This window comes from Bacteroides sp. AM16-24, from assembly GCF_003471885.1.
Classification (GTDB): domain Bacteria; phylum Bacteroidota; class Bacteroidia; order Bacteroidales; family Bacteroidaceae; genus Bacteroides.
On the sequence record NZ_QRKI01000025.1, the window covers coordinates 1 to 50,568 of the forward strand.

Annotated in this window: 43 protein-coding genes and 1 pseudogene; 21 read left to right on the top strand and 23 right to left on the bottom strand. The window is 44.0% G+C overall.

What is annotated here, in order from left to right; translation table 11 throughout:
* Positions 1-390: 390 nt before the first annotated feature.
* The 4 genes from DW182_RS20465 to DW182_RS20480 all read right to left on the bottom strand — a co-directional run bounded on the left by DW182_RS20465 (position 391) and on the right by DW182_RS20480 (position 3,531).
* Complete coding sequence (locus DW182_RS20465; protein WP_118296648.1) at positions 391-1,167, bottom strand: GNAT family N-acetyltransferase; 777 nt, start codon at positions 1,165-1,167, stop codon at positions 391-393.
* Between the two features lie 46 nt (positions 1,168-1,213).
* Positions 1,214-2,272, bottom strand: coding sequence for a peptide-methionine (R)-S-oxide reductase MsrB (gene msrB, locus DW182_RS20470; protein WP_118296649.1), 1,059 nt, complete (start codon positions 2,270-2,272; stop codon positions 1,214-1,216).
* 84 nt (positions 2,273-2,356) lie between these two features.
* Positions 2,357-3,130: a DUF5131 family protein gene (locus DW182_RS20475; protein WP_199678639.1), complete on the bottom strand. Its 774-nt coding sequence runs from the start codon at positions 3,128-3,130 to the stop codon at positions 2,357-2,359.
* A complete protein-coding gene (locus DW182_RS20480) occupies positions 3,127-3,531 on the bottom strand; it encodes a cupin domain-containing protein (RefSeq protein WP_118296651.1) in 405 nt (134 codons plus the stop codon). The genes DW182_RS20475 and DW182_RS20480 overlap by 4 nt, the downstream gene beginning before the upstream one ends.
* Positions 3,532-3,617: 86 nt before the next feature.
* Here DW182_RS20480 and DW182_RS20485 point away from each other — a divergent pair, with 86 nt between their 5' ends.
* On the top strand, positions 3,618-3,986 hold the full coding sequence (locus DW182_RS20485; protein ID WP_118296681.1) for an MmcQ/YjbR family DNA-binding protein: 369 nt from the start codon (positions 3,618-3,620) through the stop codon (positions 3,984-3,986).
* A 9-nt stretch (positions 3,987-3,995) separates the two neighbouring features.
* On the opposite strand, the gene DW182_RS20490 is transcribed toward DW182_RS20485, so the two are convergent.
* From DW182_RS20490 to DW182_RS20505, 4 genes are all read right to left on the bottom strand, one after another.
* Positions 3,996-5,327, bottom strand: a complete 1,332-nt coding sequence (locus tag DW182_RS20490) for an MATE family efflux transporter (RefSeq protein WP_199678641.1) — start codon at positions 5,325-5,327, stop codon at positions 3,996-3,998.
* 209 nt (positions 5,328-5,536) lie between these two features.
* Entirely contained in the window at positions 5,537-5,812 is a 276-nt protein-coding gene (locus DW182_RS20495; RefSeq protein WP_118296653.1) for a putative quinol monooxygenase, read from the bottom strand.
* Positions 5,813-5,869: 57 nt separating this feature from the next.
* Positions 5,870-6,247, bottom strand: a complete 378-nt coding sequence (locus DW182_RS20500) for a VOC family protein (protein ID WP_021968346.1) — start codon at positions 6,245-6,247, stop codon at positions 5,870-5,872.
* A 96-nt stretch (positions 6,248-6,343) separates the two neighbouring features.
* Positions 6,344-7,147 carry a helix-turn-helix domain-containing protein gene (locus DW182_RS20505; protein ID WP_118296654.1) on the bottom strand — a complete coding sequence of 268 codons (804 nt, stop codon included), beginning with the start codon at positions 7,145-7,147 and terminating at the stop codon, positions 6,344-6,346.
* 248 nt (positions 7,148-7,395) lie between these two features.
* Between DW182_RS20505 and ung the strand changes: the two genes are divergently transcribed.
* Positions 7,396-8,058 carry a uracil-DNA glycosylase gene (gene ung / locus DW182_RS20510; RefSeq protein WP_118296655.1) on the top strand — a complete coding sequence of 221 codons (663 nt, stop codon included), beginning with the start codon at positions 7,396-7,398 and terminating at the stop codon, positions 8,056-8,058.
* Between the two features lie 24 nt (positions 8,059-8,082).
* On the opposite strand, the gene DW182_RS20515 is transcribed toward ung, so the two are convergent.
* The gene (locus tag DW182_RS20515; protein WP_007667735.1) at positions 8,083-8,787 is read right to left on the bottom strand and encodes a TIGR02757 family protein; all 705 of its coding nucleotides are present in this window, start codon (positions 8,785-8,787) and stop codon (positions 8,083-8,085) included.
* 185 nt (positions 8,788-8,972) lie between these two features.
* Between DW182_RS20515 and DW182_RS20520 the strand changes: the two genes are divergently transcribed.
* Complete coding sequence (locus DW182_RS20520) at positions 8,973-9,833, top strand: GyrI-like domain-containing protein (protein WP_118296682.1); 861 nt, start codon at positions 8,973-8,975, stop codon at positions 9,831-9,833.
* A 109-nt stretch (positions 9,834-9,942) separates the two neighbouring features.
* Here DW182_RS20520 and DW182_RS20525 read toward each other — a convergent pair whose 3' ends face one another.
* On the bottom strand, positions 9,943-10,377 hold the full coding sequence (locus DW182_RS20525; protein ID WP_118296656.1) for a GNAT family N-acetyltransferase: 435 nt from the start codon (positions 10,375-10,377) through the stop codon (positions 9,943-9,945).
* A 135-nt stretch (positions 10,378-10,512) separates the two neighbouring features.
* Between DW182_RS20525 and DW182_RS20530 the strand changes: the two genes are divergently transcribed.
* Complete coding sequence (locus tag DW182_RS20530; RefSeq protein ID WP_118296657.1) at positions 10,513-10,935, top strand: DUF2867 domain-containing protein; 423 nt, start codon at positions 10,513-10,515, stop codon at positions 10,933-10,935.
* 153 nt (positions 10,936-11,088) lie between these two features.
* Here the strand turns inward: DW182_RS20530 and DW182_RS20535 are convergent, their stop codons facing one another.
* On the bottom strand, positions 11,089-11,943 hold the full coding sequence (locus DW182_RS20535) for a hypothetical protein (RefSeq protein WP_117694298.1): 855 nt from the start codon (positions 11,941-11,943) through the stop codon (positions 11,089-11,091).
* A 268-nt stretch (positions 11,944-12,211) separates the two neighbouring features.
* Between DW182_RS20535 and DW182_RS20540 the strand changes: the two are divergent.
* Positions 12,212-13,093: pseudogene (locus DW182_RS20540) on the top strand (DMT family transporter).
* 9 nt (positions 13,094-13,102) lie between these two features.
* Here DW182_RS20540 and DW182_RS20545 read toward each other — a convergent pair.
* Positions 13,103-14,143 (bottom strand): N-acetylmuramoyl-L-alanine amidase, encoded by a 1,041-nt coding sequence (locus DW182_RS20545; protein ID WP_118296658.1) that lies wholly within the window; start codon positions 14,141-14,143, stop codon positions 13,103-13,105.
* 225 nt (positions 14,144-14,368) lie between these two features.
* Between DW182_RS20545 and DW182_RS20550 the strand changes: the two genes are divergently transcribed.
* The 4 genes from DW182_RS20550 to DW182_RS20565 all read left to right on the top strand — a co-directional run bounded on the left by DW182_RS20550 (position 14,369) and on the right by DW182_RS20565 (position 19,933).
* Complete coding sequence (locus tag DW182_RS20550; protein WP_007667750.1) at positions 14,369-15,649, top strand: O-acetylhomoserine aminocarboxypropyltransferase/cysteine synthase family protein; 1,281 nt, start codon at positions 14,369-14,371, stop codon at positions 15,647-15,649.
* Positions 15,650-15,876: 227 nt separating this feature from the next.
* Positions 15,877-18,165 carry an NADP-dependent malic enzyme gene (locus DW182_RS20555; RefSeq protein ID WP_025834143.1) on the top strand — a complete coding sequence of 763 codons (2,289 nt, stop codon included), beginning with the start codon at positions 15,877-15,879 and terminating at the stop codon, positions 18,163-18,165.
* Entirely contained in the window at positions 18,162-18,335 is a 174-nt protein-coding gene (locus tag DW182_RS20560; protein WP_118296659.1) for a hypothetical protein, read from the top strand. Before DW182_RS20555 ends, DW182_RS20560 begins: the two co-directional genes overlap by 4 nt.
* 260 nt (positions 18,336-18,595) lie before the next feature.
* On the top strand, positions 18,596-19,933 hold the full coding sequence (locus tag DW182_RS20565; protein WP_118296660.1) for an NADP-specific glutamate dehydrogenase: 1,338 nt from the start codon (positions 18,596-18,598) through the stop codon (positions 19,931-19,933).
* Positions 19,934-20,051: 118 nt separating this feature from the next.
* Here DW182_RS20565 and DW182_RS20570 read toward each other — a convergent pair whose 3' ends face one another.
* Positions 20,052-21,356: a 6-bladed beta-propeller gene (locus DW182_RS20570; protein ID WP_118296661.1), complete on the bottom strand. Its 1,305-nt coding sequence runs from the start codon at positions 21,354-21,356 to the stop codon at positions 20,052-20,054.
* Positions 21,357-21,922: 566 nt separating this feature from the next.
* On the opposite strand from DW182_RS20570, the gene DW182_RS20575 reads away from it, so the two are divergent.
* On the top strand, positions 21,923-22,537 hold the full coding sequence (locus DW182_RS20575) for an HU family DNA-binding protein (protein ID WP_118296662.1): 615 nt from the start codon (positions 21,923-21,925) through the stop codon (positions 22,535-22,537).
* Between the two features lie 12 nt (positions 22,538-22,549).
* Here the strand turns inward: DW182_RS20575 and nadD are convergent, their stop codons facing one another.
* The 6 genes from nadD to DW182_RS20605 all read right to left on the bottom strand — a co-directional run bounded on the left by nadD (position 22,550) and on the right by DW182_RS20605 (position 26,359).
* Positions 22,550-23,119: a nicotinate (nicotinamide) nucleotide adenylyltransferase gene (gene nadD / locus DW182_RS20580; RefSeq protein WP_118296663.1), complete on the bottom strand. Its 570-nt coding sequence runs from the start codon at positions 23,117-23,119 to the stop codon at positions 22,550-22,552.
* Positions 23,116-23,319, bottom strand: a complete 204-nt coding sequence (locus DW182_RS20585; protein WP_118296664.1) for a hypothetical protein — start codon at positions 23,317-23,319, stop codon at positions 23,116-23,118. Before DW182_RS20585 ends, nadD begins: the two co-directional genes overlap by 4 nt.
* A 9-nt stretch (positions 23,320-23,328) precedes the next feature.
* The gene (gmk, locus tag DW182_RS20590; protein WP_118296665.1) at positions 23,329-23,892 is read right to left on the bottom strand and encodes a guanylate kinase; all 564 of its coding nucleotides are present in this window, start codon (positions 23,890-23,892) and stop codon (positions 23,329-23,331) included.
* A 13-nt stretch (positions 23,893-23,905) separates the two neighbouring features.
* Entirely contained in the window at positions 23,906-24,784 is an 879-nt protein-coding gene (locus tag DW182_RS20595; RefSeq protein WP_118296666.1) for a YicC/YloC family endoribonuclease, read from the bottom strand.
* An 82-nt stretch (positions 24,785-24,866) separates the two neighbouring features.
* A complete protein-coding gene (locus DW182_RS20600) occupies positions 24,867-25,796 on the bottom strand; it encodes a DUF3137 domain-containing protein (RefSeq protein ID WP_118296667.1) in 930 nt (309 codons plus the stop codon).
* An 11-nt stretch (positions 25,797-25,807) separates the two neighbouring features.
* Positions 25,808-26,359: a LemA family protein gene (locus tag DW182_RS20605; protein WP_118296668.1), complete on the bottom strand. Its 552-nt coding sequence runs from the start codon at positions 26,357-26,359 to the stop codon at positions 25,808-25,810.
* Between the two features lie 203 nt (positions 26,360-26,562).
* Between DW182_RS20605 and tsaB the strand changes: the two genes are divergently transcribed.
* The 7 genes from tsaB to rseP all read left to right on the top strand — a co-directional run bounded on the left by tsaB (position 26,563) and on the right by rseP (position 33,320).
* Entirely contained in the window at positions 26,563-27,255 is a 693-nt protein-coding gene (gene tsaB / locus DW182_RS20610) for a tRNA (adenosine(37)-N6)-threonylcarbamoyltransferase complex dimerization subunit type 1 TsaB (protein ID WP_118296669.1), read from the top strand.
* 3 nt (positions 27,256-27,258) lie between these two features.
* On the top strand, positions 27,259-27,879 hold the full coding sequence (locus tag DW182_RS20615; RefSeq protein ID WP_118296670.1) for a DUF4290 domain-containing protein: 621 nt from the start codon (positions 27,259-27,261) through the stop codon (positions 27,877-27,879).
* A gap of 88 nt (positions 27,880-27,967) precedes the next feature.
* Complete coding sequence (murA, locus tag DW182_RS20620; protein ID WP_118296671.1) at positions 27,968-29,272, top strand: UDP-N-acetylglucosamine 1-carboxyvinyltransferase; 1,305 nt, start codon at positions 27,968-27,970, stop codon at positions 29,270-29,272.
* Between the two features lie 42 nt (positions 29,273-29,314).
* Positions 29,315-29,851: a ribosome maturation factor RimM gene (gene rimM / locus DW182_RS20625; RefSeq protein ID WP_118296672.1), complete on the top strand. Its 537-nt coding sequence runs from the start codon at positions 29,315-29,317 to the stop codon at positions 29,849-29,851.
* A gap of 42 nt (positions 29,852-29,893) precedes the next feature.
* Positions 29,894-30,754 (top strand): M23 family metallopeptidase, encoded by an 861-nt coding sequence (locus DW182_RS20630; RefSeq protein ID WP_007214905.1) that lies wholly within the window; start codon positions 29,894-29,896, stop codon positions 30,752-30,754.
* 11 nt (positions 30,755-30,765) lie between these two features.
* Entirely contained in the window at positions 30,766-31,917 is a 1,152-nt protein-coding gene (locus tag DW182_RS20635; RefSeq protein ID WP_118296673.1) for a 1-deoxy-D-xylulose-5-phosphate reductoisomerase, read from the top strand.
* 68 nt (positions 31,918-31,985) lie between these two features.
* Positions 31,986-33,320, top strand: a complete 1,335-nt coding sequence (rseP, locus tag DW182_RS20640) for an RIP metalloprotease RseP (RefSeq protein ID WP_118296674.1) — start codon at positions 31,986-31,988, stop codon at positions 33,318-33,320.
* A 78-nt stretch (positions 33,321-33,398) separates the two neighbouring features.
* Here the strand turns inward: rseP and DW182_RS20645 are convergent, their stop codons facing one another.
* Positions 33,399-34,298, bottom strand: a complete 900-nt coding sequence (locus tag DW182_RS20645; protein WP_118296675.1) for a diaminopimelate dehydrogenase — start codon at positions 34,296-34,298, stop codon at positions 33,399-33,401.
* Positions 34,299-34,538: 240 nt separating this feature from the next.
* On the opposite strand from DW182_RS20645, the gene ruvA reads away from it, so the two are divergent.
* The 3 genes from ruvA to DW182_RS20660 all read left to right on the top strand — a co-directional run bounded on the left by ruvA (position 34,539) and on the right by DW182_RS20660 (position 43,739).
* Positions 34,539-35,144 carry a Holliday junction branch migration protein RuvA gene (gene ruvA / locus DW182_RS20650; RefSeq protein ID WP_115503605.1) on the top strand — a complete coding sequence of 202 codons (606 nt, stop codon included), beginning with the start codon at positions 34,539-34,541 and terminating at the stop codon, positions 35,142-35,144.
* 60 nt (positions 35,145-35,204) lie between these two features.
* Entirely contained in the window at positions 35,205-42,668 is a 7,464-nt protein-coding gene (sprA, locus tag DW182_RS20655) for a cell surface protein SprA (RefSeq protein ID WP_118296676.1), read from the top strand.
* Between the two features lie 69 nt (positions 42,669-42,737).
* Positions 42,738-43,739, top strand: a complete 1,002-nt coding sequence (locus DW182_RS20660; protein ID WP_118296677.1) for a DUF3843 family protein — start codon at positions 42,738-42,740, stop codon at positions 43,737-43,739.
* Positions 43,740-43,816: 77 nt separating this feature from the next.
* Here DW182_RS20660 and DW182_RS20665 read toward each other — a convergent pair whose 3' ends face one another.
* The 3 genes from DW182_RS20665 to DW182_RS20675 all read right to left on the bottom strand — a co-directional run bounded on the left by DW182_RS20665 (position 43,817) and on the right by DW182_RS20675 (position 48,765).
* Entirely contained in the window at positions 43,817-45,004 is a 1,188-nt protein-coding gene (locus DW182_RS20665; protein ID WP_118296678.1) for a Xaa-Pro peptidase family protein, read from the bottom strand.
* Positions 45,005-45,152: 148 nt separating this feature from the next.
* The gene (gdhA, locus tag DW182_RS20670) at positions 45,153-46,490 is read right to left on the bottom strand and encodes an NADP-specific glutamate dehydrogenase (RefSeq protein WP_118296679.1); all 1,338 of its coding nucleotides are present in this window, start codon (positions 46,488-46,490) and stop codon (positions 45,153-45,155) included.
* A 166-nt stretch (positions 46,491-46,656) separates the two neighbouring features.
* Complete coding sequence (locus DW182_RS20675) at positions 46,657-48,765, bottom strand: prolyl oligopeptidase family protein (protein ID WP_118296683.1); 2,109 nt, start codon at positions 48,763-48,765, stop codon at positions 46,657-46,659.
* A gap of 275 nt (positions 48,766-49,040) precedes the next feature.
* Here DW182_RS20675 and DW182_RS20680 point away from each other — a divergent pair, with 275 nt between their 5' ends.
* Positions 49,041-50,267: a site-specific integrase gene (locus DW182_RS20680; protein ID WP_118296680.1), complete on the top strand. Its 1,227-nt coding sequence runs from the start codon at positions 49,041-49,043 to the stop codon at positions 50,265-50,267.
* The last annotated feature ends 301 nt before the right edge of the window (positions 50,268-50,568 follow it).

Here is a 50,568-nt window from a genome sequence, read left to right on the forward strand (position 1 = left end):
TGGACGGGCACGGAAGGGTACACATTATATATATACATACGCGCGAGGCAGGAAAAAAGGATACGAAGGAGATTCAAACATTGTTGCAGCCAGAGACTCTACAAAGCTAATTCGGTACAAACTCGGTGTTAACTCGGTACAAATTCGGTTGAAGAGATGATTTTTATAGTTTAAACCGAATTTGATACGGAGAAAAAAGATATTTAGCAAGGAGAAAACTGGAAGGAAGAGAAAAGAGAAAAAGTAAGAAAGAAGTAAGAGATGAAAAAGAAAAGAGAAAAACGAAAGGCTTCCACCAATTAAAATTGGAGCCATTACGTCCTTCTCACATATCCCCAAATAGCCTATTTGAATAATAGGAATTTCTACATGGTATTAAAAAGTCCTTTTTTAAAACTCAAAAACAATGGCACAATGTTTCGTCATAAACCCGCATTTTTCCAACGTTATTCGCGAAACAATATTATCAGCAGCACAACCCGCAATGGGAGTATATCCCGCTTTCAAGCATGTTTCCTTCAGATGTGAAATAATGACCGTAGCATACCCTTGCCTGCGAAATGCCGGATTCACCCACATTCCTACATCAAAAATTTCTTTGTCCGGAAGGACACGAATAAGATACCCGCATCCCAGAAGTGTCCCATCCTTTTCGTACATAAGCATCATCCGGTGCGAAACAGTGTAATTCAATTCTTCGGGAGACTCATACAAATCACTGTCATAGGTGAGCAATAACGGAATATCTATTTCTTTTGCTTTATGGACAGTGACTCCCTCAGGCAAAGATACCACTATTTCTTCCGTGAAGAAACGGAACAAATAACCACCTATTTTACTGGACTGGCCAAATGCATGACAGCAAGCCATAAATAAATCATCGAAAGACTTACAGAAAGCACTCTTTATCTGAAACTCTTTCAGTACCCTCCCGAATATTTCTTCTTTCCGGAAAAGCAACTTATCAAGCAAATAAAACTCTACCAAATCGCCTTCTTCCGACTGGATGAAATATCCTATTCTTTTCCCATCTTGTTCGATGCAAAAACAAGCCCCTTTTGCTACAAGCCACTCGCAATGCAATTCCTGAGGATAACGCAAAGAGTCCAGATACTGATTTCTAAGATTCAGAAGGGATGCCAGTGATACAGCTTTAAATTCAATCATAATTCCGTTTTTGCTAAAGATACGAAAACTTTCCGGATATGAAACATCACTTTACCAAATCGATATAATCTCCATATCCTTCTGCCTTCATTTTATCTTTAGGAATGAAGCGCAACGAAGCACTGTTGATGCAATAGCGTAAACCGCCTTTATCTGCCGGACCGTCTGTAAAGACATGTCCTAAATGGGCATCACCTGCAGCACTCCTAACCTCTGTACGCACCATGCCATGAGATGTATCTATTTTCTCTTGAATAAGTTTACGGTCAATCGGCTTTGAGAAACTGGGCCAACCACAACCGGAATCAAACTTATCGGTTGAAACAAACAAAGGCTCACCCGTAGTGATGTCTACATAAATGCCGGGACGGTGTTCATCCCAATAATCATTATGAAAAGCGGGCTCGGTTGCATTCTTTTGGGTCACGGCATATTGTTCCGGAGTAAGTTTGGAACGTAAGACCGCATCATCCGGTTTACTATAAACAGGGGCAGATTTCTTCGGCATTTTAGCCTTACGCGCCAAGTCGAATAACTCAGGATGGATATGACAATACCCACCCGGATTCTTATCCAGATAATCCTGATGATATTCTTCTGCCGGATAAAAGTTCTCCAAAGGCTTTATTTCTACTGCCAACGGACGGGTATAGGTTGCAGCCAAACGGTGTACCGTTTCCTGAATGACCGATAAATCTTCCGGATCGGTGTAATAGATGCCTGTACGATATTGAGTACCCCTATCGTTACCTTGCTTGTTTACGCTGGTAGGGTCTATGGTTTTGAAATAAAGATCTATAAGAAAAGCCAGGTCCACTTTCACAGGATCATACTGTACCTTCACGGTTTCTGCAAAATCCGTAGTTCCGGAACAGACCTGTTTATAAGTCGGATTGGCAATATTGCCGTTTGCATAACCTACTTGCGTTGTCTCTACGCCATCAATCAGCTTCAGGAAGTGTTCGGTTCCCCAAAAACAGCCTCCTGCCAAATAAATATCCTTAGTCGATTTCATATCTTCTTTCTTTTCTGTCTGCCCAGCGCGGTTATTGGCACAAGCCAGACAACTCGTTAACAATATAAAAACAAATATGAGTTGTTTCATATCTTCAGCTCTCCAACAAATCTTATGTTATTGATATATTTAGTATATAACAATCAAACCGGTAGGATAGTTGAACGCAGGAGACTACAAAATCACATTACCCGTATTCTCTTCTATAAGAGAGGTACGATCCGGCTCATAATTTATTTCTGCCTTACGGGCCTGCGAATGCTGAAACTGCCGGGCCACTTTAAACTCCTTTCCTTCTTTCAGTAACAAAGAGCCTGTTTGTTTGAACCAGAAGCTTACATTGGCATCTATGCATTGGCGGCGAATCTCCAAAACCCAATCATAATCGCATACACGGGCCTCCCGACCAGATTCTCCTCCGGCCACAACCTGCTCAACCCATTCACCTAACTCTCCCCTGAAATCTATCCGACTGAGAAGAGGTTCGCAAATAATGATTTTATGCTTTATGGGAGCTGCCTTATAAATAGGCAAGCGATAGTCAATCCGATCCTGATTTTCCATCGTACAACAGATCGTTACATTATCATATCCTTCTCCCCAATCAGGAGGTAAACAATCCTTCAGCCGGTCAATGCGTTTAGTGATAAAAAGGAAATGAAGATCTTGCCTCAACCGCATCATCTCCCATGCTTCAGGACGCCATGCATCAGCATCTTCCACCAGAAAATCAGAAGTAAAACAAGTATAGACCAAATTACCGGAAGGTATCTTATAAGTTTTGTTTTTCCTCTGTTGTATAGGCAGATTGAACTTTTCTGTCTTTGTAACAACAGAACTATCTTTACCATATTTACCATCCGTACGATAAACATAGCAATGCTGACACCCTGTACTAAACTTATGACAGCCGTGCCAAGGATTCCACATCGACGTCTTTACACCTATTCGTAACATCTGCTTTTACCACTTTTTTCATATTCTACTCGTGTGCCGTCGCCCGTGGAATACTGTTTTAAAGAGTTTTCACGAGATTGAATCACAATATACACCATCGCTTCACCAGAGGAATTGGACATTCCTCTCACTCCTTTAGGTGCAACACGCACAACACTTCCCTCAGATATGGGAAAGCAGTCATCATCTACTTGAAAGAAACCGGAACCTCGCAATATGATATAAGTTTCTTCATTCTGTTCATGCACATGGAAATAGGACAAAAAAGCCTTACCCTCTATAATTCGTCCACTCACTGAGTGCACTAAAGTATGCTTCATCAGTTCATTCATACTGCCTATATTGACTGCGGTATAATTTTCATTTTCTGATAAAATGTTTATTGTCTCCATAGCTCTATGCTTTTATTGTTACTTTCACAAAAGTATGCAAAGAAATCGTATCTTTGAGACGGAATAAGATGAAAAAGGAAAAAGTCATGAATATTGAGGAATATCGGGAGTATTGTTTAAGTATCAAAGGGGTAACAGAGAGTTTTCCCTTTGATGAGCATACACTTGCCTATAAAATTATGGATAAGATGTTTACTTTTGCCCCATTGAATCCTAAAGAGGGACGTTTCTGGGCAGATACGAAATGCGACACCGTCAGATCGACAGAACTGATGGAGCAATATAACGGTATTTCATTCGGCCCCTACTCCGATAAGAAATACTGGATTACCATCTATCTGGAAAGTGATGTGCCGGACAGTCTTATAAAGGAATTAATCAATCATTCCATAGAAGAAGTGGTTAAGAAACTGCCTAAGAAGAAGCAGGAAGAATATTATGCCACATTAAGATAATGTAAAAGATCAGATATGTTTGTTCCAATCCCGATTCCTCAAATAAAAATAGGAAAGAAGCAGCAACATACCTCCATAAATATACTCGCTGGTCCAGGCTACGGCCACATCTACCTTGAAGTACATAACCATGACGACAACATAAACGACATAGACGGCAATCGTCATCAACATGATTCTCATGGACTGGTTCGTGTTTCCTGTTCCTGAAACCGCATTGAACAGAACCAAGCCGGGAGCTGAAAGAAAATATCCCACCAACATGACGTAGGTAGTAGGTAAAGCTGCCTGCACCAGATCCTCATTGTTTGTATAAATCTGCAACAGGGCAGTTGGGAATAAGGCGGACAGGAGCAAGAACGGGATACCAATCAGATAAGTCAGCTTTATCACCCGCCTGCATACAAGGCGGATTTCACTTTTATCTTTGCCACTTCCCAAGAGATTACTAACCATAGAACTGGCCGTATCGGCAAATGCAAATATCACCATAAAGAAGCAGGTGTTAATGCTGCGCATAATATTGGCTATCGCCAGAGAACGCTCACCCAAATGTTCCATCGCGATGAAAAACAAAAACCATTGCGATGGAAATAATATGGATTGGAGCATCGTCCAACAAGAAATACTCCAAATCCGTTTGAACTCCGACAGCCGGAAAGCGAACCGCTGAAACAAGGCATATTTCTTTTTGTCCACCTTCAACCAGGTATATACTACGTAAAACAACAAAGACACTAATTCCGCCAGTGATGAACCAATAGCTGCCCCCGCAATGCCTAGTGCTGGAAAACCGAACTTTCCGAATATAAGAATATAATTGAAAACAACGTTACTGAGCACCATAACGACAGAGTTAAGAGTCAGCGTGCGTGTTTCGGTAATACCGATGTAGAAAGCGCGAAACAGGATAGCGATAAAAGAGAAGAAAAGCCCGTATCTTCTCCACTCCAGATAAGAAGCTGCGGCAGCATAAACCTGATCGGAAGATATCAGTCGGCCGAGAATATGCGTTGTGATATAGTCGCACAAGAAAAACATGACAGTAGCCAATGCCAACAGGAAAAAGGCACCTTGCATGAATATTCCGCCAATTTCACCATACTTCTGTTCGCCATTTCTACGCGCTATCAGTATTTGAGCCCCAATGCTAAATCCAAACCCAAGCATATAAATAGCCATATAGAGCACACCCGCCAGTGCTGATGCTCCCAACTCCACTTCGCCTACATGACCCAGGAATGACGTATCCGTAACATTTATCATGTGTTCCATCAGCAAACTGATGAGAATGGGATACGCAATTAACCAGATTTGCTTATAGCTGAAATTCATATATATAAGGGCGGATTACCGTCTGTCTTTTCCCGTTATTTTGCCACCGTAGTGGCAAGTTATTGCCATCGTATTGGCAAGACTTTGCCATAAGCATGGCAAGACTTTGTCACTACGGTGGCAAAAGCGTGCCAAGCCTATGGCAATATATTGGCACACTTATGGCAAAAAGTTCAGAGGATATCCCCCTTTGTGGAGCATATCCTCTGTTGATATCAGAAACCAAACTTTTCAAGCTTCATGGAAGCCAATCCCTGTATTTTGGGAACCAACGTCACAAAATGTTCCGCTTTCTCATGGGCGGACAATGATTCTGCATCCTGCCATGTTTCGCAAATCATCAGGACATCATTACGGGTAGCGCTTTCAAAAACATCATAGGCAATGCAGCCTTTGTCTTTCAAAGAAGAAGCTACCAACTCTTTTGCAGCTTCCAACACCGCAGCACGGTTACTTTCGCTTACTTGAATAAAAACATTCAGTCTAATCATATTTGTAGAATTTTAAAAGTACGCTGCAAATGTAAACAGAAAAGTCGGAACTCTGATTCACTTGTCTGCATAAATACCGATGCGGTTGCCTTCCGAATCGGCAAATACTGCAAAATAACCTTTGCCATCGGCCTCTATCTTCGTGCAGGGAATGAGCACTTTCCCGCCCTTCTGCAACACACGTTCAAGGGTAGTTGCTATGTTATCCGTATTGAAATGGATAAGTACCCCCTTCTCAGAAGGCTGAAAATCGGGCAGGAGGTCAAAAGATTGTGAGATGGCTCCTACAGTCTCACCGTCTTCGGTGAAGCATGCCATCTTCTCCTGTTCACACTCAAAGACCGGAAGTTTCATGTTCAGCACGGTCTCATAAAAATCTACAGCCCGACGGAAGTCTGTAGCCGGAATCTCAAAAAATGCAATCAACTTTTTCATTTTGGTTTCTTTTTTAGGGGTTATTACTATGCCTTTGCAAAGACAGGACAAAAGTAGGGCAAGAGGGGAAACCTCCATAGAAGAAAACGGACATCTTTAGAGAGTGGAGAAATAATCGGAGACGGGAGCGCATACAGATAAGTATTCTACAGGGGTGTAACCGGAGAAGAGTTTAAACTCTTTAATCATGTGCGACTGGTCGGAGAAGCCACATTCATAGGCCACTTGCGCAAAAGGTGAACCGGGATTCTGTTGCAAAACGTATAAGGCGCGCTGCATACGCACGATACGGAGAAAATCTTTTGGGGTGGTACCGATATAATCGGTAAAGACACGGCCGAACTGCTTGGTGCTGAGACAAGCTACATCGGAAAGTTGCAAGGTGTTTACCTGCGGATGAAGATTGATTTCGTCCAGAACAGTCGATAACCGTTTCAGATTATATTCGGAACCGGAGGCCAGGCGACGGAAAAAGAATTGTTCAATCAGCCGGATGCACTGGTCGTTATCCGGAGTATCTGTTATCCGGCAAGATAAATCGGAGAGTTCCCTGTCCTCCACTTCATCCGTGGAAACATTCTGTCCGTTGAAAAGATGCAGGGGAATCTGCAGAAAGACTTTTGCCGCGTATGGCTGAAAGACGACCGTTATCATTTCTATAACTCCTGTCGACACGACATCGGAGAAACCGAAAGACTGGCCGCTAATAAAGGATTGCGGTTGCAACCGCGACTCTTGCAGGCACATCAAGCGTTTGCCTTTATGAAATACCAGTTGCACGCAGCCGACGGGCAGGGTACGTTCCGATACCGGCATAACGGCATCATCCCGCAATATCCAGTAGTAACGGATATAAGGAGACAATGCAGGAGCTGGTTTTACGATACGGAAAGTTTGCATAGTGCAAATATACGGGATTTGATTATTGCGGCAAAGGTAGGCAAAGGGTTTTAGGGGGAATAGTAAAAAAGGGACATTATTTATAAGATCTGCCTGTTTACAGTAAAATGGAGTATCGCCAACTGCAAAATTTGCAGTTGAAAATAAGCAAACGACTGAAAATATCAACGAAAGAAAAAGAAACAGAGCCCCCCATAACAACTTTTTTGTACTTTTGCCCTATCACGACCTGTAAACGCATAAAAACAATGAATGTCAAGATAGAGGCAAGCTGGCAAAAACGCCTGCAAGAAGAATTCGACAAACCTTACTTTGAAAGGTTAGTGACCTTCGTAAAAAGTGAATATGGACGGACAAATGTTCTTCCACCTGGTCATCTTATCTTCCATGTATTTAATTCATGCCCTTTTGAGAATGTAAAAATCGTCATCTTAGGACAAGATCCTTATCCTAACCCCGGACAATATTACGGAATATGCTTTTCTGTCCCCGAAGGAGTTGCTATTCCCGGTTCATTAAGTAACATATTCAAAGAAATACATCAGGACTTAGGCAAGCCAATCCCGACTTCCGGTAATCTGGACCGTTGGGTAGCTCAAGGTGTTTTTCCTATGAACTCCGTCCTCACAGTACGTGCTCACGAAACAGGTTCGCACCGAAATATGGGTTGGGAAACATTTACTGACGCAGTTATCAAGAAATTAAGTGACGAACGGGAAAATTTGGTATTTATGCTTTGGGGATCGTATGCCAAAGAAAAGGCGACTTTAATTAATCCTGAAAAACATCTTGTGCTGACCACAGTCCATCCTTCTCCCCGATCTGCCGATTATGGTTTCTTCGGCTGCAAACACTTCAGCAAGGCCAATGAGTTTCTGAGAAGCAGAGGGATTCAAGAAATAGATTGGTAATCCGGTAAAGTGTTTTTAACCTAACTATTTATTATTCACCCCATACCCGAACAAAGCGAAGTCTCCGAAACAGGGATCATCCGGAAATACTTCCGCCAATGCGGCAGTTATCCTTTGTGCGTTCTTCAAAGAAAAGGTTTCCGTCTCGGTCAGTTCCAGCAAGCGGGCTACACGGCAGACGTGTGTATCCAAAGGAATAATCAATTCCCGGCAATCAAAACTGTCCCAAATACCGAAATCAACTTCCGGTCCTCTCCGTATCATCCAGCGCAAGAACATATTCAGTTTCTTCTGCGGACTTTTGGACGAAACTTCCAGAAACCGGCAAAGCTTCTCCATCGGTTTTCCCGGATATACCAGCAATGCATCTTCCAGACTGTCATAACCCGAATAAGCCGTATGCAGGCGTTCAAAATAAGAATGGAAGTCCGCATACGAAAGCATCCGGTAAAAACTACGCCGCTCTTCCACAGGGAAATCCTTCTCCCACCGACGCGAAAGAACATATTGATAAGGAGACGCCCCCATGCACGTATGCAATTCTTCTGCTTTCCTCAGAATCTGCCTGCGGTTGCCAAAACTCATGATGGCGGTCAGCAGTCCGCTGATTTCTATATCCTGCTTCAGCGTATAGCGATGGGGAAACTGTACCGGGTCATTCTGAATAAAATCGGCACAATGATAGGTCGCAGCCCACTCTTGTAGTTTCTTTTTTATATCTTTGGTCATTTCTTTAAGATCAGGAGGGTGCAAAGATAATGCAAATCGAATGCAGAACTTTCATGCTTGCATGAAAAAGTTATGCTGAGATGCCGCTTATCTTATTCCAAAGATATTGGATTTATAGCAACTTTGGACAAGTCCCCTATTCTATTTCCCCTTATTTTTGCATCGTGAAATTCAATAAAGAACCTATGGAACATAGCAAGAAGACAACACGTGAAGAGTATCAGAAGTGTGTAAATGCAGTGGTAGACTACATCAATCTCCATCTTGGAGAAGAGATAGATTTGAAATCGTTGGCCAAGATTTCTCATTTCTCTCCGTTCTACTTCCACCGCATCATGAAAGCATTTCTGGGTGAGCCCATCGGGACGTTCATAGTCCGGACACGAACTGAAGCTGCCGCCCGCCTGTTGCGCTATTCGGATTTGCCGATAACGGACATCGCTTATCGCATCGGGTATTCCTCACCGTCATCGCTGTCGAAAGTATTCAAACAGTTCTACGGAATTTCACCTAATGAGTATCGTAACAATAAAAACTTTGTAATTATGAAACCAGCAATTATCAGACCCGATTTAGAGTTAAAGAAAGAAATAAGAGAAGTGCCCGCCAGAAATGTGATTTATATCCGCTTGTTCGGAGATTATAAACTGAATGATTACGGTGGCACATGGATGCGTTTGTTCCAGTTCATCAAAGAGGAAAAGCTACCGATGGGCGATATGTCTCCGTACTGCATCTATCACGATGATCCGAAGGTGACGCCTGCCGATAAATTGCGCACTGACGTCTGTATGGTGATGCCTATCGCCGTAACTCCGAAAGGTGATATCGGCTTCAAGCAATTGCCAGTCGGACGCTATGCGGTGTTTACCTATAAAGGCTCTTATGAACATCTGCAAAGCGTATACGACACGATTTACGGTAAGTTTATCCCTGAAATGGAATGTACGTTGAGAGATGAATCGAGCGCAGAACGCTATTTGAATGATCCGTGCGAGACAAAACCGGAGGAGTTGTTGACGGAGATTTATATTCCGGTGGAATAAGAGTCCGCCAGACTGAGTGTAGTCGGGGGATCCCTTTCATAAGGGCAAGAGAGGAGATCCTTTGACAAGCTCAGGATGACGGAAATAAATGGTAATAAAATCAGTTTTCTTATTCTCTTTTCATCGGTACATATCTCAACCCATTCGTCACCTGCGGCTCCTTCACTTCCTTAAAGCCCAGACTTCTGTAGAAAGGAACAGCATACGAAGATGAATTCACCGTCATTCCGGGTACGGGATTATCTGCAATAAGGGCGTCAAACAGTTTCCGTCCTATGCCTTTCCGGTGATATTCTTCCATGATAAAGAAGAGAGAAATATGTTCTCCGTGGTTCTTCGTAGCCAGCACTCCCACCAGATTATCTCCATCGAACGCACCGTAAATGACCAGCCCGTTCACCACTGCTTTATCATTGACAAAGCTTTTGAAACTTTCCAGCCCCTGTTCGTCAAAATCGTCTTTGCCACACTGAAGATACACTTGCAATGAAAGTGTTGTGGCATTCTCATATTCAGGCAGTTCTAATCTTCTGATAATTGTCATAGGAATCTAATATTACGGTAAATCACAAAGATATTGAATTTATGTATTGATTGCCCAAATATCCCGATTATTTCGCCCGGAAACACTACATTTGCAGAAATAAGTGCATCTTAACTAATCCCCTCTATTCTGATTATGGAAAAGCTTATCGATAAATTCCTTCCGGCAGATTATCACGATACATTCGTTATTAAGGCCAGCAAACCTGCGGAACAGATTGTTCCTAAGGAACTAATCAAGAAAATATTCAATCACTCTCCGGCATGGCTTAGTTTCCTTTACAAAGTCAGAAATATCCTGGTGAAGCCTTTCGGTATCGAAGGCGGAGACATCCTGACATCGGAAGATTATATAATAGAAGATACAGAGAACGAAGCCATCATGAGAAAGGACGACAAGCATCTGTTGTTTTATGTTTCCATTGCCAAGATAGGAAATAACCTGATAGACGTGACGACGGTGGTTCAGTATCACAATGCGTTAGGAAAGGTTTACTTCTTCTTTATCAAACCTTTCCACAAGATGATTGTGCCGCGGGTGGTGAAAGAAATAATTTAAAACGGAGAAGAAAGGAGGAAAAGGAGTAATAAGGCGGTAAGGTGATAAAGTGGTTGCACTATATATCACAGAGCGTTATCCCGCTATCACTTTATCACCCTACCACCTTATCACATTTTGTTCATAACCGCTCAAAAGTGAATCAAACCTACCTTATATAATACTCAATCCGTAGCTGCTGATATCATCAAAATCTTCCTCAGTATATGAGTTCTTCTGGCGGATATCCTGTACTATCTTCATGAACTCTTCGGTTTTCGACAAGAAATCCTTGAATTTCTCCGTCTGCTCCTCATGCCCTTTCACGGCAGGCAGTTTCTCGGCTGCATCCAGTTGCAGTCTCAGTTCCACAATCTTCAGGTCCAGACGGGCTTTATCTTCCACATGCTTGCGGGCATAGAGGTTGATAATACTCTGCATTGTCAGACTCATCTTTTTCATGGCAATAATCTGCTCTTTCACCGGATTCTCCGCCAGCAAGACTTGCTGGGCCTGCGCAACGATAGGACTTAGAATATCAAATATGTTCTGCTTGCATTCGGACATCTCCACACTCAGTTCATAATTGTCATTCAGCAAATCCGCTATTCCTTCCGTCTTCTTCTCTTTCAGCAGAGACAGGTATTTATTAAAATTAGCATAGAACTGTCCCCTTGACTGGAAAAGTTCGGTATAATTCTGTATCAGGTTCTGCCGTACATCGTCGCCAAAGTAGTCACCCGGCTGTATCACCGCCGCAGAATCTTTCTTAGAAATGACAGGAGACATGATATGCGAAAACATCTGTACCTTAGCCTGCTGTTCCATATACCCCAGAACCGCATTTACGTCTCTCTCTTTCACCAAATTTTTCAACAGAGCCAACGAAGTATCGTAATATTTCACCACTTGCCCTGCATCTGCAATCTCTTCGGGGGTATAAGTCACCGCCTCCTTCTTACTGCCCGTACAGGACACCAACATAACAACGCTTACAAATGCGCCCAAGACTAACAATTTCTTTCTCATAGAATTTTTCATTTTAATTTCAGTTTCGTAAACACTCAACTTATTAGTTGACAAGGGGGATAGACCTTGAAACTCCGTTTCTAAAGAGGGCATGAAAACCTCCCTCGTCAAGCCGTCTCCGCTCTCCTTATAAACTAAGAACACAGCCGGCGTTGAGCTTATAACAATATAAAAGCGATTTTGCTCTCGATTATGGATTTTTTCACCTTTGTATTTTGTACTTTTGCAGCGGATTTCAGAATCCTGTATGAAAATTTGAATCGGAACCATGAGCAACATAAAAGGTTATATATACGCGGCAGCTTCTTCCTCCACATTCGGATTAGCCCCTTTTTTCACCATATCCTTATTGGATTCAGGCTTTTCCTCTTTCGAAGTGCTTGCTTACCGTTGGGGAATCGCTTCACTCACCCTGGGAATATTCGGTGTACTATTAAGAGAAACTTTCCGTATCAGCCGGAAAGATTGGGGAACTGTATTTATATTGAGCCTGCTCCGGGCAGCAACTTCACTAAGCCTCGTCATAGCTTATCAACACATCGCCAGCGGAGTGGCATCTACCATTCACTTCATGTATCCGCTGGCCGTTGCCCTCGCCATGATATTCTTCTTCCGGGAAAAGAAATCATTCTCCATTCTGTTTGCCGTACTGGTTTCGCTGGCGGGTGCGGCATTGTTATCATCGGGAGAGATAGACTTTAAAGGTGGAAATACCACAACAGGGCTGATTGCCGCCACGCTATCCGTATTCTTTTATGGCGGATATATCGTCGGAGTACGTAAGAGCCGTGCCATTCATATCCCATCTACCGCACTGACTTGCTACGTCATGGGGCTGGGCGCTTTATTCTTTATTATAGGGGGAAGTCTGACAGGCGGTATTCAATTGGCAACAGGCGGACAAACATGACTGAATATCCTCGGACTGGCACTACCGGCAACAGCCATTTCAAATATCACGCTCGTAAAAGCCATCAAGTACATCGGCCCTACACTGACCTCCATCTTCGGAGCCTTAGAACCTCTTACGGCGGTAGCTATCGGATGTCTGGTCTTCAAAGAAAGTTTCACTCCGGGCACTGGTCTGGGCATATTGCTGATTTTGATGGCGGTCACCGTCGTCATTATGCACGAGAAGAAAACAAGCTGATAAGAGTGATTACTTACTCTTTTTATAATCGGTGATAAAGCCTTCCATCATCCACTTCGCCAAAGCCTGGCGATTGGAACTGATAACGAAACGGCGTTGGTCGAAGGTATTCTGAATATTTCCCAGTTCTACAAAAACCCCGGCAGGAGTAGAATTAGCCAACACATACAGGTTGCGCGGGCCTACCGTGCCCGTAAAGCCGCGATTAGGCTGATGTTTATCATACTTAGACTCAAAAGTATTCTTCATCGTAGTTGCCAGACGCTTGCTGTTGGCACTGTTGGGGGCATGATAAAAGAACACATCCGTCTGATGTCGCTTGCTGCGGCTATCCACATGCAGGAAGATGGAACGGCAATAGGTATAGTTCTTGCGGTCTTTTCTATAAAGTTCATTGATTTTGATGCAACGCTGGCGAAGGCGAGCCACTTGGTTCAGAGGGATAGCGTCTCCCATGCAGGTTTCGCGCTTACTATTATTAAGGTAGCGATCGTCACGAATGCCGTCTTTGGCATCCTGAATAATGATATAAACCTTTGCCCCCTCTTCCATCAGATTACGGGCAAGACGCAGGGCGACATCATAAGCATATTCATCTTCATGGAGTTCAACGTTCCCTATCTTACCGATAGCACCGGGGTCGGGTCCTCCATGTCCGCTGACCACATAGAAGCAGGCACCCTTCAAACGGTTACCGGTCACCCGGACTTTAGCCAGTTCTTTTCCGAAAAGAGGTTCATGAATTGTTTTGCCGGAACCGGCAGCAGAGACAGAAGAAGTAGATGAATTTGCAGCAGTTTCAGTTTTGGATTTCAGTGGCGGAAGCAGGTACTTCACCCCTAAGCGCAATTCCTGTTTTCCGCGTAATTGCTTTTTATTCAGTTCAAGGAACTCCAGATAGTAGGCCTTACCGGGACGCTTATTGCGTTGCAAGAAGGCCGAAATGCCTTCACCAGACCTCGGTGTAGCCCTTTCCTCCTGCGCCGAAGCGTGGAAAGGAGTGAGAAACAGGAAAGAAGATATAAACAACAAAAATAATATCCGAACCATAATATCCTTAGGTATTAATGAGCTACGAGCTATATGCTACAAGTGACAAGTTGCTGCGCTTTGTCTGCCCGGCTACCACGCCGAAAGGAACTTGTCACTCGTAGCTCGTAGCTTGTAGCTTTTACAAATTACTTCAACTGTTGCGGACAAAAATACAATTATTTTCCCTACTTTTGCGCCCATAAATGCGTTAATTGATAAGAAACTATAAAAATAGATAGCATTATGGCAAAACAATTAAAACCGGAGACACTCTGCGTACAAGCCGGATGGACTCCAAAGAAGGGTGAACCCCGCGTGCTCCCCATCTACCAAAGTACAACCTTCAAGTATGAAACCAGCGAGCAAATGGCACGCCTTTTCGACCTTGAAGAGAACGGCTACTTCTACACCCGCCTGCAAAACCCTACGAATGACGCCGTTGCCGCCAAGATAGCCGCCCTCGAAGGTGGTGTGGCCGCCATGCTGACATCCAGCGGACAATCTGCCAACTTCTACGCTATTTTTAATATCTGTCAGGCAGGCGACCACTTCGTCTGTTCATCCACCATCTACGGCGGAACCTTCAACCTCTTCGGTGTGACAATGAAGAAGTTGGGCATCGAAGTTACTTTCGTCAACCCGGACGCACCGGAAGAAGAAATCTCAGCCGCTTTCCGCCCGAACACCAAGGCACTGTTTGGTGAAACCATCTCCAACCCGACGCTGGAAGTGCTCGATATCGAAAAGTTCGCCCGCATCGCCCACAGCCACGGCGTGCCTTTGATTGTAGACAATACCTTCCCGACTCCTATTAACTGCCGCCCGTTCGAATGGGGCGCCGATATCGTGGTGCATTCCACCACCAAATATATGGACGGCCATGCCACCAGCGTAGGCGGTGCCATCGTGGATAGCGGAAACTTCAACTGGGATGCCTATGCCGACAAATTCCCCGGATTGTGTACGCCCGACGAATCTTATCACGGCCTGACTTACACAAAAGCTTTCGGCAAAATGGCTTATATCACCAAAGCCACCGCACAGTTGATGCGTGACCTTGGCAGCATTCAGTCTCCGCAGAATGCATTCTTGCTGAATATCGGTCTTGAAACGCTCCACCTGCGTATGCCGCAACATTGCAAGAATGCACAGGCAGTTGCCGAATATCTTTCCAAAAACGATAAGGTGGCATGGGTTAATTACTGTGGCCTGCCCGGAGACAAATATCACGAACTGGCACAAAAGTATATGCCAAACGGTTCTTGCGGTGTTGTCACCTTCGGCTTGAAAGGAGGTCGCGAAGTAGCCATCAAATTTATGGACTCACTGAAACTGGCAGCTATCGTCACCCACGTAGCCGATGCCCGCACCTGCGTGCTGCACCCCGCCAGCCATACGCACCGTCAGCTTTCGGACGAACAATTGATGGAAGCCGGTGTACGTCCCGACCTGATCCGTTTCTCGGTTGGTATCGAGAATGCGGATGATATCATTGCAGATATTGAACAGGCGCTGAATGCATAATTTCAAGAAATGTTTATCAAGCAAAGAATATCCGAAAGAATTATATTATAATAAGTAAGGCGAAAGGTTGAAAAATCTTTCGCCTTACTAGTTTCTCCTCTCCATATTACATCCAAAGAAGTACAATTTAATAGTTTTTATCGCACACGCACTTACATTTTATCACATTTATTCCTACCTTTGCGCCCAAATTATAACTTTTAACTAACAACTCATAATCAACTACCATGGCTAAGATAACCAAAGAAGCTGCCTTGCTGTATCACTCACAAGGCAAACCAGGTAAGATAGAAGTAGTGCCTACCAAGCCCTACAGTACCCAAACCGACCTTTCACTTGCATACTCCCCCGGCGTGGCGGAACCATGTCTTGAAATAGAAAAGAACCCGCAAGACGCATACAAATATACAGCGAAGGGTAATCTGGTAGCTGTAATTTCCAACGGTACCGCAGTGCTCGGTCTGGGCGATATAGGCGCATTGAGCGGCAAACCCGTAATGGAAGGTAAAGGATTGCTTTTCAAGATTTACGCCGGTATCGACGTGTTCGACATCGAAGTGAACGAGAAAGACCCTGAGAAATTTATCCAGGCAGTCAAAGCCATCGCCCCTACTTTCGGTGGCATCAACCTGGAAGACATCAAAGCTCCCGAATGTTTCGAAATAGAACGCCGCCTGAAAGAAGAACTCGACATCCCCGTGATGCACGACGACCAACACGGCACAGCCATCATCTCCAGTGCCGGACTTGTGAACGCTTTGCAGGTAGCAGGCAAGAAGATTGAAGATGTGAAAATCGTTGTGAACGGTGCCGGTGCATCGGCCGTATCCTGCACGAAGCTGTACGTTTCGCTGGGTGCCCGCCTGGAAAACATCGTGATGGTGGACAGCAAAGGCGTTATCAGCAAGACACGTACCGACCTCAACGAACAGAAGCGTTACTTCGCCACCGACCGTACCGACATCCATACTCTTGAAGAAGCCATCAAAGGCGCCGACGTATTCCTGGGATTATCCAAAGGAAACGTACTGTCACAAGACATGGTACGCAGCATGGCCCCGTCTCCTATCGTTTTCGCACTGGCCAATCCTACACCGGAAATCTCTTACGAAGATGCCATGGCAGCCCGCCCCGATGTACTGATGGCAACCGGACGTTCAGACTATCCGAATCAGATTAATAACGTAATCGGTTTCCCCTATATCTTCCGTGGCGCGCTCGATACTCAGGCAAAAGCCATCAACGAGGAAATGAAAATTGCCGCCGTACATGCCATTGCCAACCTGGCAAAACAGCCCGTACCCGATGTTGTGAACGAGGCTTATCATGTTAACAACTTCAGTTTCGGCCCCGAATACTTCATCCCGAAACCGGTTGACCCGCGTCTTATCACCGAAGTTTCCTGCGCCGTAGCACGTGCAGCCATGGAAAGTGGTGTAGCCCGCAAGAACATCGAAGACTGGGATGCTTACTGCGTACAACTCCGCGAACTCATGGGTTACGAAAGCAAACTCACCCGCCAGCTTTACGACACCGCCCGCCGCAATCCGCAACGTGTGGTATTTGCCGAAGGTTCCCACCCCAATATGCTGAAAGCAGCCGTAGAAGCCAAAGCCGAAGGTATCTGCCATCCCATCGTTTTAGGTAACGACGAGACCATCGAGAAACTGGCAAAGGAACTCGACCTCAGCCTGGAAGGCATCGAAATCGTAAACCTGCGCCATCCGAACGAAGCAGCACGCCGCGAACGTTATGCCCGCATCCTTTCTGAAAAACGTGCCCGCCAGGGTGCCACCTACGAGGAAGCCAACGACAAGATGTTCGAACGCAACTACTTCGGTATGATGATGGTAGAAACAGGCGATGCGGATGCATTCATCACCGGTCTTTATACAAAGTACAGCAACACTATCAAGGTAGCCAAGGAAGTCATCGGCATACAACCGCAATACAAACATTTCGGTACGATGCACATCCTGAACTCCAAGAAAGGTACCTACTTCCTAGCTGATACACTGATTAACCGTCATCCCAATGCCGAAACATTGATTGACATTGCCAAACTGTCAGAGCACACCGTGCGTTTCTTCAACCATACCCCGGTAATGGCCATGCTAAGCTACTCCAACTTCGGTGCAGACACCGAAGGCAGTCCGGTAAGCGTACACGAAGCCGTAGAGTACATGCAGCAGAATTATCCAGACCTCGCCATCGACGGTGAGATGCAGGTGAACTTCGCCATGGACCGCAAGATGCGTGACGCCAAATATCCTTTCACCCGTCTGAAAGGCAAGGATGTGAACACCCTCGTATTCCCGAACCTGAGCTCTGCCAACTCCGCATACAAACTGTTGCAAGCCATGAATACGGAAATGGAATTGATTGGCCCGATACAGATGGGACTGAACAAACCTATCCACTTCACTGACTTCGAAAGTTCCGTGCGCGACATTGTAAATATCACCGCAGTAGCCGTTATCGATGCTATCGTGGACAAAAAGAAAGCAGGTAAATGAGACGTCCGTTATCGAAATCACAAAGTGTTTGCATTGTGCTGCTTTGGGCAGCACTTTGCTACATAGTTCTGACTACTGTCGAACGAATTGATGGACCAGTCATCATGACGCTTATCATTTCGGCAGCGTTAGTATTCATTCCGGTAATAAAATCATTAAAGAAAGGATAAATAATATCTTTTTATTCCTTTTTGCGGTAGAAAACAATAAAAATGTTGTTTTCTACCGCATTTTATTTATAAATTGTTTGTTTGTCTCATTTTTATGTGTACTTTTGCAACCGCAAGAGAGAAAAAGGGAAACGAGATACGAGGAAACAAGTTACAAGGAATTCCCTACGGTAATGCAAATACCTTATCAACCAGGCTCCTCGTCAACTTGTCAACTGAACTCTTGTCAACTGAAAAATAACCAATAAAAGAAATAGATTATGAACGCAGCTAAGGTATTAGAAGATTTGAAGAGACGGTTCCCCAACGAACCAGAGTATCATCAGGCAGTGGAAGAAGTACTTTCTACAATTGAAGAAGAGTACAACAAACACCCGGAGTTTGACAAAGTCAATCTGATTGAACGTCTTTGCATCCCCGATCGTGTTTACCAGTTCCGCGTGACTTGGATGGACGATAAGGGTAACATTCAGACCAACATGGGTTACCGCGTTCAGCACAACAACGCTATCGGCCCGTACAAAGGTGGTATTCGTTTCCACGCTTCTGTAAACCTTTCAATCCTGAAATTCCTTGCTTTCGAGCAGACTTTCAAAAACTCTCTGACTACTCTGCCTATGGGTGGTGGTAAAGGTGGTTCCGACTTCTCTCCGCGCGGTAAATCCAATGCCGAAGTAATGCGTTTCGTACAGGCATTCATGCTGGAACTGTGGCGTCACATCGGTCCTGAGACTGACGTTCCTGCCGGTGATATCGGTGTAGGTGGTCGTGAAGTAGGTTTCATGTTCGGTATGTACAAGAAACTGACTCGTGAATTTACCGGTACATTCACTGGTAAAGGCCGCGAATTCGGCGGTTCACTGATTCGTCCGGAAGCTACCGGTTATGGTAACATCTACTTCTTGATGGAAATGCTGAAGACTAAGGGTACTGACCTGAAAGGCAAGACTTGCCTGATTTCAGGTTCCGGTAACGTAGCTCAATACACTGCTGAAAAAGTATTGGAACTGGGTGGTAAAGTACTCACTATGTCTGATTCTGACGGTTACGTTTACGACCCGGCAGGTATCGACCGCGAGAAACTGGACTACATCATGGAATTGAAGAACCTCTACCGTGGACGTATTCGCGAGTATGCAGAGCAATACCCGGGTGTGAAATATGTAGAAGGAGCTAAACCTTGGGGTGAAAAAGCTGACATCGCTCTGCCTTCCGCAACCCAGAACGAACTGAACGGCGACCACGCTCGCCAGTTAGTAGCAAACGGTGTAATGGCTGTTTCCGAAGGTGCTAACATGCCTTCTACTCCGGAAGCTATCAAAGTATTCCAGGATGCCAAAATTCTGTATGCCCCGGGTAAGGCTGCCAATGCAGGTGGTGTATCAGTATCCGGCCTGGAAATGACTCAGAACTCTATCAAACTGAGCTGGAGCTCTGAAGAGGTAGACGAGAAACTGAAGAGCATCATGAAGAACATTCACGAAGCCTGCGTACAGTATGGTACGGAAGCTGACGGTTATGTGAACTACGTGAAAGGTGCTAACGTTGCCGGATTCATGAAGGTGGCAAAAGCTATGATGGCACAAGGTATCGTGTAAGAAAGCTATAGTTGTTATATATTGGGAATCCCCTTCAAACTCGGTGTGAAGGGGATTCTCTTTATAACTCATCGTTATTTTCTTCATCAGCTTAGACTTCATCCTTAAATCCGTTTTTTTACTGCTTCAATGTCGCAATCAATACTATCGGATTACTTTCCTCGCCAACATTTTCCAGAGCCTCAACAAGTTCTTTTTTTTTAGCTTCATCCTTTACCTTGGTGGCTTTTATCCGATCTATATCAATCCAGTTATCTTCACTAAAAGGTTCCAGCACATCTATCCAATACTTACCGGCAGAACGATAATCAACTGTAAATTCACCTCCCAACAAGTCATTATCCAAAACAAAAGGACGTTCTATACGCCGTAAAGGTATGTTGAACCAGGGCACTTGGCGTTCTTTAATTTCGCCTTGCCGCTTTTGCTCCCTCACAGTTCCATCTTGTTTGTTGTAACAATAAGTCAGTACCTTATCCCCTTTGCTCCCCACCAAATAGACATAATCTTTGCTTGGATAATAAGAGCTGATAGAGAAGTAATCGAAAGCTTTTCTTTCTCTAAACCATAAATGAGTCTGCTCGTAATCTCCTTTTTCTTCTTTTGTAAAGATGGAATATTGAGGGCTCAAACTTTCATGAGCAATGTCATATCGATAGATAGTATCAGTATCAGGATATTTAAGGGTTAATTGGTTACCATAAGTATCTATATTAGTCAGATTCTCTTTCCAATAATTAGCAAAATTATTCATCTGAGCGCAATTCTTAATGATACCTTCTTCTCTACCTATATGAGCCGGATTCTTAAACATCTTTTTTAAATGAAAGCAACTGTCTACCAGTGCAAAAGACCACAAAGAGTCTATGGGTACCGGTCTGTACAGTGCTATATTTTGTGCAATGAAAAAGTTGTTTTCGAACAGTGCATGTTGCATATAAGCTGCTGCAAATTTATTATAGTGATTATACCCTATAACGTTTCTCTTAAAGTTCCCTTCAAAATCATACACCAAAACGCCTCCACCTACAATATAGACTTCTTTATGATTTTCGTCAATGAAGAATTCACCCAGAGTGACGTACTCACCAGGTCCTTGTCCTATATTGCCTACCATGTTTAAGAACTTTCCCGAACGGGAAAAACGTAGAATACGATTATCTTTATAATGCGCTATCCAAATATCATGATCTGTTACTTGCATTAGATGAATGCCTGCTGTCAGCGCCTCATTAGTTGCCTCCAAACACACAAACTCTACTTTAGCAACGGCATCGCTCAACGGCAGTGAAGAAGCATCCGATACATTTTCGGACAAATTTATCACAGCAACACCATTGGCTTCGATAGTCGAAGCTTGTTGTTTATTACCGGATGTACAACTTATTAGCACACAGACTAATAACAAAGGAATGTATTTCATAATATTCAGATATTAATTGGTCCTTTACATGATGTACTTCAGTTTATTATCATCTATAGAATGCTCCATTTGCATATTCTTTCAAACTCCTTTCTACAAAGGAACAAATTAATAGGAGAATTTACAAACATATAAAGCATATTTTAGCCTGCCTTTTGCATGCCTTTCCAAAGATAATCCCTACTTTTGCAATAATGGCTTTATCCTTCAATATATTATGCCAGTAACAGAAGAAGAATTAAAAACGATATTTGCATCCTCATGCATCTCAGGCTAACTCCCGTCACTGCCATAAAACTAATATCAAACCTACTAAGAACTAATCCCCGCACCGCAAGAAACTAATATTTTTCATACTAAAAACTATTCATATATCAACTGTTGTAAGAAAACTCTATAATTATTGTAAGTAAATAATATAACTATTGTAAGAAACTACTATATTTGTAGTATGAATATTTTTTAGTATGAAAAATATTAGTTCGTAGCACATCCGACATTAGTTTCTTGCAGTCTGGTGCCAGTTTGTTTCTACGGAAGTATAAACCTCTTAAAACAATGTATATATGAGTACTTATTATGACCTCTACGAAACACCGGATCCCAGTGGCGAAGGAAAGAAAAAACCGTTGCACGCACGTGTGCGCTCTAAAGGCACCATTACGGCAAAAGAATTTCAGGAACGAATGGTGAAAGAGCAGCACATGCCGCACGCCATGATAGTGGGCATCATGCAAGCCATCAGCAATGCACTGGGCGACTGGCTTGCCGACGGCTACAATGTGGAGTTGGACGAACTGGGTTACTTCAGCACTACGCTGAAATGCACGCGGACCGCCATGAACAAGAAAGATATTCGTGCCGAGTCCGTACGGTTTGAAACCGTGAAGTTCCGCCCAAGCAAAGCCTTCAAAAAGTACGTTAGGTATCAAATGGAACTGGAACGAATAGACAAAAAGGCTTCGGCAAAAAAAACGGCAGTAGCCCCGGAAAAAAGAAAAGAGATGATGCTGAAATTCCTGGAAGCAAATGTCTGCATCACACGCGCCGAATACTCCCGCCTGACGAATGTGACGGACAGGCGTGCCAGTTGTGACTTACAAGAATATCTGGCAGAAGGCATTATCCGCAAACGGGGTGGGGGACGTTCAGTAGTTTATATAAAGAGGAATCAAAAATAAGCCATACTCCTTTCAGCGGGAAAACGCAGAAAGCAATGCCTCGTAAACCGCAGGATGGAGGAAGTAACGAACATCTTTCCCTTCCTCCATCGCTTGGCGGATAAAGGTAGAGCTGATTTCGAAAGTAGGCGAAGAAACTACTTTTACATTCTCCGGAAGGGAATCGGAAGAAACCGGATAACCGGGACGAGGGTACACAAGAATATGGTTTTCAACGAGAATACGCCCCGACTGATACCAGCGGGGAAAAAGCCCCCAGTTATCCGAACCGATAATCAAATGAAATTCCCGGTCGGGATAGGTTTCTTTCAGTTTATCCAGCGTATGGACAGTATAGGACGGACGGGGCAGATTAAACTCAATATCAGAAGCTTTAAACTTGGGATACCCCGCAATGGCAAGTTGAACCAACTTCAAACGGAAGGTATCATCCATCAATTCATCTTCTTCCTTCAACGGATTATGAGGGGTTACGAGAAACCACACTTCATCCAGCCCTTCATACTCGCAAAGATAGTTGGCGAGGGCAAGATGTCCGATATGTACCGGATTGAAAGAACCGCTGAAGATACCCGTTTTCATTCTTTTGTTTTCATACGTTTCCAACAAGTATAAATATTGATACAGCTTGAAAGCAGTACCACAGACATACCAATAATGATTGTCCATTGCAGGTAATACAAAGCAATCAACCCTGACACAAGAGAGACAAGTGCCAAGAGAATATTGAGGATCAACAATGCTTTGTTCTGCTTGGAAGAAACAGGTTTCGGGGTATACATAGGAACCAATTATTCAGACAAAAACTCTGTAATAACCTGCAAAGCTTCCGCCTTTGCCTTCTCCAAATCATCATTTACAATGATTTTATCAAACTTAGGGGCAAACGTCAGTTCATATTCAGCTTTGGCCACACGGGCTTCTATCACTTCGGGAGCATCCGTTCCACGTCCTACCAGACGCTTACGAAGCTCCTCTACCGAAGGAGGCTGAATAAATACTGACAGGGCACGGTCGCCATAATACTTCTTTATATTGCAGCCACCTACAACGTCCACATCAAAAACCACATTTTGTCCGGCAGCCAACTGAGCTTCTACCTGAGACTTCAATGTACCGTAGTAGCGGTCTTTATACACCTCTTCATATTCCAGAAACTCGTCATTGGTAATGCGAGTACGGAATTCTTCGGGAGAAAGAAAGAAATATTCCACTCCATGCTGTTCTGTTCCACGTGGCGGACGGCTGGTAGCGGAACAAGAAAAAGCCAAATTCAGGTTCTGCCCCAGCAAATAGTTGATAATCGTTGATTTCCCTGACCCTGAAGGGGCTGAAAAGATAATAAGTTTAGCCATATTGAAATAGTAATTACATCACGTTCAATACCTGTTCTTTGATTTGCTCCAGCTCATCCTTCATCTGCACTACAATCTTCTGCATCTCAGCATGATTGGACTTGCTTCCCAACGTATTGATTTCACGTCCCATTTCCTGGGCAATGAAACCCAACTTCTTACCTTGTCCGCTTCCATCCTCCATCGTATTGATGAAGTATTTCAAGTGGTTGCTCAGGCGTTGTTTTTCTTCGTTGATATCCAGTTTCTCAATGTAGTAGATGAGTTCCTGCTCCAGACGGTTCTTATCATAGTCCACACTGATGGTCTTTTCCAAAGCATCCGTGATGCGTTCTTTGATTTTTTCTACACGCTCTTTTTCGTACGGATCAACAGAAGTCAGTAATTTGGCAATATTGGAAATCTTTTCGCGGAACTTCTTCTCTAAAGCCGCGCCTTCCTGTATACGGAAATCAACCAGACTTTGGATAGCCTGAAGCACAGTGGCATGAACAGCTTTCCATTCTTCCTCGCTTAGTTCCTGAATATCGTTCTTGGTCATCACGTCCGGCATGCGGAGCAAAGTAGAGAACCAGTCTTCGGGTGCAGGGATACCGGTAGTTTCGGAGATGGTACGAATGCGTTCGTAATACGCCACTACCACATCCTGGTTAATGGGAGTAATAAGTTCACAGGCATCTTTTTTATCAATCCACAGACTGAAATCCACTTTACCACGTTCCAGTGCCTTAGCAATTTCGTTACGGATTTCTATTTCTTTTTCCCGGTAGAGGGGAGCGATGCGGGTTGACAGATCCATCGCTTTACTATTGAGCGATTTGATTTCTACATTGATTTTCTTATCGGACAGTTCAGCGGTCGCTTTACCGTATCCGGTCATGGATTGTATCATAAGATTCTTTAGTTTTCCGCAAAATTACATGAATATTTTCATTAGTGAAAATTATTCAAGAAATAAGTGATGTGTTTATCGCTCACTCTTTACTCCAAATACGTGTGTTCAAGTTCAGTTCATCTACAATTTCCAGCAAGGATTGAAGCACTGCAAAGTCTGATTTAAGGATGCTCATATCATTCAAAGAACTCCACACATCTGCTTCAAACCGGTTCTTTGAATCCGGAATGGCGACCAGAATCGTAGAATTCCGGAAACTGATGGTAACTCCTTTCTTGAAATTGCTGTCCAACTTCAACATTCTTTCCATCATGGAAGGGGTAATCAGATAGCGGGCCTCAATCTGGTTCGTGGAAAAGACATCAAAGACTTTTTCAAAATCGGGATTTTCCATTTTCACTCTTGAAGCTCCCATCTTAATTTTGAAAAAGCTATCCCGCAAAACAGTCGTTTCTCCCAGAAATTCCTTATGGAAGTCAGCAATGAAAAGAAATCCTTTGAAAATATCTTCCCAATAATATTGCACTCCATTCTTGGTAGAACGAGCCCTACGCTCTTCAGCATGTACTTCGGAACAGATAAAGCTGGTTTTATCCAGACATCCTTCTATCAGATCTTCGGCATGATAACGGTCGGGAGAAGTAAACAGTCCGCTATTTCTAAAAAGATCCTCACCCACTCCGTCATTCGGAGAGTAGGTCGCATTCGGACAAAAGGCATGGATTATTTCATCTACCACTTCTTCTTTATAGAAAGAGGAGAATATTTTCGATTTATTATTGATACAAGTAATAAAAATGATAACAGAAATAACAACAATACCTATCGGGCCAAAGATCCCTTCCAATTTAAGTATTAGCAAAGCGATCACTCCTACTATCAGAAAAATAGCAGCATAAATCAAACCCTCTGAACGCCCTTTCCTCAGGAGTTCCTTACGTTTATTTTCCAGAACTTGCAATGTGGGGGCCAGTTTCTGCGCCAGAGAGTCAAAATCTACATAATCCATTGCCGGCTATTTTATGAATTGAATAAGTTCTTTACATCCGGAGTTGCACGTTCTGCTTCCGGAATTGTCAGCACCGCTTTCCTTGTAAAACCAAACATACCTGCCAACAGATTTGTAGGGAAAGTCTGGACGGCATTATTGTAATCGGTTACAGAAGCATTGTAAGTGCGGCGGGCAGCAGCCAACTGTTCTTCCGTTTCATTGAGCGAACGCTGCAATTGCAGGAAATTTTCAGAAGCTTTTAGTTCGGGATAGTTCTCCGCCACTGCAAAGAATTGAGTACGCACTTTAGAAAACATTTTGTCAAATTCCGCCTTTTCGCTGTCATTAAGAGAAGTGTAAGTCTTATTGCGCATTTCCGTTATTGCAGCAAATGTATCGGCTTCATGCTTGGCATATTGCTGAACAGTTGCAACCAGATTGGGTATCAAATCGAAGCGGCGTTTCAACATGACATCGATAGTGGAAAAAGCATTTTCTATCTGATTTCTCTTTCTCACCAATGAGTTGTACATCGAAATCACCACCAAAATAAAAAGTACAATAATAATAGCTACGATCATAATTACAGATACAACGACCTCCTTGTGCCGGTTATTTTATGTTAACGAATTCAGTATTTATTCCTAAAATCAGATAGCAAAGATAGAAATAATCTAAAAACCTGCCAATTATGCCGTAAGAAAGATACCGAACCCTTTTTGGATTCGCTTGTGTATCTGAAAATAAACCTGTAAATTTGCCACAATTAAACTAACAAAAGACTATGTCGTGTATCTTGCATATTGAAACGTCCACCTCGGCATGCTCCGTTGCTGTGAGTGAAGATGGACAAAATGTATTTAACAAAGAAGATCTGAACGGCCCGTCTCATGCCGCTCTGCTGGGAGTATTTATAGACGAAGCTCTGTCGTTTGCCGACAGTCATGCCATGCCGATTGATGCAGTAGCAGTGAGTTGCGGACCGGGTTCTTACACTGGGCTACGTATCGGTGTATCTATGGTGAAAGGAGTTTGCTACGGACGTAATATTCCGCTGATCGGTCTTCCGACATTGAAAGTACAATGCGTGCCGGTATTGCTTTATCATGATGAATTGCCTGAAGACGCACTGTTATGCCCGATGATTGATGCACGCCGCATGGAAGTATATGCTGCCATCTACGACCGTGCCCTGAAACCTGTGCGCGACATAGCCGCTGACATTGTAGACGAAAACTCTTATACGGAATTTCTGAATCAACATCCCGTTTATTTCTTTGGAGACGGAGCAGCCAAGTGCAAAGAAAAAATAACTCATCCCAATGCGCATTTCATTGACGATATTCGTCCGCTGGCAAAGATGATGTTTCCACTTGCCGAAAAAGCAATAGCCGAAAACGACTTTAAGGATGTAGCTTATTTTGAACCATTCTACCTGAAAGAGTTTGTAGCTTCCCAACCGAAAAAACTTTTATAATATATGCAATATAACACTCAACAAAAGCGGATGCCTTTGCCGGAATACGGACGCAGCATCCAAAACATGGTTGACCACGCGTTAACAATCGAAGATCGCGCAGAACGCCAACGTTGCGCAAACACCATTATCAACATTATGGGTAATATGTTCCCGCATCTGCGTGATGTACCCGATTTTAAACATAAACTATGGGATCATCTGGCTATCATGTCCGACTTCAAACTGGATATTGATTACCCGTATGAAATTATCCGCAAAGATAATCTGAATACCCGTCCGGAAGTAATCCCCTATCCCAGTACAAAAATCCGTTACCGCCACTACGGCCGTACACTGGAAGTATTGATAAAGAAAGCAATTGATTTCCCCGAAGGAGATGAAAAGCAGAATCTGATTGCCCTGATCTGCAACCACATGAAGAAAGACTTCATGACCTGGAACAAAGATACGGTAGACGACCGTAAAATTGCAGAAGATCTTAACGAATATTCGGGTGGCAAATTGCAGATGACGGATGACATCATCAAACTGATGGCTGAACGTATTAATCAGAACTACCGTCCGAAAGTAAACAATCAGAATAACCGGAGAGATAACCGGAATAATAAGAGAAAGTACTAATAGATTTATGATTTCAGTTTATGATTTATAAGCGGCAGGTCCGTTCATAAATCATAAATTATAAATCATAAGTCATAAATCCCAATTTATGGCATCATTCGTAATTGAAGGAGGACACAGATTATCCGGCGAGATTCATCCGCAAGGCGCAAAAAACGAGGTATTGCAGATTATCTGCGCCACGCTGCTGACAGCCGAAGAGGTGACCGTACATAACATTCCGGATATACTGGACGTCAACAATCTCATTCAATTGATGCGTGACATGGGCGTTACGGTATCCAGAAAAGGGCTTGATACGTATTGTTTCAAAGCTGAAAAGCTAGATTTGAGTTATCTGGAAAGTGATGAATTCCTGAAGAAGTGTTCCAGTCTGCGAGGTTCGGTTATGCTAATCGGCCCAATGGTAGCACGCTTCCATAAAGCGATGATTTCAAAACCGGGTGGTGACAAGATAGGACGCAGACGCCTGGATACTCACTTTATCGGTATACAGAACCTGGGTGCAGATTTCTCGTACAATACAGAACGCGAAGCGTACGAGATTTCAGCTTGCGAACTGAAAGGCACCTACATGTTGCTGGACGAAGCTTCGGTAACCGGAACTGCCAACATCGTGATGGCAGCTGTACTGGCCAAAGGAACAACCACGATTTATAATGCTGCCTGCGAACCGTATCTGCAACAACTTTGCAAGATGCTGAATCGTATGGGCGCCAAGATACAAGGCATTGCCTCCAATCTGTTGACCATTGAAGGAGTGGACGAACTACACGGTACCGAGCATACGATACTTCCCGATATGATCGAAGTCGGCAGTTTTATCGGTATGGCAGCCATGACGCAAAGTGAGCTCACCATCAAGAATGTTTCTTATGAAAACCTGGGCATCATCCCCGAAAGTTTCCGCCGTCTGGGTATCAAACTGGAACAACAAGGAGATGATATCTATGTTCCTGCACAGGAAACGTATCAGATAGAGTCGTTCATGGACGGTTCCATTATGACTATTGCCGATGCTCCCTGGCCGGGACTGACACCGGACTTGCTGAGTGTAATGCTCGTAGTTGCCACTCAGGCAAAAGGCAGTGTGCTTATCCATCAGAAGATGTTCGAGAGCCGCCTGTTCTTCGTGGATAAACTGATAGATATGGGAGCACAGATTATTCTTTGCGATCCTCACCGTGCCGTTGTCATTGGCCATAACCATGCCATGCGTCTGCGAGGCGGAAATATGACTTCACCTGATATTCGTGCCGGTATTGCATTGCTGATTGCCGCCATGAGTGCGGAAGGCAGCAGTCGTATCCACAACATTGAGCAAATAGACCGGGGGTATCAGGACATCGAAAAACGCCTGAACGCTATCGGAGCTAGAATTACGAGAATATGATATGGGATGAGGGAAGATGATTCAGAATGGTAGGATGATAAGATGATAAAAAGAGAAGATGTATATAAGATAGGAGTATTCAACAAACCGCACGGCATTCACGGTGAGTTGTCATTCACATTCACCGATGACATTTTTGACCGGGTGGAAGCTGAATACCTGATCTGCCTGTTGGATGGTATTTTCGTACCTTTCTTCCTGGAGGAATACCGTTTCCGCTCCGACTCCACTGCATTGGTAAAGCTGGAAGGAGTAGACACGGCAGAACGTGCACGAATGTTCACCAACGTGGAAGTTTATTTTCCTGCCAAACATGCCGAAGATGCCGGACCGGGAGAACTAACCTGGGATTTCTTCGTAGGTTTCCGCATAGAAGAAGTTAACCACGGAGACTTGGGAGAAGTGACAGAGATGGATACTGCAACCATCAACACCTTGTTTGTAGTTGATCATCAGGGAGAAGAGTTACTGATTCCTGCACAAGAAGAATTCATCCTGAACATTGACCAAAAGCACAAAGTAATCACAATGGATTTACCCGAAGGATTGCTGGCTTTGGATGAAACAGAGGAAGTGTAATATGAGTGATAAAGCGATAGGGCGATAAAGTGATAAACGCGTATGGTGAAAAAGAAACGACATAAAGCATTCTGGAGTAATATCAAATTCAAATATAAGCTGACTATCATCAACGAGAATACACTCGAAGAAGTAGTCGGTCTCCGTGTATCCAAGCTAAACGGCATCTCGGTATTACTTTCTGTGCTGACTGTTTTGTTTTTGGTTGCCTCAGTTATCATTGCTTTCACTCCGTTGCGTAACTACTTGCCGGGATATATGAACAGTGAAATCCGTGCCCAAGTGGTAGAGAATGCTTTACGAGTAGATTCACTTCAACAGTTGGTAGATCGCCAGAATTTGTATATCATGAATATACAGGATATTTTCAGTGGGACCATACGGGTAGATACTGTGCACAATATGGACTCACTGACTACCGTACGCGAAGACTCGTTGATGGAACGCACACAGCGGGAAGCGGAGTTCCGGAAACAATATGAAGAAACAGAAAAGTATAATCTGACAAGCATTACAGCCCGCCCGGACATAGAAGGATTGATATTTTATCGTCCCACGCGAGGCATGATCACAGATAAGTTTGACGCTGACAGAAAACATTACGGTACGGATATCGCTGCTAATCCCGGAGAGAGCGTACTTGCTACGCTGGATGGTACAGTTATCTTGAGTACTTATACGGCCGAAACAGGGTATGTGATAGAAGTACAACATAATCAAGACTTTATATCCGTATATAAACATTGCAGTTCCTTATTGAAACGTGAAGGAGACACTGTACAGGCCGGAGAGGCTATTGCTTTGGTAGGAAACAGCGGACAACTGACAACCGGTCCTCACCTGCACTTTGAGTTATGGCACAAAGGACGGGCGGTGAATCCGGAACAATATATTGTATTTTAAGTGATAGATAAATGAAAAAACAAATTGCTATACTCGGTTCTACCGGCTCCATAGGTACGCAGGCATTACAAGTGATTGAAGAACAATCCGACCAGTACGAAGCGTATGTGCTGACCGCCAACAACCGTGTAGAAGAACTCATTGCTCAGGCTCGGAAATTCAAGCCTGAAGCGGTAGTTATAGCCAACGAAACGAAATATGCCCAACTGAAAGAAGCCCTCGCCGACCTGCCTATCAAAGTATATTCAGGAACGGACGCTATCTGCCAGATTGTGGAAGACTCGGAAATTGATATCGTATTGACTGCGATGGTAGGTTATGCCGGACTGAAACCAACCATGAATGCTATTCGTGCCCGTAAGCCTATCGCTCTTGCCAACAAGGAGACGCTTGTTGTGGCAGGTGAGCTGATTAACGATATGGCACGCCTATCCGGTACACCTATATTACCGGTAGATTCCGAACATTCAGCCGTTTTCCAATGTTTAGCGGGGGAGCTCGGCAATCCGATAGAGAAGGTGATCCTTACGGCATCCGGTGGTCCGTTCCGCAATTGCACAATGGAGCAACTGGCTACGGTAACCAAAGCCCAAGCCTTAAAACATCCTAATTGGGATATGGGAGCGAAGATCACGATTGATTCCGCTTCAATGATGAACAAAGGGTTCGAGGTGATAGAAGCAAAATGGTTATTCGGTGTACGTCCGGATCAGATTGAAGTGGTAGTACATCCGCAATCTATTATACATTCGATGGTGCAGTTTGAAGACGGTGCAGTAAAGGCACAATTGGGTATGCCGGATATGCGTCTGCCTATTCAGTATGCATTCTCTTATCCGCAACGCTTGAAGGCTTCATTTCCCCGGTTAGATTTCAAGATGTGCACAAACCTGACATTCGAACAACCGGATACCACCCGTTTCCGTAATCTGGCTTTGGCTTACGAAGCTTTGCATAAAGGCGGAAATATGCCTTGTATCGTAAATGCAGCCAATGAAGTGGTAGTTGCCGCTTTCCTGCGGGATGAAATTTCATTCCTCGGCATGAGTGACGTGATAGAGAAAGCAATGTCTATCGTATCATTTGTGGCAAAACCGGAATATGAAGACTATGTAGCTACGGATGAGATGACACGCCGTATTGCACAAGAACTTATAAAGTGATAGCGGTATCAATGATAAGCCGCATTTAATATAGTAAATTGTAAATAGTAAAATAGAAAAATTATTAGATGGAAACATTTTTGATTCGTGCCCTGCAACTCATTATGAGCCTTTCGTTGCTCGTTATCGTTCATGAGGGAGGGCACTTCCTCTTCGCTCGTCTCTTCAAGACACGGGTAGAAAAGTTTTGTTTGTTCTTCGACCCTTGGTTTACCCTGTTCAAGTTCAAGCCGAAAAATAGTGATACGGAATATGGTATTGGTTGGCTGCCGTTAGGTGGTTACGTAAAGATATCAGGTATGATAGACGAGTCTATGGATACTGAACAAATGCAACAGCCAATGCAACCGTGGGAGTTCCGGGCCAAACCGGCATGGCAACGGTTGTTAATCATGATAGGTGGTGTATTGTTCAATTTCATATTGGCATTATTCATCTATTCTATGATACTTTTTACTTGGGGAGATGAATACGTACCGGTACAAAAAGCTCCGTTGGGTATGGAATTCAACGAAACGGCAAAAGCTATCGGTTTCCGTGACGGTGACGTACTGATATCTGCTGATGGTGTACCCTTTGAACGTTACGGTGGTGACATGCTGACAAGCGTTGTCGATGCCCGCCAAGTAACAGTACGCCGTGATGGGCAAGAGGTATCCGTTTATATTCCTGAGAATTTCATGGAGCGTCTGCTGGCTGACAGTGTACGTTTTGCCTCATTCCGCTATCCATATGTTATTGATAGTATTTGTGCCAACCGTCCTGCTGCCCTTGCCGGCCTGCAAGCGGGTGACAGTATTATGCAATTGGACGGAAAGAATATTTCTTATTTCGATTTCAAAGAAGAGATGTTACGCCGCCAGAAAACGGATTCAGCTTCTCATGATATCACATTGACTTATGCACGTGCCGGAGTGATAGATACCGTGACTTTTGCAACAGATTCAATCTATGAGATAGGTGTAGTGGTACGTACGGCAACCAATCAGTTACTGCCGGTCGTAAGGAAAGAATATAGTTTTCTGGCCTCTTTCCCCGCCGGTGCAGCATTGGGAGTACAAACGCTGAAAGGCTATGTAGGACAGATGAAATATCTCTTCTCTAAAGAAGGTGCCAAGCAATTGGGTGGCTTCGGAACTATCGGAAGCATCTTCCCTGCTACATGGGATTGGCATCAGTTCTGGTACATGACAGCATTCCTTTCTATTATCCTCGCCTTCATGAATATTTTGCCTATTCCGGCACTGGATGGCGGACATGTACTATTCCTTATTTATGAGATTGTGGCTCGTCGCAAACCAAGTGATAAATTTATGGAGCGTGCGCAAATGGTGGGTATGTTCCTGCTATTCGGATTGCTGCTTTGGGCAAACTTTAATGATATTCTACGGTTTCTGTTCTAAGAGAACTTTAGATTTACCTCAATAAAAAAGGATGACCAATATTACCTTGGCCATCCTTTTCTATATAATCGTATTTTCTTACACTAAGTGTCCGATCCACTCTTCACGATCTCCCGGCAGAAGATCAATAACCGGAACCTCTACCATAGTGTAACAACCTGGCTGTTGACGCATGGAAGCGCGAGCTACACAAACCAATACCTGAGCAGTAAGTGCAGGATTATTAATGCGCATATTGAACTCAAACAATTGATTCTGAGTTTTACCGGAAACACCTTTACGAGTGAGGTTTACACCATGTCCCATGTCAAGCAAAGCGTCTACGCTGGGAACTTGTTTCACATGTGTTTCATCATTCACAAAATAAGCGTCGGCCTTGATGGCAGCAGCTACTTTGTCAAACTCATAACCGTCTTTCAATTCGATATAAACCATACGGCGGTGAATACCTGTTCCGGTAGGAATAGTCATGGAGAGAGCAGCCTTTACACCATCAATAGCTTTTACAGCAACTGTATGCCCCATACTCATTCCCGGACCAAAGTTTGTATAAGTAATTCCTTTCGGAGCAATCGCTTCCAACAGGGTACGTACAATAGAATCGCTTCCCGGATCCCAACCTGCAGAAATAATAGAAACTGCATTATGCTCTTTTGCAGAAGCAGACAGTGTACGACGCAAATTTACAATACCGGTATGAATATCGAAGCTGTCAACCGTATTGATGCCAAGTGCAAGGATTTCTTTGGCATAAGTCTCTACACTGCGGGTTGGTGTACAAAGAATTGCAACATCAACGCCTTCCAATTCCTTGATATTCTTTACAACAGGGTATTCACTCAGTTCTGCGGGACGATTTTCAGCTCCAGCTCGGCGTACTACACCGGCAATTTCAAAGTCGGGAGCCGCTTGCAACGCTTCGAGCACGTATTGCCCGATATTGCCATAGCCAACAATGGCTGCTCTTACTTTTTTCATTCTTTTATTGATATTATTTATCAGTTTTCTATTTTATCGGCACAAAAGTAATCATTTTCATTCAAATTAACCACAAAACGATTCAGTGTTCCACAGAGTTTTTTCTTTATTAACAAGATAAAAGAGTTACGAGCTACAAGCTACGAGTGGCTGCGCTATTATACCGAAAGGAGCTTGTAGCTTGTAACTTGTAACTCTTTCACACAATATTCTTCGCTCGCGCGCGTTATAGTAAGTATTATGATAGAATACATTAGAGGCGGACTTGCCGAGCTCAGCCCGGCAACCGCAGTTATCGACTGTAACGGATTGGGATATGCCGTTAATATTTCATTAAATACGTATGCTGCCATCCAAGGCAAAAAAGAGTGCAAACTATATATCTACGAGGCTATACGTGAGGATGCATATGTCCTCTACGGCTTTGCAGATAAACAAGAGCGTGAATTATTCTTGTTGTTGATTTCCGTTTCGGGCATTGGCGGTAATACTGCACGAATGATACTTTCGGCACTTTCACCGGCAGAACTGGTGAATGTTATCAGTACTGAAAATGCCAATTTACTGAAGACAGTGAAAGGTATCGGATTAAAAACAGCCCAACGGGTGATTGTGGATTTGAAAGATAAAATCAAGACAGGTACTGCAAGCGCAGGAAGTACGATAGGAAGTCTCGGCGGAATGCTATCTGCTGCTAATGCACAGGTGCAGGAAGAGGCTATTGCAGCATTGACAATGTTGGGATTTGCACAGGCACCATCACAAAAGGTAGTTTTGGCAATATTGAAAGAAGAGCCAGATGCGCCAGTGGAACAAGTTATTAAGCTGGCGCTAAAAAGACTCTAATTTAGCACTATGCGCTAAATTAAGTGACAAGCTACGAGCAACTTATTCAATTAAACACACATGAAGTCTCCTCGTATACGACACATCATTTGGTTATTGCTGCTATGGCTCATGCCTGGCAGCTTTGTCGTTATGGGACAGAATGTAAATGGGGAGAGTACACAAAAAGCGGAAAATGTACAGGATACAATAGCTCCGCGATATTCCGTTCGCAAGACCGTGCCGGGTACACTAAAAGACCTTTCTCCCCACCCTGCCGACCTGCAATCCCCCATGAACTTACGAACCGAAGCAGAATATGATGCAAAAACAGACAGGTACTACATACGCACAAAATTAGGGAATACCGAAATCGATGTACCGATGGTACTAACTCCCGAAGAATATCTGGACTGGACATTGAAACAATCCATGCAATCTTATTACCGCCAAAAGAACGGAGAACAAATCGGCAAAGGAAAAGAGGCTTTCGACTTTATGGATATGAAGTTCAACCTTGGTCCGGCAGAGAAATTGTTTGGTCCCGGTGGGGTACAGATACGTACACAAGGTAATGCAGAACTCAGCTTTGGCATGACGTACAAAAATGTGAAGAACCCCTCACTTCCGGAAAGTCAACGCAAAACACTCGGTTTTGACTTTGACGAGAAAATCAATATCAACGTCAATGGAAAAGTAGGTGACAAGGTGAATATGAACATGAACTACAACACCGATGCTACCTTTGATTTTGACACCAAACGACTGAAACTGAAATATGAGGGAAAAGAAGATGAGATCATCAAACTGATTGAAGCCGGTAATGTGAGCATGTCCACCAATAACTCACTGATACGCGGAGCATCCGCACTGTTCGGAATTCGTACAGACCTGCAATTCGGCAAACTAAAGCTACAAGCTGTTATCAGTCAGCAAGAGAGTGAAGCCAAAACAGTGACCAGCCGCGGTGGTGCACAAACCACTACGTTCGACTTCTCCGCAGATAATTACGAAGAAAATCGTCACTTTTTTCTAGCACATTATTTCCGGGATACTTATGACAAAAACTTGGCACAGCTTCCGAATATCCTTTCGGGAGTTACAATTAACCGGATCGAAGTATGGGTAACCAATAAACGAAACAACTATGATAATCCGCGAAACATCGTAGCACTAACTGATCTTGGAGAAGCCTTTCACATAGGCAACACTACCGCCTGGAGCGGAGTGGGTAACCCGACCAACCCCAGTTCAAACGTCAACGCTCCCGCCAATAGCGCCAATAACCTCTATGCGAAAATGATTAGCAGTTATGCAGCCGCACGCGATATCAGCCAGGTAAGCAATGTCATGAGTACAATCCCCGGATCCGAACCCGGCATGGATTACGAAAAAATAGAAAGTGCCCGTCTGCTCACTTCCTCAGAATACACACTGAACAGCAAACTCGGTTACATCTCACTGAAGCAAACCCTTCAACCGGACGAAGTACTGGCAGTCGCTTTTGAATACACACTCGGTGGACGAAGTTATCAGGTAGGTGAGTTTTCTTCTGACATCAAGGAAACCGGGCAAAGTTTGTTCGTAAAATTACTGAAGAACACGGCAAACTCCCCGGACGCAGCCTGCTGGGATCTGATGATGAAGAACGTCTACAGTCTCAATGCCTACTCCGTGCAAAAAGAGAAATTCCAGTTGAATATCACTTACCAAAGCGATACAACAGGCGTATATCTACGCTATATCCCGGAAGGAAAGATTGCCAAAACACCCCTGTTGCGTGTCATGAACCTCGACCGCCTTAATAGCCAGAGCCAAACAGGTGCGGACGGTTTCTTCGACTTTGTCGAAGGATATACGGTGACAGCATCGGACGGACGTATTTACTTTCCTGTAGTAGAACCTTTCGGCAGCCACCTGCGCAAAGCCATCGGAAATGATGCACTGGCGGACAAATATGTGTTTCAGGAACTGTACGACTCCACCCGCACCGTAGCGCAACAAACAGCTGAGAAGAATAAATTTCGGCTAACAGGTGAATACCGTGCCTCCAATGCCAATGAAATACGGTTAGGAGCTATGAATATTCCACAAGGCTCAGTACGGGTGACGGCAGGCGGCATGACACTGGTAGAAAACTCGGACTATACAGTAGATTACACATTGGGAGTAGTTACCATTCTCAACCAAAGCATCATTGACGCCGGCACAGCCATCAGCGTAAATCTGGAAAGTAATACGCTCTACAGCATGCAACGCAAAACGATGATGGGCCTAAACTTCACCTACGATTTCTCACAGAACTTCTCTTTCGGAGGAAGCATCATGCACCTCAGCGAGAAACCGCTGACGAGCAAAGTGGCAATGGGTGACGAACCTCTCTCCAATACATTGTGGGGAGTGAATGCTTCATGGAAAAAAGAGAGCCAGTGGCTGACAAATATGATAGATAAGTTACCTTTTGTCACAGCAACCGCCCCCAGCAGCATCAATCTTGGTGTGGAATTCGCCCACCTCATTCCGGGACATGCCAAAGGACTGCAACAAAACGCTTCGTACATCGACGATTTCGAAAGTACACAAAATGGTATCGACCTTCGCCAACCCTCATACTGGATGCTGGCAAGCACTCCCTCTCCCCTCTTTCCCGAAGCAACTCACAGCAATGATATCAATTACGGAAAGAACCGGGCACTGCTGGCGTGGTACCATATTGACGGACTTTTCACCCGCCGTAACTCTTCATTGACACCTACACACATCAAAAACGACCTCAATCAGCTCAGCAACCACTATGTACGTGAAGTCTATGAGCAGGAACTGTTTCCGAATAAAGAAACTCCCTATCAGGAATCGGCCTCCATGAACGTGCTGAACCTGGCCTATTATCCACAGGAACGAGGGCCGTACAATCTGGATACAGACCTGAATTCCGACGGTACTCTGCAAAATCCGGAGAATCGCTGGGGAGGCATGATGCGTAAACTGGATACCAGTGATTTTGAAGCGGCAAACATTGAATACGTCACGTTTTGGTTGCTCGACCCATTTATCTACGAAGAAGGTAGCATTGAGGGAGGAACAACACGAACAGGCTCGGAAAAAGCAACACGAGCAAGCTCTTCCAAAGGCACTCTCTACATCAACCTAGGCGAAGTATCCGAAGACATCCTCAAAGATGGCAAGAAGTTCTTTGAAAACGGTCTGCCCATTGATGGAGATGCCACAAAGACCGAAGAAACTGTTTGGGGACGTGTTCCCCGCGACCGCAGTGTGGTATATGCCTTTGATAATGCAGCCGGTGCACGCCGTAGACAAGATGTCGGACTGAACGGGCTCTCTACTGAAGACGAACGCACCTTCTCCACTTATCAGAAATATCTGACAGACATACAAGGCAAAGTGGATGCCTCCACTTACGAGAAATTCTACAACGATCCGGCAGGCGACAATTATCACTATTTCCGTGGCTCCGACTATGACCGTGAAGAGCGTAGTATCCTGGAGCGTTATAAATACTATAACAATACCGAAGGCAACTCCACAGCCAATGAAGACTCTCCGGAGCGATACGATATATCCTCAAAAACCGTGCCCGATGTAGAGGATATCAATCAGGACAATACACTAAACGAGACAGAGAAGTATTTCCAATATCGCATCAATCTGACACCTGCCGACCTGAAAGTAGGGCAGAATTACATCACGGATAAACGAACCGCCAGCGTCCGCCTGCGCAACGGACAAACAGAAGAAGTAACCTGGTATCAGTTCAAAGTACCTGTACGTAGTGGTGAGGCGGTGGGAAGCATTAAAGATTTTAAATCCATCCGCTTCATGCGTATGTTCCTGACCGGATTTGAGAAACCTATCGTGCTGCGTTTTGCCACACTTGAATTAGTACGCGGCGAATGGCGTACCTATACCGACGCACTAAACAATACGCAACAAGGTGCTTCTACCACCAGTTCCGCTACATTGGATGTATCTGCCGTCAACATCGAAGAAAATGGTGACCGCACTCCGGTAAACTATGTAATGCCTCCGGGTATTTCCCGCGTCATCGATCCCGGACAACCGCAACTCCGTCAACAGAATGAACAAGCCATGAGCTTGAAGTTGGAAAAGTTGGCTCCCGGTGATGCCCGTGCCGTCTACAAAAACACCGGTATGGATATGAGACAGTACAAACGCCTGCAAATGTTTGCCCATGCCGAAGCCTTACCCGATCTCAGTACTGACCCACAGGACGGTGAGCTCTCCGTATTTATCCGCCTCGGTTCAGACTATCGTAGCAATTATTATGAATACGAAATTCCACTCACACTCACTCCCCACGGAGAGTATAATGGAAGCACTGCTGCCGGTTGCCTTGCCGTCTGGCCTAAGTCAAATAATCTGGATATCGACCTCAGTGTGCTGACCAATGCAAAAAAAGCACGCAATCGCCTGAAGAATATTTCAAATAGTGGTGTAACCTATGCCAAAGTCTATTCTGAATACGATCCGGATAAGCCTGCTAACAAAATAAGTGTAATTGGTAATCCTTCGTTGGCAGAAGTAAAGACCTTAATGATCGGAGTTCGCAATAATTCTCGTACTGTCAAGTCGGCAGAAGTCTGGGTAAACGAACTGCGTCTCACCGAATTCAATGAAGAAGGAGGTTGGGCTGCACAGGGCAATCTCAATGTGCAACTCTCTGATATAGGTAGCATCAATCTGGCCGGACACATGGAAACAGCCGGTTTCGGCGGATTGGAACAAAGTGTCAGTGAACGCCGTCTGGATGACTACTATCAATACAGCTTCACTACTACATTCGACCTTGGACGCTTCTTTCCCAAGAAAGCCAAACTGACTGCGCCCATTTATTTCTCCTACTCCAAAGAAGCCACTACGCCCAAGTATAATCCGCTGGACAAAGATATGTTGCTGGATGATGCACTTGATGCCTGCACCACCGATTGGGAACGCGACTCACTGATGAATATAGCCCGCGAAATTACTACTTACCGTAATTTCAGCCTCAGCAATGCACGGCTGGGTATCACCAGTAAGAATCCCATGCCATACGATCCGGGAAACTTTACTTTCAGCTACTCCCGTTCCCTACGTCATAATCAAGGCAGTACTACCGCCTATGAAAATGAAACAGACTGGCGTGCTGCTATGACTTATAACTACGCTCCCATATACCGTCCATGGGAACCTTTCAAAAGCATGGAGAACAAGTCTCCCTGGATGCGTTTTATTAAGGAATTCAACCTGAACTGGCTACCTCAAAGTATATCATTCAATACCGATATGACGCGCCATTACTACGAACTGCAACTTCGTGACCTGGAAGCATTGACCTCCGGAGCATCTGTGGGCAATGGAGATATCAGTATCGAAAGTATTCCAATCTCTGTAGCCAAAGAATTTCTCTGGAACCGTGACTTTGCCCTACGCTGGGACCTGACGAAAAACCTACGCTTCAATTTCACCTCTGCTACCCACGCTGAAATTGTAGAACCCTACGGTGTAGTGAATAAAGACCTTTATCCTGACGAATACACAGCCTGGAAGGATACTGTCCGCCGTAGCCTGCTCTCACTCGGCCGCCCCATCGACTTCCAGCAGACATTCAATGCCACCTATAAACTCCCATTTGATAAATTCCCCGCCACTGACTGGATCAGTGCAGATCTCCGCTTTGCTTCTTCCTATAACTGGGATCGTGGCGTGTCCTTATCCGAAGGCATAGAAATGGGAAATACTGTCAACAACCAACGAAGCATCGATGTAAATTCCCGTTTCAACCTTGAAGCGTTATATAACAAGATCCCCTATCTGAAACAAGTAAACCGTCGCTTCTCTGCCTCGTATCGTAAACCGACATCCCCCAAAGAACAGAAGCCACGTCGCTACGATAAAGAAATACAACTACGTACAGATACCACCCTCACGATACAGCACAATATGAACTCCCGTCGTCCCAAAGTCAGTGCACTTACAGTAAACGGGCGTCGTTATCCTGTAAATTATAAGGTCCTAAGTGCCAATTCCCTCCGTATCGATACAAAAGATACGGCACGCATTAAACTTACGATCATTCCCGGACCCAATCCGGAAGATGGCTGGTGGTATAAATTCGGGCAACATACCGCCCGCTTCGCTATGAGCGTGCGCAATTTCAGCTTTACGTACAAGAATACATACGCCATGACCCTTCCCGGCTTCCGTCCTGAAGTCGGTGACATGTTCGGACAAAAAAAACATGGTGGCTTCCTTGCTCCGGGAATAGACTTTGCTTTTGGTCTTACCGGAGATGGCTACATTGACCGTGCCCTACAAAACGATTGGCTTGTTTGTAACGACTCCATTGTCAGTCCGGCCAGCAGTAATGCACTGGAAGACTTACAACTACGTATTTCTCTGGAACCGATACGTGATCTCAAAATAGACCTCACTGCAAATCGTACCCGTAACCGCAGTCGCGAAATGCAATATATGTTCGCAGGCATGCCGGATACCCGCAGTGGCAATTTCTCTATGAGCATCATTTCTATCGGAAGTTCTTTCGAACGACACAGTGCCGGAGATGGCTACCGTTCCGGTACTTTCGAACGCTTCCGTCGCAACCTCGATGTTATCCGGGATCGTGTGGAAACTCAGTTCATTGGCGCACAATACCCACAAGGCAGCACCTTTGCCGGTAAGACATTCGATCCAGCCAACGGTACTATCAGCAAACATTCACCAGACGTAATGATACCTGCTTTCCTTGCCGCCTATACCGGAAGGAATGCCCGGAACTCGGCCCTCGACTTCTTCCCCAGCCTATTCTCCATGATGCCGAACTGGCGCATTACCTATACTGGACTCACCAAGATAGCCTGGTTCAAAAAGAATTTCCGCAGCGTCAATCTGAATCACGCTTACCGGAGTACATATAGTGTCGGCAGCTACAATACTTTCCAAAGTTTCATGAGCTATATGGGCGATCTTGGCTTTGTAGAAGATGTACAAACGGGAAATCCCATTCCTTCATCCCGTTTCGATATCAGCATGGTATCCATCAACGAGCAATTCTCTCCCCTCATTGGCATGGATGCTACTCTCAAAAATGGACTTACCGCCAAGGTAGAATATAAAACCAGTCGTATTCTGAATCTTAGTATGAGCGCCTGCCAACTGGTAGAAACAGCCTCACGTGACTTTGTAATCGGTTTGGGATACAAGATTGTCAACTTTAACTTATTCAGCCGCCGCAATGTAAAGGACAGTAAAAATCGTGTCAGCCATGATCTTGCTCTTCGCACCGATATATCATTCCGTAACCAGTCGGCCCTTTGCCGTGATATCCAACAAGGATTTGCCCAGGCTACCAATGGGAACAAAGCCCTTAAAATATCCTGTTCTGCAGACTACACCCTAAGTCGCCTCCTAACTTTACGTCTCTACTACGATCGCCAGCAAAATACCCCACTGATATCTTCCAGTTCGTACCCCGTTGTCAGTGCAGACTTCGGTTTCAGTATGAAATTCTCACTGACTCGGTAAATATATCCGACGGCAGGAGCACAAGTTCAAGGGAAAGCCCTATCTTTGTCCAATATAAAGTAAAACAACATGAAACAATCAAGAATTTACATGAAGCGTTGGTTAGCAGCTAACGAACGCAGTAAACAAGTTCCGACCGACACCTGGTATTTGCACTTCGCCAATCAACTACTTCTTTTGATCGATCAATCTCCATTATACTGTAAAAAATCTGAAACGGAAAGAGTAGATGCTGCCATTTCATTAGCTCTCTACTTCCAAGACAGCATAGCCCAATCAGGTGGCTGGAAAGAGTTTTCAAATGCATACTACGGACTGTATAAATCTTATCTACCTTTCTATACACTGACAGATGCATATACTCCCGATGAAATCAACGTAGAGGACCTGTCATTTATACAATGGACACTCTTCTCCCGATATGCCATTTTTGAGGAAGACGAGGTTATCGTCCAAAACCCTCATGACCCCGATTTATTGGCACTCAGCCGGGAAGCGTATGATCTAATGGATGCTTCATTCGAAGAAGCACCTATTTGTGATGAACCTTCTTCTCCTATTTGGGTGATGGGATTGGATTTATTAGAAATGCCTCAAGTGCCATTACCCGAAATTAAACCGGGAATGCAACTCAAGAAAGATGTAGAAAATTGTCTGGCATACAGTAAAGGAGAACCACTATTGTACTTCTCCGTATATGACGAGCTATGTAAATTCTTTATAGAAGAACTGAAATGGGAAAATAAAAATGAAAGCTTATTACCCGAATTAAAGAATGAAAGGAACTTCGTAATCTATGCCAACGCCAAAGGTATGCTGATTGCCCCAAATGTTTCCTATTGTTTCTGCGATCCGCATAATCCAACATACAATGCAGCAAATGCTGCTGATAGAGGATTCAAATTATTCACTTATCCGGGAGCTTGTCCCTTTGATCTTGTAAAATATGGTATGGCTAAAGGACTGTTCCCTGATCTGCAACTTCCTTTTCCCGGTGGAAAAGAAGTATTGCATGATAATTGGGACTTCATTGCACGTTACTTCTTGTGTGAATATTACGAGGGGATTTAAAGAGGTGGTAGGGTGATAGAGTGATAAGGTGGTAGGGTGATAACACAGTTTCCACATCTTATCACTCTATCACCTTATTACTCTATCATCACCTTATCACCCTCTCCCAATTCCACTATTTCTTCCTTGCACAGCGTCAATTTCTCTACCCCGTCCGTTGTTACTGCCCAAGAATTTTCGATGCCCAACGGACCAATACCCGGTAATACGATTTTCGGTTCAAGCGCAAATACCATGCCCGGCTCCAACTCCTGTTTCATACGCGGAGCAAGTACAGGGGCTTCATTAATTTCCAGACCAATACCATGACCTATAAATTTCGCTTTCTGTCCGGCTCCCATAAAGTAATCAGCAAACCCGGCTTTAGTAACCATATCGATAGCTGTATTATAAAGATCTTCGCACACAGCCCCTGGTTTTGCCTTTTCTGTTACGGCTTCCTGTATTTCCAGACAAGTTTGATGAGCAGCATAAGCTCTCTCCGGCAATTTACCAATAGAGAACACACGGCTCATATCACCCATATATCCATTGAAGTTTCCACCCATATCCACCATGAGACTCTGTCCGGGTTGCAACATTGCACCATTTGCACCGATAGGTATAGACGGATCAAGTCCTTCACCTCCTAAAGCAAAATCATAAGGTGCAGGAGCAGTAGCATTATCACCAGCCAACAGACTTCCCATAAATATCTCCATACTCTGTCCAAAAGTCCGGAAAATACCCAGGCAACCTTCCAAGCGCATCAGACGTTCTATCTCAATAGACAACTGGCGGTCTGTCATTTCCGGTTGATAAACAGAAGGAATCCGCTCGTATGCTTTCGCGTGAGCAGCACCCGACCGGCGGAACATCTCAATCTCAATATCCGTCTTTATACTGCGTGCCTTACGAATAATAGGTGTACCATTCACAACCGTCGTTTCCGGAAAGCAAGCTGCCAGACGGGTATATTCAGTATACGACAATTCATCTCCCTCCAACATTAACTTTGTGGGCAAAGGTAACCCGCACTCTTTCAACAAATCAGTCAACTGCTCCGGCTTACGGATAGGATAAATATGTTCCCCCTCAATATTATTAGGGCGTTTGATAAACAAACGTGCCGGGGCATTCAGAGGTAAATAAAGATAACCACTGACAACACGTCCATACGTATAGATTAAATTTACATTGCAAGTGATAAGAGCGGCATCAATCTCTTGTTGAGCCATCAAGACGCGTATTTTATCGCGTCTCAGTTTCAATTCAGGTTGTAACATCTCTTTGTTATTTATAATTTTGAGATGCAAAGGTAGACTAAAAAATGAAGAATGAAGAATGAAGAATGAAAAAAAGTACTGCCCTACACCTTCGCAGGCAGGGGCAGCACAAACCACAAATACAAATACAACTAAACAAAGTTTTCCTTTAAATAATTCCCTGACCCATCATAGCGTGAGCCACCTTCATGAAGCCTGCAATATTGGCACCCTTCACGTAGTTGATGTAACCGTCAGGTTCTGTCCCATATTTTACGCATTGTGCATGAATGCCGTGCATAATAGCGTGCAGTTTCTCGTCCACTTCGGCAGCACACCAACTGAGGTGCATTGCATTCTGTGACATCTCCAATCCGGAAGTAGCAACACCGCCGGCATTGACAGCCTTACCCGGAGCATACATCACCTTATGTTCAATGAACAAGTCGATAGCTTCCGGCGTACAGCCCATATTTGAAATTTCTCCTACACACATCACTTTATTTTCAATCAACTGACGGGCATCCTCACCATTCAGTTCATTTTGCGTAGCACAAGGCAATGCAATATCAGCTTTCACTTCCCAAGGACGCTTGCCGGCAACAAATGTAGAACCGGGGAATTCGTCTGCATACGGAGCCACGATATCGTTGCCCGATGCACGGAGTTCAAGCATATAATCTATCTTTTCACCACTGATACCATTCGGATCATAGATGTATCCGTCCGGTCCGGAGATAGTAACTACTTTTGCACCCAACTCAGTTGCTTTGGTAGCAGCTCCCCAAGCCACATTTCCGAAACCGGAAATAGCAACGGTCTTACCTTTGATATCAATGCCTTTAGTTTCTAACATCTGGTTCACGAAGTACAATCCACCGAAACCTGTAGCCTCAGGACGAATCAGAGAACCGCCGAATTCCAAACCCTTTCCGGTAAATGTACCGGTAAATTCACGCGTCAGCTTCTTATACATACCGAACATATAGCCCACTTCACGGCCACCTACACCGATATCACCGGCCGGCACATCCATATCCGGACCAAGATGACGCCACAGTTCCAACATGAAAGCCTGGCAGAATCTCATTATTTCACCATCGCTCTTACCACGTGGAGAGAAGTCGGAACCACCTTTACCACCACCCATAGGCAGAGTAGTCAGTGCATTTTTAAACGTCTGTTCGAATCCTAAGAATTTCAGGATAGAAAGGTTTACAGATGCATGGAAACGAATGCCGCCTTTGTACGGGCCAATGGCATTGTTGAATTGCACACGATAGCCAAGGTTGGTTTGTACATCACCTTTGTCGTCCACCCAAGTAACACGGAACGTAAAGATACGGTCGGGTTCAACCAAGCGTTCTATGATTTTAGCTTTCTCGAACTCTGGATGCTGGTTATAGATATCTTCGATGGAAAGAAGTACTTCCTTTACGGCTTGAAGATATTCAGACTCGCCGGGATGCTTTGCCTCTAAAGAGGACATAATTCGTTCGATATTCATAATATTACGTTTTAAAAGGTTTATCCTTTCGTGATTTTAAGGTTATTCGAACAAAATGTCAGCGAATAACACTGCAAATATAGGTAAACTTTTGAATTTACCTATATTTTTCAGCAATATTTTGATTAAATAATGATAAAACGTCAGATTAATTATGGATTATAATTTAAAACTTAGGGTTCATTCCCAGATTGTACATGATAAAGCCGTAAATGTCCGCCTGTTCCTCAAGCACCTTACTCATGGGCTTACCTGCACCATGTCCTGCTTTGCTATCGATACGGATAAGCGTAGGATTCGTTCCGTCATTACATTCTTGCAGGGTAGCTGCAAATTTGAATGAGTGGGCAGGAACCACACGGTCATCATGATCGGCTGTAGTTACCATCGTTGCAGGATACTTGGTACCGGGTTTCAGATTGTGCAGTGGAGAGTATCCTTTCAGGTACTCAAACATTTCCTTACTATCTGCACTTGTGCCGTAATCGCTTGCCCAGTTCCAGCCGATAGTGAACTTATGATAACGCAACATATCCATTACTCCTACCTGCGGAATAGCTACACGGAACAGGTCGGGACGTTGTGTCATACAGGCTCCTACCAGCAAACCACCATTGGAACCGCCTACTATGGCAATCTTATCTTTATTAGTATATTTATTATCGATAAGATATTCGGCAGCCGAAATAAAATCATCAAATACATTTTGCTTCTGCATCTTGGTACCTGCTATGTGCCAGTCTTCACCATACTCGCCACCCCCACGCAGGTTAACCTGTGCATAGATACCTCCATTTTCCAGGAACGGAATACGTGATGTAGAGAAGCCCGGATTAAGGCTGATATTGAAGCCACCGTAACCATAAAGGAATACGGGATTCTTGCCGTCCTTCTTAAGATCTTTCTTATAAGTCAGGAACATCGGTATCTTTGTTCCGTCTTTGCTGGGATAAAACACTTGTTCCGTCACAAACTCGTCAGAATTGAAATCGACCTTCGGAGCACGGAAAAGCTCGTAGGTATTCGCATCCATATCATATTTATAAGTAGCACCGGGAATAGTAAATGAAGTAAATCCGAAGAAACATTCTTTATCATCCTTATCTCCCGTGAAACCTACAGAGCCAAGTGAAGGCAATTCTATTTCCAGTATTTCCTTACCATCCATCCCATATACATAAGCATGGTTGGCTGCATCCTTATCATAGGTCAGGAACAGTTTTCCACCTATCACTCCAGCATTCGAAAGTACATTCTCACTCTCCGGAACCAGTTCGGTCCAATCTTTCAGGGCAGGCTTATTGATATCTGCTATCATAAGACGGTACTTAGGTGCATCGTAGTTCGTAAACATATAAATCTTATCTCCTATCACTTCCATCGGAGCATAGTTATAATCCATATCCGTAGCCATTGTCACAAACGGAGCATTCGGTTTACGCAGATCTTTCATATACAAAGCATTTCCGCGCCCGTCACCGCTCTCATACAGGAACAGGACAGTCTCATCCTCATTTACACTGGCAGTATAAAAACGCTTGGGATGTGCCGGATTCTGATAAACCAGCTGATCCTGCGACTGCGGCGTACCCATCTTATGATAATAAATCTTATGATTCTCGTTTACGTTAGAAAATTCCTTTCCTTTCACCGGGGCGTCATAAGCGCTGTAATAGAATCCGTCTCCTTGCCAGGCAGCCCCTGTAAACTTCGCCCATTCGATGTGATCATCCAGCAGTTTACCGGTTTCCGTATCCATCACATAGATTTCACGCCAATCCGATCCACTGCGTGATATGGTATATGCTGTATATTTTCCATTATTCGAGAAAGAGATACCCGATAAGGCTACTGTACCATCGTCCGAGAGTTTGTTAGGATCGAGGAATACACGTGGTTCACCGTCCAAGCTATCCTGTACATACAGTACGCTCTGGTTCTGCAAACCATCATTCTTATAGAAATAATACTTGCCGTGTTTCTTGAATGGTGTACCAATCTTTTCATAATTAGCCACATCCGTCAGTCGCTTCAGCAGAGCATCACGGAAAGGTATCTTAGACAAATAGTCGTTTGTTACTTTGTTCTGAGCTTCCACCCATGCAGCAGTTGCAGCGGAAGTGTCATTCTCCAGCCAACGATACGGGTCGGGTACTTCTGTTCCAAAATAGACATCTACAGTATCCACCTTCGCGGTTTCAGGATACGTAAGCTTTTGTTGTTGTGCACATGACATCATGATGATACCGGTTGCGAATAAAGTTACTTTTTTCATATTATACATATAAGAGTGTACAAGTTAGTTTAGGCGTAAAATTATAAAAACAACTGATAATAAACAAGGATTTGCAGTATAATTATGCAGGGAAAATGAAATACCTGTCATGCAAGAACAGTGATAACCATTTAAGAAAAATACATTATATCTGAATAAGCATTAATAATTAGACCTTTGGATACCTCAAAATAACAATGATATGAAAAAGATGGAACAGAATACTCTCTTTTTTGTCGTACATAATATAGATTTCTATAAATTGAGAAAAAACTATGGCAACTGTAAAAGTAAAATTAAGAAAATCATCGGTGGAAGGAAAAGCCGGCAGTATCTATTATCAGCTATGCCACAAGCAGAGCAGCAGACAAATAACCACCCGGATGCATGTACCTTCCCAATGGTGGGATGCAAAAAAAGGAACATTTATAAATGAAGCGGACAACAGCGGAATGTCAGCCCGCTACCAACGTCAAATAGAGAAAGACTTGCAGTGCATCCGCCGGATTCTATGCGAATGGGACGGAGCCGGAAAAGACTACACTTTGGCGGATGTCATTGCCAGCTTTCATACTTGGAATGAAAAAGGAGACACCATACTGTCCTGTTTGGCTGCTTTGACCGATGAGTTAAAAAATGACGGACAATGGGGAAATACCCGTAACCTGCAACGGGCAATGAACAGTTTCTCCGGTTTCCTGAGAGGCGTGGATATTCCCCTCAATCAAGTGGACGAAAGGCTTATCATAGAGTACGAGCAATGGCTCCGATCACGAAAAGTAAGCAGAAATAGCAGTTCTTTTTATATGCGGACTTTGCGCTCTGCCTATAATAAGGTGATAAGCACGAGGCGGCTGGAACAGACATATCCCTTTCAGAGCGTTTATACAGGCGTGGAACGCACCCGTAAACGTGCTGTACATGAGGATATCATGGTTCGTTTGCAAAAATTGGATCTGACACGTTCTGCTCCGCTTGCCTTTTCGCGCGATTTGTTTATTTTCAGCTATTGTACCCGTGGAATGGCCTTCGTAGATATTGCCTATCTGAAGAAAGAAAACATCAGCGGAGGAATGCTTAGCTATGTCCGCCATAAGACAGGACAACGCCTCACCGTACGCATAGAACCTCCTATCGGGGAGATCATCAAACACTATGAGCCATACGTCCGCAATAGTCCTTATCTTTTTCCTATCATCACCTCCAATGATCCGGAAGAAGCATACCGGCAATATCAAACTGCGTTGGGCTACCATAACCGGAAGTTAAAAAAACTGGGAAAGTTGACAGGAGAGAATCTACGCCTCTCTTCCTATACCGCAAGACATAGCTGGGCAACCGTGGCACGCAACCACAACGTCCCGTTATCCATCATTAGTGCAGGCATGGGACACACTTCTGAAAAAACCACGCTTATATATTTGGAATCTGTAGAAAATTCACTGATAGATAAAGCGAATGAAGGAATCTTGAAGGCTTTATGTTGTAACGTTTCTAAGTAAGAAACCTTAAAATTACTGCGCAAAGATATAATAAATAAAAGAATAAAACAACATAATACAAAAAATAATTATTTATACTTACATTTAGAAAACACTATAAAATATTGATTTTAAACATAATAGATACTTATTTATAGATAGAAATGAATAGATATTCAAAATAAATATGAAATAGAATTCAATAAATATATTCTTAAAAAATAATCAAAACCTAGTGGAAAATCCAGTGTAAGCTGCCCCCTAAAACTAAGCGATTCTGCCCCCTTGTGCTAAAATAATCCTACCCCCTTGATTCCAATAT

Bases quoted from the DNA above. Each gene is read 5' to 3' on its own strand.
- DW182_RS20555 (WP_025834143.1), top strand. From the start codon at position 15,877: ATGGCTAAGATAACCAAAGAAGCTGCCTTGCTGTATCACTCACAAGGC.
- sprA (WP_118296676.1), top strand. From the start codon at position 35,205: ATGAAGTCTCCTCGTATACGACACATCATTTGGTTATTGCTGCTATGG.
- DW182_RS20495 (WP_118296653.1), bottom strand. From the start codon at position 5,812: ATGATTAGACTGAATGTTTTTATTCAAGTAAGCGAAAGTAACCGTGCT.
- ruvA (WP_115503605.1), top strand. From the start codon at position 34,539: ATGATAGAATACATTAGAGGCGGACTTGCCGAGCTCAGCCCGGCAACC.
- DW182_RS20525 (WP_118296656.1), bottom strand. From the start codon at position 10,377: ATGACAATTATCAGAAGATTAGAACTGCCTGAATATGAGAATGCCACA.
- DW182_RS20515 (WP_007667735.1), bottom strand. From the start codon at position 8,787: ATGACCAAAGATATAAAAAAGAAACTACAAGAGTGGGCTGCGACCTAT.
- DW182_RS20480 (WP_118296651.1), bottom strand. From the start codon at position 3,531: ATGGAGACAATAAACATTTTATCAGAAAATGAAAATTATACCGCAGTC.
- DW182_RS20570 (WP_118296661.1), bottom strand. From the start codon at position 21,356: ATGAAATACATTCCTTTGTTATTAGTCTGTGTGCTAATAAGTTGTACA.
- DW182_RS20545 (WP_118296658.1), bottom strand. From the start codon at position 14,143: ATGGTTCGGATATTATTTTTGTTGTTTATATCTTCTTTCCTGTTTCTC.
- DW182_RS20535 (WP_117694298.1), bottom strand. From the start codon at position 11,943: ATGAGAAAGAAATTGTTAGTCTTGGGCGCATTTGTAAGCGTTGTTATG.
- DW182_RS20680 (WP_118296680.1), top strand. From the start codon at position 49,041: ATGGCAACTGTAAAAGTAAAATTAAGAAAATCATCGGTGGAAGGAAAA.
- DW182_RS20565 (WP_118296660.1), top strand. From the start codon at position 18,596: ATGAACGCAGCTAAGGTATTAGAAGATTTGAAGAGACGGTTCCCCAAC.
- nadD (WP_118296663.1), bottom strand. From the start codon at position 23,119: ATGAAAACGGGTATCTTCAGCGGTTCTTTCAATCCGGTACATATCGGA.
- gmk (WP_118296665.1), bottom strand. From the start codon at position 23,892: ATGGCTAAACTTATTATCTTTTCAGCCCCTTCAGGGTCAGGGAAATCA.
- DW182_RS20530 (WP_118296657.1), top strand. From the start codon at position 10,513: ATGGAAAAGCTTATCGATAAATTCCTTCCGGCAGATTATCACGATACA.
- DW182_RS20665 (WP_118296678.1), bottom strand. From the start codon at position 45,004: ATGTTACAACCTGAATTGAAACTGAGACGCGATAAAATACGCGTCTTG.
- DW182_RS20560 (WP_118296659.1), top strand. From the start codon at position 18,162: ATGAGACGTCCGTTATCGAAATCACAAAGTGTTTGCATTGTGCTGCTT.
- DW182_RS20660 (WP_118296677.1), top strand. From the start codon at position 42,738: ATGAAACAATCAAGAATTTACATGAAGCGTTGGTTAGCAGCTAACGAA.
- DW182_RS20500 (WP_021968346.1), bottom strand. From the start codon at position 6,247: ATGAAAAAGTTGATTGCATTTTTTGAGATTCCGGCTACAGACTTCCGT.
- DW182_RS20605 (WP_118296668.1), bottom strand. From the start codon at position 26,359: ATGATCGTAGCTATTATTATTGTACTTTTTATTTTGGTGGTGATTTCG.
- DW182_RS20645 (WP_118296675.1), bottom strand. From the start codon at position 34,298: ATGAAAAAAGTAAGAGCAGCCATTGTTGGCTATGGCAATATCGGGCAA.
- DW182_RS20465 (WP_118296648.1), bottom strand. From the start codon at position 1,167: ATGATTGAATTTAAAGCTGTATCACTGGCATCCCTTCTGAATCTTAGA.
- DW182_RS20615 (WP_118296670.1), top strand. From the start codon at position 27,259: ATGCAATATAACACTCAACAAAAGCGGATGCCTTTGCCGGAATACGGA.
- tsaB (WP_118296669.1), top strand. From the start codon at position 26,563: ATGTCGTGTATCTTGCATATTGAAACGTCCACCTCGGCATGCTCCGTT.
- rimM (WP_118296672.1), top strand. From the start codon at position 29,315: ATGATAAAAAGAGAAGATGTATATAAGATAGGAGTATTCAACAAACCG.
- DW182_RS20550 (WP_007667750.1), top strand. From the start codon at position 14,369: ATGGCAAAACAATTAAAACCGGAGACACTCTGCGTACAAGCCGGATGG.
- ung (WP_118296655.1), top strand. From the start codon at position 7,396: ATGAATGTCAAGATAGAGGCAAGCTGGCAAAAACGCCTGCAAGAAGAA.
- DW182_RS20630 (WP_007214905.1), top strand. From the start codon at position 29,894: ATGGTGAAAAAGAAACGACATAAAGCATTCTGGAGTAATATCAAATTC.
- rseP (WP_118296674.1), top strand. From the start codon at position 31,986: ATGGAAACATTTTTGATTCGTGCCCTGCAACTCATTATGAGCCTTTCG.
- DW182_RS20595 (WP_118296666.1), bottom strand. From the start codon at position 24,784: ATGATACAATCCATGACCGGATACGGTAAAGCGACCGCTGAACTGTCC.
- DW182_RS20585 (WP_118296664.1), bottom strand. From the start codon at position 23,319: ATGTATACCCCGAAACCTGTTTCTTCCAAGCAGAACAAAGCATTGTTG.
- gdhA (WP_118296679.1), bottom strand. From the start codon at position 46,490: ATGAATATCGAACGAATTATGTCCTCTTTAGAGGCAAAGCATCCCGGC.
- murA (WP_118296671.1), top strand. From the start codon at position 27,968: ATGGCATCATTCGTAATTGAAGGAGGACACAGATTATCCGGCGAGATT.
- DW182_RS20575 (WP_118296662.1), top strand. From the start codon at position 21,923: ATGAGTACTTATTATGACCTCTACGAAACACCGGATCCCAGTGGCGAA.
- msrB (WP_118296649.1), bottom strand. From the start codon at position 2,272: ATGAAACAACTCATATTTGTTTTTATATTGTTAACGAGTTGTCTGGCT.
- DW182_RS20635 (WP_118296673.1), top strand. From the start codon at position 30,766: ATGAAAAAACAAATTGCTATACTCGGTTCTACCGGCTCCATAGGTACG.
- DW182_RS20485 (WP_118296681.1), top strand. From the start codon at position 3,618: ATGAATATTGAGGAATATCGGGAGTATTGTTTAAGTATCAAAGGGGTA.
- DW182_RS20600 (WP_118296667.1), bottom strand. From the start codon at position 25,796: ATGGATTATGTAGATTTTGACTCTCTGGCGCAGAAACTGGCCCCCACA.
- DW182_RS20520 (WP_118296682.1), top strand. From the start codon at position 8,973: ATGGAACATAGCAAGAAGACAACACGTGAAGAGTATCAGAAGTGTGTA.
- DW182_RS20675 (WP_118296683.1), bottom strand. From the start codon at position 48,765: ATGAAAAAAGTAACTTTATTCGCAACCGGTATCATCATGATGTCATGT.
- DW182_RS20505 (WP_118296654.1), bottom strand. From the start codon at position 7,147: ATGCAAACTTTCCGTATCGTAAAACCAGCTCCTGCATTGTCTCCTTAT.